The sequence below is a fragment of the Pseudomonas sp. E6002 genome, from assembly GCF_013385565.1.
GTDB lineage: Bacteria > Pseudomonadota > Gammaproteobacteria > Pseudomonadales > Pseudomonadaceae > Aquipseudomonas.
Window position 1 is genome coordinate 749,542 of the sequence record NZ_JACAPT010000009.1, and the last position, 42,314, is coordinate 791,855.

Below are 42,314 nucleotides of genomic sequence, written 5' to 3' on the forward strand. Positions count from 1 at the left end.
AGCCCGGTCAGGTGCGTGCCTTCGAACATCGCGTTGTCGCGAAACAGGTCGGCGTGGATATTCGCCCGGGGCAGCGCGAGGATCTGCGCCTTATGCGCCTCGATCTCGTCCAGCGCGGCTTGCAGCAGGCGCTGTTGTTCTGTGTCGAGGTGCGAAATCAGTTGCGCGCCTTCGCTGAGCATCCAGTCCAGCCCGCGATCGGTCTTGCGTTCCAGCACCTTCTCGCCTTGGGTGGCGAGGTGCAGGTGCCCGAGCAATTCGCCCACTTGCACGCAATGCTGGGCGTTGGCGTCCTTGATGTGCTTGCCCGCTAGCCGCGGTTGCAACAGCGCCGGTTTGCCCGCCAACTCGCGCAAGGCCACGCCGTCGATGGTACGCAGGGCGTAAGGCACTGGCAAATCAGCGTCGTGGAGCACGTCCAGCAGTTCGATGAAGAACGGCATTTCCTGCACGGGGCCGCGTTCGACCAGGGTCAGGACAAATTCGCCCTGTTCCAGGCTGATAAAGAAATTGGTGTTTTCACTACCAGCGGCAATCCCCTGGAAATCAAGCAGGCGGCCGAGCCCGTAAGGGGCAAGAAAGGTTTCCAGCTCGGGCCGAGCCAGGGGGGTGAACACAGACATGGTTAAAACTGCCGTTACGGGCGCTGCGGGGAGCAGCGCCGATTAAAGTTAAGAAATCATTTCCATTCGAAGATCTTCCATGACGGGATCAGCATATCCGGCTGGTCAGAGCGGATGAAGTTCGCATCGGTTCCGTCCGCGCGCACCAGGAAGTAAGGCGGAAAGCCTTTCTGGGTCACCTTGATCGCGTACAGGAAACCATTCTGGCGGTATTCCTGAATGGTCTTGTCGCCTTCCGTGCGAATGGTGACTTCCGGGTCGCCCGTAGGGGCAGTATCTGCCGCCATGGCCACCATCGGAGTGAGTGCAATCAAGCCGGTCAACAACAGGCGATTTACTGTACGCATGATAACCTTGTCCCTTTGTCGTCATTGGTCCGGCTATTCTAGCGCCTGACCCGCCGAAAAGGTTGATCCTGCTCATGAGCCAAGCCCCCCTCGTCCTGGTGGACGGTTCTTCTTACCTGTACCGCGCCTTTCACGCGCTGCCGCCGCTCACCACTTCCAAAGGCCTGCCTACCGGCGCGGTCAAGGGCGTGTTGAACATGCTCAAAAGCCTGCGCAGGCAATACCCGAACAGCCCGTTCGCGGTAGTGTTCGACGCCAAGGGCGGGACATTTCGCGATGAGCTGTACGCCGAATACAAGGCCAACCGCGCAAGCATGCCCGATGACATGCGCGTGCAGATCGAGCCGCTGCACCAGAGCGTGATCGCCCTGGGCTTCCCGCTGCTGTGCGTCGAAGGCGTCGAAGCGGACGACGTGATCGGCACCCTGGCCCGCAGCAGCGCGGCCGCCGACCGTCCGGTGGTGATTTCCACCGGCGACAAGGACATGGCGCAGCTGGTCGACGGGCACATTACCTTGGTCAACACCATGACCGGAAGCGCCATGGACGTTGAGGGCGTGAAGGAGAAATTCGGTGTCGCTCCCGAGCAGATCATCGATTACCTGGCGTTGATGGGCGATTCGTCCGACAACATCCCGGGCGTTCCGGGCATTGGTCCGAAGACGGCTTCCGGCCTGTTGGTTGGTGTAAATGGCGGTTTGAAAGAGCTCTACGAGCAGCTCGATATCGTGCCGACCTTGCCGATTCGTGGTGCCAAGACCCTGGTTGCCAAACTGGAAGAGCATAAGGCGAGTGCGTTCCTGTCCTACGAGCTGGCAACGATCAAGATCGACGTGCCGCTGGACGTGGGCCTGGATGATTTGCACCTGATCGAGCCGGATCGCGAGAAGCTGCTGGAGCTGTATACGCTGCTGGAGTTCAAGAGCTGGATTGACGAGATTCAACGCGATGCCAAGCGCGTCGAGTTGAGCGCTGCTCCTTCGGCCGCGGTCGCCGAGGAAGCGGTTGAGGTGGTCGCGCCGGTTTCTGTGGAGCCGGTGTACGAAACCATCCTCACCCAGGCCCAGTTCGATGTCTGGCTGAAGAAGCTCAACGACGCCAAGCTGTTCGCCTTTGATACCGAGACCACCGGGATCGACGCCCAGAAAGCGCAACTGGTGGGTGTGTCGTTTGCCGTGCAGGCCCATGAAGCAGCCTACATTCCGCTGACCCACTCCTACATCGGCGCGCCGGAACAGCTGGATCGGGACACCGTGCTGCTGGCCCTGAAGCCGTTGCTCGAAGACCCGGAAAAACTCAAGGTCGGCCAGCACGCCAAGTTCGACATGAACATCCTGGCCAACTGCGCCATCGGTGGTGACCCGGCACTCGGCATCACCGTGCGCGGCATTGCCTTCGACACCATGCTTGAATCCTATGTGCTGAACTCCGTGGCGACGCGCCATGACATGGACAGCCTGGCGAAGAAGTACCTGGGCCACGACACCGTCAGCTTCCAGGACATCGCCGGCAAAGGCGCCAAGCAGCTGACCTTTGACCAGATTGCCCTGGAGCAAGCCGGCCCTTACGCGGCGGAAGACGCGGATGTGACCCTGCGTTTGCACCAGGAACTGCACAAGCAGCTTGCCGCTATTCCTACCCTGGCCAGCGTATTGTCCGACATCGAGATGCCGCTGGTGCCCGTGCTGGCGCGCATTGAGCGTCAGGGCGCCCTGGTGGATGCCGCCTTGCTGGGCATCCAGAGCATCGAGCTGGGCAACAAGATGGTCGACCTCGAGCGCCAGGCGTATGAGATCGCCGGCGAGGAATTCAACCTGGGCTCGCCCAAGCAGTTGGGCGCGATTCTCTACGAGAAACTCGGGCTGCCGGTGTTGAAGAAGACCGGCAAGGGCCAGGCCTCGACGGCCGAGGAAGTCTTGGCCAAATTGGCTGAAGACGACTACCCACTGCCGAAAGTGCTGATGCAGTACCGCAGCATGAGCAAGTTGAAAAGCACCTACACCGACCGTTTGCCGGAGCAGATCAACCCGCGCACCGGTCGCGTGCACACGTCCTATCACCAGGCCGTAGCAGCAACCGGGCGCCTGTCCTCCAGCGATCCAAACCTGCAGAACATTCCGGTGCGTACCGCTGAAGGCCGGCGTATCCGCCAGGCATTTGTCGCGCCCAAGGGCTACAAGCTGCTGGCGGCGGACTACTCGCAGATCGAGCTGCGCATCATGGCGCATTTGTCCAAGGACGAAGGCTTGCTGAATGCGTTCCGCGACGACCTGGACGTGCACACCGCCACGGCGGCCGAAGTGTTCAAGGTTGAGTTGACCGAGGTCACGTCCAATCAGCGTCGCAGTGCCAAGGCGATCAACTTTGGCCTGATCTACGGCATGGGCGCCCAGAAGCTGGGCAAGGACATCGGCGTCGACACCAAGACCGCCAAGGCTTATATCGATGTGTACTTCGCCCGTTACCCGGGGGTGCGCGAGTACATGGAGCGCACCCGTGCCCAGGCGGCTGATCAGGGTTATGTGGAAACCCTGTTCGGGCGCCGCCTGTACCTGCCGGAGATCAATTCCAACAAGCCTCAGGAGCGTGCTGGCGCCGAGCGTACGGCAATCAACGCGCCGATGCAGGGCACTGCGGCCGATATCATCAAGAAGGCCATGGTCAAGGTCGACAACTGGCTGACGGACTCGGGCCTGGACGCCAAGGTCATCCTTCAAGTGCACGATGAATTGGTGCTGGAGGTGCGTGAGGATCTGGTGGCTGAAGTCAGCGCGAGGATTCGTGAACACATGAGCGAGGCGGCAAAGCTGGATGTGCCGCTGGTGGTAGACGTCGGCGTGGGCGACAACTGGGACGAAGCGCACTAAGCCTGGGGCCTGGGCCGCGGCATCATGCCGCGGCAGCGCTTTAGATCGGAAAACGCGGCGGGTTATTTCCAATAGTTTTTTGAACGTGCCGGAACTTAACCCGTGAATTGCTACTCAGAGTTACTGAATGGGTGGTGAAGCCCTTCAATGCTCCTATGTTGTGTTAAGTGTTGGCAGATATCTGGACCCCGCCCTAGCGGTCCGGAACTTGGACCCCGAACTTCCCCTCCCCATACGAAGTCCGGGGTTTTTTTTGCCCCGAGTTTTTACTCGGCGGCTTCCGAACCCTTGTCAGCCAGTTCCATCCAGCCTGCCAATACAGTGTAGGCATCTTCCAGCCCCATGCGTTTTGGCGCCGAGAACAACTGGATAGTCACCGCATCACCCCAACCCTTTCGGATTTCTGCCTGCACTTTGAGCAGGGTGTTTTTCGCTGCGCCGTAGGTCAATTTGTCGGCCTTGGTCAGCAGGACGTGCATCGGCATGCCGCTGGCGACGGCCCAATCGAGCATCAACAGGTCGAAGTCGGTCATTGGATGACGGATGTCCATCATCAGAATCAAACCCTTCAAACTCTCCCGGCCACCCAGATACGCTTCGAGGTGACGCTGCCAGTGCAGCTTCAGCGGGATAGGTACTTTTGCATAACCGTAGCCCGGCAGGTCGACCAGACGCCGATCATCGTCTAGCTTGAAGAAGTTGAGGAGCTGTGTGCGCCCCGGGGTTTTCGAGGTGCGGGCCAGGCTGGCGTGGGTCAGGGTGTTCAGCGCGCTGGATTTGCCGGCGTTGGAACGGCCGGCGAATGCGACTTCGAAGCCTTCGTCATCGGGGCATTGGTCGACTTTGGCGGCGCTGAGCATGAAGGTGGACTGTTGGCACAGGCCGAGGATGGGATTCTTGAGTTGCATGAGTTTTCCGATGTGGGCGGTGCCGGGAATAGGTGCGGCAAGCGGTGTCGTTTCCGTTTCAGTAGCGCCAGTATATAATGCCGCAGATTTTGTGTGTGCTTTGTCCCAGCGAAGGATGAAGTTCACGGGAGCGATAGACCTTTATTGCGCATTAGAACGCAAAACGCTCTCAAACCCTGAAAAGGTCGATGTATGACCAAATGGCTGCTGGCCTTCGGTTTCTTGATGCCACTTTACAGTGCGCAGGCTACACAGGAACCGGAGGCTGTGTACAACCGCTTTTGCGGGGCCTGCCATGCCGGACAGCTGCCCAACGCCCCTGGACGGGGTGACCAGGCAGCCTGGAAGCCAAGATTGGCTCAAGGTATGGACACGCTGGTGCAACACGTGACCCAGGGTTTCAAGGCGATGCCGCCGCGTGGTTTGTGCATGGACTGCAGTACCGAGGATTACCATGCCGTCATTCAGTTGATGGTGAGTGAACCCGGTCCATAACTCTTTAACCCTTAGCCGTAGTTGGATTAGCTGATGAACAAACTGATCGTGAGTCTGCTGTTGACCCTGGGCATCACCGGTGTTGCCCATGCCGCAGGCGACGCCACTGCTGGCCAGGCGAAAGCCGCCGTATGTGGTGCTTGCCATGGACCGGACGGTAATAGCCCGGCGCCTAACTTTCCAAAACTGGCCGGCCAGGGTGAGCGTTACCTGACCAAGCAGATGCACGACATCAAGGACGGCAAGCGTACGGTCCTGGAAATGACCGGCTTGTTGACCAACCTCAGCGATCAGGACCTGGCGGATATCGCGGCGTATTTTGCCAGCCAGAAAGGCAGTGTGGGAGCTGCTGATCCGAAACTGGTGGCCCGCGGTGAAGAATTGTTCCGCGGCGGCAACCTGGAAAAAGGCATGCCTTCCTGCCTCGGCTGCCACTCGCCTAACGGCGCAGGCCTTGCTGCCGCTGGCTTCCCGCACTTGAGCGGCCAGCATGCCCAGTACATCGGCAAACAGCTGACAGACTTCCGCGAAGGCAATCGCACCAACGACGGCGATACCAAGATCATGCAGAGCATCGCCGCGAAACTCAGCAACAAGGACATCGAAGCCGTGTCCCAATACATCCAGGGCCTGCACTAAGTGCCCCGGCTACGTTAACGCTCGATTAATCCGTCGATGCAAGCATAAAAAGGGTGGCCCAGGCTGCCCTTTTTTGTGGCCGGTGCCGTTACACTAACGAACTCATGCCCGCGTAGACCTGTCACAACAAAGGTCGCGTGAGGCGACTTTATTTGTCCAGGAGTAAAGCATGCGTAATCTGATCCTCAGCGCCGCTCTCGTCACTGCCAGCCTTTTCGGCATGACCGCACAAGCTGCCGATAATGTGCCGCTTGAAGCCGGTAAAACCTACGTTGAGCTGGCCAATCCTGTGCCGGTTTCCGTACCGGGCAAGATCGAAGTGGTGGAGCTGTTCTGGTATGGCTGCCCGCATTGCTACGCTTTTGAGCCAGTCATCAATCCGTGGGTCGATAAGCTGCCTCAGGACGTGAACTTCAAACGTATTCCTGCCCTGTTCGGCGGCCCATGGGACGCCCACGGCCAGCTGTTCATTACCCTGGACACCATGGGTGTAGAACACAAGGTTCACGCGGCTGTCTTCAATGCCATCCAGAAAGAAGGCAAGCGCCTTGTGAAGCCTGAAGACATGGCCGATTTCGTCGCCACCCAAGGCGTCGACAAAACCAAGTTCCTGGAGACATTCAACTCGTTCGCTGTGAAGGGCAAGATGGCCCAATACAAGGAACTGGCCCAGAAATACGGCGTGCAAGGCGTACCGACGCTGATCGTCAACGGCAAATACCGCTTTGACATCGGCAGTGCCGGCGGCGAAGAGCAGGCGCTGAACGTGGCCGACCAATTGATCGCCAAAGAGCGCGCAGCCAAGTAAGGGGCCCGTCATGCGTCGCTGGGGTACTGAACGTGTCGTTGGCCTGCATGACCCGAAGGTCAACGAACATCACCTGGAATCCACGGGCCTGCCGGCTGACAGTCGGTTGCGCCTGCTCAGTTTCAATATCCAGGTGGGTATCAGTACCGAGAAATACCGGCATTACCTGACCCGTGGCTGGCAGCACCTGCTGCCCCACAATGGGCGTGCCGGCAATCTGCAAAAGATCGGCGACCTGCTGGGTGACTTCGACCTGGTAGCCCTGCAGGAGGCCGATGGTGGCAGCCTGCGTTCCGGCTACATCAACCAGGTCGAGCACCTTGCCCAGCTCGGTGCCTTTCCCTACTGGTATCAACAACTCAATCGCAACCTCGGCAAACTCGGCCAGCACAGCAATGGTGTGCTCAGCCGTCTGAAACCGTGGGCGATCGAGGACCACCCGTTGCCTGGCCCGAAAGGCCGCGGTGCAATTCTCGTACGATTCGGCGAAGGGCCGGAAGCATTGGTCGTGGTGATGATGCACCTCGCACTGGGGGCACGAACCCGCACCCTGCAGTTGGCCTACATCCGCGAGTTGATTGGCAACTACAAACACCAGGTGCTGATGGGGGACATGAACACCCACGCCAGCGACCTGCTACAGAATTCCCCGTTGCGCGACCTTGGGTTGCTGGCGCCGCAAGTCGAAGCCACCTTTCCCAGCTGGCGACCGCAACGTTGTCTTGATCACATCCTGCTCAGCCCGACCCTGACACTCGAAAGTGTGCAGGTACTGGCGCAGCCCATCTCCGATCACCTGCCCGTCGCGGTAGAGATTCGTCTGCCGGGTTCGCTCACGGCTGATGCATTGCCCGCGTTGAGCCCCGGCCCTCGCGGACCCCTTGCATGAGCGACGACGCCCAGCGTTGGAAAGAGAAATACCTTAAAAGCGTCGAGCAACAAGAAAAGCTCGAGCGTCGCTGGGCCGCCCGCCTCGACCTGCTGCGCCGTGGGCTGGTGCGCAGCACCCTGGCGGCAGAAGGGACCGACCGGGCGGTTGACCAATGCATGAAGGAAATGCGCGATGTGGTGCGCACCGACGACATGGACGCCGCCCTCGCTGCATTGCTGCCGCGCCTGGAAAAGGCCGTGCTGGATTCGGAGCAGCGCCGCGAAACCCGGGTTGACCAGATCGGCAGCGCGTTGACGGCCCTGGTCACTCAGTTGCAGAAACTGCCCTTGCCACGGGACGTGAGTCGCCCGCTGAAGGCTTTCGCCAAGCAGCTGGACGGTCGGGTTGGCCAGGCGCGGGAGATCCCGCTGTTGCTGAGTGAGCTGAGCGGCCTCCAGGGGCAGGCGTTGAGTAACCTGGAGCCGGAGGGCGAAACCAGCCGTTCGAGCCCGGGGCTGTTGCAGCGTCTGTTTGGCACCAAGGACGCAATCGACACGCCGGAGGTTGAAGCGCCCACGCCATCCCGCCCGGCTTCTCCGGCGCCTGCTGCGCCAAAGCCCAGGCCGGTGGATGAAGTTGAAGCGCCGGCGCAATCGGCGGAACTGGCCCAGGCGCTGCGGGCTTTTGCACCGCAGCCGAAGGTCCCGGCCCCCATCGAGTCGCCCCCTGAGCCGGTATCGCCAGTAGAGGCTACCGACGCTGTCAGCGAAGCAGTGCCTGTTGTTCCGGCCGTCGCGGTCACAGCGCCTGTCGTCGAGGCACCCGCTACGATTATCGAAACGCCAGAACCCGAGCAACCGATCGAAGCGGAGGTTGAGCTCGAGAGTGCTCTTGCCGCCATGGTCGAGGTGCCAGAGGTGCAGGCCCGTGAGTCGGAGCGGACAGAGATCGGCAGTCTTTCCCTGCCCCCGGTCCTGGCCGATGAACCGCAAGAATCGCCCGAGCAGGCAGAGCCGAACCCAGACGAGCTGCTAGCGGATCAAGCCTACGCCCTGCCCGACACCCCCGAGCCGTCTTACAGTTCGGTGGCCAAGCACATCGAAGATACCCTGCTCGGCTTACTGGAAGACCTCTCGCTGCCCGAGCGCCATCGGCCCCAGGCCGAAGCCATGCGTGAGCGCCTGGCCCACGGATTGAACTGGTACGAATTGCTGCCGATCCTCGATGACCTGGCGGTGTTGATGCTGGCGATCACCGACAGCGGCCAGCACGAGTTTGAAGCCTACCTCAAGCAGCTCAACGATCGTCTCGAGGCGTTCCAGGGGCACCTGCAGGTCGCCAGTGACGGCCACGCCGACAGCCGGTCGGCGGCCAGGGAGCTGGATACCCAGATCCGCGAACAAGTGGATGGTTTGCAAACCAGCATGCAGGACGCCGCGGACCTCGACAGCCTCAAGCACGTGCTGGAGAGCCATCTCGAAGGGCTGCTGGGCACCATGGATGAACACCGCCACCAGCGTGACCAGCGCGAACAGGAAGTGGCTGCACGGCTCAAGGGCCTGGCCGAACGGGTCGCCAATATGGAGCAAGAGGCTCAGGGCTACCGTGAACACCTTGAGGTTCAGCGCCAGAAAGCCCTGATCGATCCGCTCACCGGACTACCCAACCGCGCGGCCTGGAGCGAGCGTCTGGAGCAGGAGGTCAACGCCTGGCACCAGCGTGGAAATAACCTGTCACTGGCCATGCTGGACCTCGATCACTTCAAGCGCATCAACGACGGCTATGGTCATCTGGCGGGCGACAAGGTGCTGAAAATCATCGCCACGGTGCTTCGCAAACGCCTGCGGCCGAACGACTTCATCGCGCGTTTTGGCGGTGAAGAGTTTGTGCTGCTGATGCCCAACTCGTCGCTGTCCGATGCGTTGGCGGTGGGCGAAACCCTGCGTGCAGCCATCCAAGCCTGCCCGTTTCACTTCAAGGGCGAGCCGGTGACGATTACGGTGTCCATGGGCATGGCGCAGTTTCAGCCGGGAGAACGCAGTGACCTGGCGCTCAAGCGCGCTGACGAGGCGTTATATCGTGCCAAGGCGGCGGGGCGTAACCAGGTGCAGGCGGCCTGACCGGAAATGTTCCATTTTGTTTAAAACATCGCATTTGGCCGCCTGGCAGCAAACGGTACGTTACACTGTTGCATTATCGTCTTAAGCGTACTATTTGCTGCCATGAAACTTCTGTGTTCTGCCTTTCTGTTTCTCCTGCTCGCCGGTTGCGCGAGCGGCCCTCGCCTGGACACCAGTCATCCGTCGGTGAACCACGACAATCGTGTGCAGTTTGTCGTCGTGCACTACACCTCGGCGTCCCTTGAGCGCTCCCTGGCGCTGTTGACCCATGGCCAGGTCAGCAGTCATTACCTGATCGGTGATGACGCCTCGGCCACCATCTATAAGCTCGTGGATGAAAGCCAGCGCGCCTGGCATGCCGGAGAAAGTGAATGGATGGGCCGCACCTGGCTCAACTCCAGCTCCATCGGGATCGAGATCGTGAACCCGGGTTATCGGGATTTGCCGACGGGCCGCGTCTGGTATCCCTATTCCGAAGCGCAGGTGCAGTCACTGGTGGTGCTGCTCAAGGACATCAGCAAACGCAACGGCATCGACCCGCGAAACATCATCGGCCATAGCGACATTGCCCCGCTGCGCAAGCTGGACCCGGGGCCGTTGTTCCCCTGGAAGCGCCTGGCGGATGAAGGGCTGGGCATGTGGCCGGACGCCAAGGCGGTGGCCCGTTACCAGGTGCAGTACGCAGCCGATCTGCCGAGCATTACCTGGTTCCAGGAAGAGTTGGCGAAGCTGGGCTATCCGACGCCGCAGACGGGCGAGCTGGATGTGGCGACGCGGCATGTGGTGGCCGCGTTCCAGATGCATTTCCGGGCGTCGCTGTTTGATGGGACGCCGGATGCCGAAAGTGCTGCGATCCTGCGGGCGTTGAATCACCAATAACGGTTGGCGCGTTGGTCCTACAGGGGCAACGCCATGTAGAACTGCGTCCCCTGCCCCGGCCGCGAATACACCCCCATGCGGCCACCGTGCAATTGCACGATCTCCTTGCACAGCGCCAGGCCCAGCCCGGCGCCGCCTTTCTTGCGGCCTACCTGCACAAACGGTTCGAAGATTCGTCCCTGCTGGCCGTAGGCAATGCCTTCACCGTTGTCTTCAACGCTGACAATCACCCGTTCGCCATGACGACGCGCCTGCAAGCGGATCTGCCCACCGTCGGCTGTGTGCCGCAGGGCATTGCCCAGCAAATTGTCGAGCACCCTTTCCAGCTGCGCTCGATCGGCATGCAACCTCGGTAGCGGGGATTGTTCCTCAACCAGCAGCTCGATGTTCTGCGCATTCGCCTGCTCCGCGAAGCGGGCGCGGGCATGTTCGAGCAGGTCGCTGATGTCACACGGGCCCAGGGTGAGTTTCTGCAAGCCATTCTGGTAGCGCGAGAAGTTGAGCAAGTCGTTGATCAACTGCATCAGGCGCTGCATTTCCTCGTTGACCGTATCCAGCAGGTCCGCTTCGCGCGACTCCGCAGGAAACTTCGCCCGTTCCCGGAACAAGCCGAAGGCCATGTGCATGCCCGTCACCGGCGTGCGTAATTCATGGGACGCGCGCAACACAAACTCACTGCGTACTCGTTCAAAGGCACGCTGTTCGGTAACGTCATGCAGCACCATCACCGCGCCCAGAATGTGCCCCTGGGTATGGCTGACCGGCGTCAGGCTGTACGTCAGCAGGCGCAGCTCACCCTCAACCTCTACTTCCAGGTCTTCAGGTGCGCGCTCCAGATTGCCGCCGCGCAGTACCAGCTGCAGCTGTTCATCCAGTTCCGGGCGGCCCAGGGCGTCGCCAAGGCCTTGGCCCAGGCGATTCTCGTCCCAGCCGAGTTGACGTTGTGCCACCGGGTTAAGGTGTTCCAGGCGACCCTGGCGGTCGATCATCAGCAGGCCGTCGTCGATGCTGTCGAGCACCGCCTGCAGGCGTTGTTGCCCGGCCAGCAGCTCATCGACATTGGTTGCCTGATGCTGGCGCAACGCCTCGGCCATGATGCCGAAGCGTCGGGTCAGCAGGTTCATTTCCGCTGCGGATGAAATGGGCAGCGTGACTTCGAAGTTGCCCTGGCCGATCTTGTCGGCGGCCTTGGCCAGCGCTTCGATCGGCCCGCCAAAGCGTCGGGCGATACCGTGGGCGGTAACGAAACCGATGATCAGCACCGCCAGGCCGACCAGGCCCAGCAGGCCGGCAATCAGCAGCGCACGTTCACGGGACTTGTGTTCGGTATCGTTGATGTTATCCAGGGCTTTCTTGTGCTCGGCGATCAGGCCGTTGCGCAGGATGTTGAAGCGTTTGGTGAGCTCGTCGTTGTTGCGCAGTTGCGGCGGAGCATTCTCCTTTTCATCGAACGCCTCGAGAAAGCTCAGGTAATTGGTCTTGGCCTGGGTAAAACCGCTGGTTACCGCGTCCTTTTGTTCGTGGTCGATACCTTGCTGCAACAGGGCGAAATAGCGTTGCTTGGAGTCTTCCAGCGCAGCGGTATTCGGCTGTTCATTGAGCATGATCATCAACTGGTCGCCGAGGGTCTGCCGAAGCTTGAGCCCCAGGTCCAATGTGATGAAGTTGCTGCGAATCAACGATTCCTGGGTCTTGGCCATTTGCATGACGCTCACCAACCCCAGCAGCAACCCCAACAGGGCGACGGTGATCAGCGCGGAAATACTCAGGAACAACCGAGTGCGCAGGGTCATCGCAAGCTTCATAGGCTACAGCTCACAGGTTGTATTGTTTGCGTTTGCGATACAGCGTCGACGCATCAATGCCAAGGGTTCGGGCCGCCTGGTCCAGGGTGTCGCTGGTGGCCAGCACGGCGCCGATATGCGCCTTTTCCAGTTCATCCAGGCTCAACGCCGCACCGATACGCGGGGCATTGTTAGTCGGCTGCTCGGCCATGCCGAGGTGGCTGATCTCAACTTTTTCCTGCGGGCAAATGATGCTGGCCCGCTCAACCACGTTGCGCAGCTCACGGATGTTCCCCGGCCAGCGGTAGTTGAGCAGTGCCTCACGGGCTTCATCGCTGAAGCCGCGCGCCGGCCGCGCATATTCCTTCACGAAGCGCGCCAGGAAGCGGTCGGCCAGGGTCAGGATGTCTTCGCTGCGTTCGCGCAGGGGCGGCAGGTGCAAGGTGATGACATTCAGGCGATACAGCAGGTCTTCGCGGAAACGGCCGTCGCGAACCATGTCTTCCAGGTTCAGGTTGGTAGCGGCGAGAATTCGCACATCGGCACGGCGCGTCACCGGGTCGCCGACGCGCTCGTATTCCTTGTCCTGGATAAAGCGCAGCAACTTGGGTTGTAAAGTAAGCGGAAAGTCGCCGATCTCGTCGAGAAACAAGGTGCCGCCATCGGCCTGGTTGACGCGGCCGAGGGTGCTTTCGCTGGCGCCGGTAAACGCACCACGGCTATGACCGAACAACTCGCTTTCCATCAGTTCCGCCGTCAGGGACGGGCAGTTGATGGTGACGCAGGATTTTTTCGCGCGTTTGCTCCAACCGTGGATCGCCCGGGCCAGTTCACCTTTACCGGTGCCGGACTCGCCGAGAATCAGGATGTTGGCATCAGTGCCCGCCACCTGGCGTGCGGTTTCCAGCACCACCATCATCGCCGGGCTATGGGAGTCGAGGCCGTCCTTGGGCTGGCGCACTGCGCCTTCCAGGGCTTCCAGGCGTGCCGAGAGCTGGCGCACTTCCAGCTGCTTGGCCGTGGCCAGGCGCAATTGGTCGGGGCTGCAAGGCTTTACCAGGTAGTCGGCCGCGCCGGCCTGGATCGCATCCACGGCGGTGTCGACGGCCGAGTGGGCCGTGACGATCACCACGCGCATCCACGGCGCCTGGATACGCATTTGCGCCAGTACATCCAGGCCGTTGTCTTCGCCCAGGCGCAGGTCCAGGAAGCACAGGTCAAACACCTGGCGTTGCAACAAGGCATCGGCCTGGGCGGCGCTGTTGGCGGTGGCTACGGTGTAGCCTTCATCTTCCAGGCAGTAACGGAAGGTGCGAAGGATCGCGGATTCGTCATCCACTAAAAGAATGCGGCCTTGAAGTTCCTTGGCTGATTCCATCTGTCCCGCGCTCCCTTAAGAATGAATGATGTTGTTTAGTCCCGGAATAATCGGGCAAGTTGCATGGTTTATTCTGATTGATTAAAGCCGTCACCGCGCAGCTATCTGCGCTTCTTCTTACAAAGACGCCCACAAGAGGCGTTTTTGTCTCCCTCTTGCCACTTCGGCAGTCGAACGTTGCCTTCCTATCCCTTGATCCGACCAGTGACCATCGTGCATTTCGCACGGCAAGGATAGGGGCATCGTGCAGGATGCTCGTGGTGTCAAAGCGCTTTTGTTTTTAACTTGTTGATTTTATTGGGTTTTATTTTGTTAAAAAACTGGCACGCAGGCTGCAATACACCTCATACGAGTTTCATCTACGAATAATCAGAATGCGGGAGAGATACAGCATGACTCGCCAAAGCCTGACCCAACTGCGTGTATCGCCACTGCGCCTGCAACAGGGGCTGTTTGCCAGCCTGGCCCTGATGGTGACCTTGATTGGCGGTCAGCAATTGGCGCATTGGCAGCAGAGTCAGCAGCAAGTCGTGCAGTTTGAACGTCCGATGATGACCCAGACCCATTTCCGCTCCGTCGGCAGCACTGCCGCCGATGTGACAACCCCGCAATTGGCGGCGGTTGAACAGGACTCCACCCTCGGCGACCTGCCATCGCAGGAACGCTGGGTGTTCTAGGCAATACACGGTCCTCCAATCGAGCGACCGCAGGCACTACCGCTGTTACCCCTAAAAGAAGCGTAAGGAGAATCACCATGTTGAGTTGGGCAATCACATTTCTGATCATCGCCATTGTGGCTGCAGTCCTGGGCTTCGGTGGTATCGCGGGCACCGCCACGGGTATCGCCAAGATTCTGTTTGTGGTCTTCCTGGTGATGTTCATCGCTTCCTTCTTCTTTGGCCGTCGTGGCCGAGGCTAAGCATGTTCAACTCGTCCCTTAAAGTCCTGGCTGCCGCCCTGTTGTTGGGCGGCAGCGGCTTGGTGCTGGCTGCCAATGATGGCCAGTCCCGAGCCAACGAACTGTTGAGCGCGAACCCGCAGTATCGCGAGACCTGGCAGAGCGTGGTCAAGAAGGAAGAGCGTCTGCCTGAATGGGTGTTGAACCTTTCGGGCAGTGCTGAACAAATGAATGCCGTTGAAGAGGATGGTGACAAGTACTTGGTCGGGCCGCTCTGTGAAACCGCAGACACATGCCTGAACAAGCGCCTGATCGTCGCTTTCAGCTTCGACAAGGAAGATGCTTACGCGATGTTGGTAGAAGTCCCGGCGGGGCTGCCCGCGGACAAATCGCCAACGCGGCATGCCGACTACCGTTTTCTTGGCAAGCCGGACGAAGGCATGCAAAAGCTGCTGATGGAACAGCTCAAGAAAGATCCGAATTGGTACTAGGTTCGGTCTGACGACGCTGTCGTCTACCGGCTTAACGTCCATAGAAAGAAGCGCCGTGCTTCTTTCTGTTTGCATCGCCCGACAAGGGTGGTGCATGACCAAGGGGCCGGGTTGCTCTGATCGTTTGGATCGGCGTGACCTACGGGGACAGGGAGTGCCTGCGCAAGGGCCGGGTCAGGTGAAAAGCTGCGACGCAAGTTCCCAAGCCGATGGTTTGTGGAACTTGCGACGGGCTTGCGGCTCCTATGCCCGCTTCTGTCATGCCGCCCATAGCGGCAATTCTCCTTTTTGCGTCCGCCCAACCATTTCTTGGTGTTTCCGCGTGACCATCTATCGAGAAAGTTTGTCTCCTGCCAGACGAGTTTTTCGATGGTATGCGTAGGAATTTTCAGGGGTTTTCAACTGCGACCGTAGATTTTCAAAAAACCCTGCGCGAGCCTGAAATGGCCGGTTCGCGGCATTTATGCCTGCCGAAATGTCGTATTCGAACTGACCGTTCAGACAGAAAAACTCAAAAAAACTCATGCCGATTCGGCATAGGGTAGGCGTTTACGGCATTAGACGTCGCCTCCTTGCATCGGAATAGTTGCGCCTTTTTTCGCCTGCCAGTGAGCCATATCGGCCAACTGCGGTGACCTTCTACGGGGGCAGATGCACACACTTTTTCGCTCTCGAGCGTTCCAGCTGCTGGCGCATCTGCCTGAGTCCACTTGAAGTAAGGGTAATGACATGAAGAAGGCAAAGCTAAGCCTCGCCTGGCAGATCCTCATCGGTCTGGTGCTGGGGATTGCAATCGGTGCGGTGCTTAACCATTTCAGTGCTGAAAAGGCCTGGTGGATCAGCAACGTGTTGCAGCCCGCTGGCGATATCTTTATCCGCCTGATCAAGATGATCGTTATCCCGATCGTGATTTCGTCGCTGATTGTCGGAATCGCCGGTGTTGGCGATGCGAAAAAGCTCGGCCGGATCGGCGTTAAAACCATCCTTTACTTCGAAGTGGTCACCACCATTGCCATTGTGGTCGGCCTGTTGCTGGCCAACCTGTTCCATCCGGGTACCGGCATCGACATGAGTACCCTGGGTACCGTCGACATTTCCAAATACACGGCCACCGCCGCCGAGGTCCAGCACGAGCACGCGTTCATCGAGACGATCCTCAACCTGATCCCGTCGAACATCTTCGCCGCCGTGGCCCGTGGCGACATGCTGCCGATCATCTTCTTCTCGGTGTTGTTCGGCCTCGGCTTGTCGAGCCTCAAGCCTGAATTGCGCGAGCCCCTGGTGACCATGTTCCAGGGCGTGTCCGAGAGCATGTTCAAAGTCACCCACATGATCATGAAATACGCCCCGATCGGTGTATTTGCCCTGATCGCGGTGACCGTCGCCAACTTCGGCTTCGCCTCGCTGCTGCCGCTGGCCAAGCTGGTGATCCTGGTTTACGTCGCCATCCTGTTCTTTGCTTTTGTGGTGCTGGGCCTGATCGCCCGCCTGTTCGGTTTCTCGGTGATCAAGCTGATGCGCATCTTCAAGGATGAGCTGGTGCTGGCCTACTCCACTGCCAGCTCTGAAACCGTGCTGCCGCGTGTGATCGAGAAGATGGAAGCCTACGGCGCGCCGAAGGCGATCTGCAGCTTCGTGGTACCGACCGGCTACTCGTTCAACCTCGACGGTTCGACCCTGTACCAGAGCATCGCGGCGATCTTTATCGCCCAGCTGTATGGCATCGACCTGTCGATTGGCCAGCAACTGATGCTGGTGCTGACCCTGATGGTCACCTCCAAAGGCATCGCCGGCGTACCGGGTGTGTCGTTCGTGGTACTGCTGGCGACCCTGGGCAGCGTGGGCATTCCGCTGGAAGGCCTGGCGTTCATCGCCGGTGTCGACCGCATCATGGACATGGCCCGTACCGCACTGAACGTGATCGGTAACGCCCTGGCCGTACTGGTCATCTCCCGTTGGGAAGGCATGTACGACGATGCCAAGGGCGAGCGCTACTGGAACTCCCTGCCGCACTGGCGCACCAAGCAAGCACTGCCGGCCGGCGAGACTACTCGCGGCTGACCGCCAGGACTGGCTCCTACACAAACCCCGGAAAATCCGGGGTTTGTCGTTTCTGCCAGCCCCGCTATCATTCGCCCCATCTTTCGGGGGATTCAACTGATGCTCAATGGCCTGTGGCTTGGCTTCTTTATCGTGGCGATGGTGTCTGCGCTGGCGCAATGGCTGATCGGCGGGAATGCCGGGATCTTTGCGGCCATGGTGGAAAGCATTTTCGCCATGGCCAAGCTGTCGGTCGAGGTGATGGTGTTGCTGTTCGGCACCCTGACCTTGTGGCTGGGCTTCCTGCGTATCGCCGAGAAAGCCGGGATCGTCGACTGGCTGGCCAAGGCCCTGGGGCCACTGTTCCGGCGCCTGATGCCGGAAGTGCCTGCCGGTCACCCGGCCATCGGCTTGATCACGCTCAACTTCGCCGCCAACGGACTGGGCCTCGATAACGCCGCTACGCCCATCGGCCTCAAGGCCATGAAGGCGCTGCAAGAGCTCAACCCTATCCCCAATACCGCCAGCAACGCGCAGATCCTGTTCCTGGTACTCAACGCGTCTTCCCTGACCCTGCTGCCGGTCACCATCTTCATGTACCGCGCCCAGCAAGGTGCGGCGGACCCGACGCTGGTGTTCCTGCCGATCCTGCTGGCCACCAGCGCCTCGACCCTGGTGGGTCTGTTGTCGGTGGCGGTGATGCAACGCCTGCGGCTGTGGGACCCGGTGGTGCTGGCGTATCTGATTCCGGGTGCGCTGGTACTGGGTGGCTTCATGGCCTTGCTGGCGACGCTCTCAGCCACTGCGCTGGCGGGGCTGTCGTCGATCCTCGGCAACCTCACGCTGTTCGGGCTGATCATGTTGTTCCTGGTGATCGGCGCGCTGCGCAAGGTGAAGGTCTACGAGGCGTTTGTCGAAGGTGCCAAAGAGGGCTTCGACGTTGCCAAGAACCTGCTGCCGTACCTGGTGGCGATGCTCTGTGCGGTGGGCGTGTTGCGGGCGTCCGGCGCGCTGGATTTCGGCCTGGAAGGCATTCGCCACGTGGTGGCCTGGACCGGCATGGACACGCGCTTTGTCGATGCGCTGCCGACCGCGATGGTCAAGCCGTTCTCCGGCAGTGCGGCGCGGGCGATGTTGATCGAGACGATGCAGACCCAGGGCGTGGACAGCTTCCCGGCGCTGGTGGCGGCGACGATTCAGGGCAGTACCGAGACCACGTTCTATGTGTTGGCGGTGTACTTTGGCTCGGTGGGAATCCAGCGGGCACGGCATGCGGTGGGGTGTGCGTTGTTGGCGGAGTTTGCTGGTGTGGTGGCGGCGATTGCGGTGTGCTACTGGTTCTTCGGCTAAGACCTGAATCCCTGTGGCGAGGGAGCTTGCTAACGTTGGGCCGCGAAGCGGCCCCAGTCAGTTATCGCAGGTGTGTCAGTCAAAGCTCATTGACTGGTTTTGGGGCTGCTGCGCAGCCCAACGGGAGCAAGCTCCCTCGCCACAAAAGCGCGGTTTCCCAGGCCGACGGCCCAATCCACCACCTGCCTGTTCAGCGCATCCCCAGCCTGACCAAACCCGGCCACCACCGCCGGCACCTTGGTATCCCCCACCGGCTGCCTCACCTCGAACCGCTTGCTGGCAATAATCCGTTGATCACTGCCGCGCACCAACCGTGCGTCCAGCCGTATCACCACTTCAACTGCGCTGCCGCGATACTCACTCTGAAACGCCTGCAACTGCCCGCCCAACTCAAAGTCCGCCTGCAGATTGGTCTCATCGGTACTGAGCAACGTCACCCGCCCATCCCGCTGGAACCCGTCCAACAACCGGTTACGCAACAGCACCGGTGCCGGATCGCTCCAGCGGGAATTCGCATAGCTGCTGATCAGGTCGCCATTAGGCACCACGGCAATCCGCGGGCTGTCGAGGAATTCGCTGGTCTGCGGCTTCGCCACCCGCAGCGACCAGGCCACCGGGCTGGCCTGCGTGGCGGCCTGCGCCGATGGCAACCGGTATACGTCCGAGGGATCCGCCTTCGGCAGGATGGAACACGCACTGACCAATACCAGCGCAACGGGGGCGATCATTTGGTACGCACGCTTCATGGCGTGAACTCCTTGTTCTTGTCGCTGCCCAGCAGGTAACCGCTGGGGTTGGCTTCCAGGCGGCGGGAAATGGCGCGCAACGAACCCAGGGTTTCGCGCAGCTCGCGCACTGCTGGCGCCAGTTCGTTGAGACCCTGCATGCCGCTGTTCAGGGAATCCTTGTTGTTGGTCAGCAAGGTGTCGATCGTGGCCGTGCTCTGTTGAAGGGACTGCATGGCCTTCTCGGCGCTGCCAAACACCTGCTTGCCCTGGTCGTTGAGCAAACCGTTGGCGTTGCGCATCAACGCGGTGGTTTGCTCCAGGGTGGCGCTGGCCTGTTTGCTCACCTGCATCAATTGCTGCATCACCACCTTGATGTCGCCGCGCTGATCGGCAATCGCGCCGGTGGTCTGTTGCAGGTTGTCCAGGGTATTGCTGAGGCGGTCGACGTTCTCCCGGGAGAACATGTGATTGGCGTTGTGCAGCAGCAAGTTGATGCTGGTCATCAGGTCGTTGCTGTTGTTCAGCAGTCGCGCGATCGGCGATGGCGACGCAATGATTTCCGGCAGGTTGCCGTCCTTGCCCTTGAGCTCAGGGCTTTGGGGCGTACCGCCGCTGAGCTGGATGATCGAGGTGCCAGTGATGCCGGTCAGGGCCAGCTTGGCCTGGGTGTCTTCCTTGATCGGCGTCTGCCCGGCCAGGCGGATGCGCGCCAGCACCCGGCGCGGGTCTTTCGGGTCGAGGCGCAGGCTGGTGACGTCGCCCACCTTGATCCCGCTGTACTGCACGGCACTGCCTTGGGACAGTCCGCTGACCGCCTCGTTGAACACCACTTCGTAATCCTGGAATGCGCTGTCGACGCTGGACTTGGCCAGCCACAGGCCAAACAGCATGGCGCCGACCACGACGATCACGCTGAACAGACCGATCATCACATGATGGGCTCGGGTTTCCATGTCATACCTCGTTGAGCAGTTGAGCGGCATCCAATGCCGCGCGGCCCCGTGGGCCATGGAAGTATTCGTGAATCCAGGCGTCGTCGGTTTCCGAGACGACATCGATGGCATCCGCCACCAGTACCTTTTTCTGCGCTAACACCGCTACACGGTCGGTGATGGTGTACAGCGTGTCGAGGTCGTGGGTGACCAGGAACACGCTCAGGCCCAGCGCATCGCGCAGGGTCAGGATCAGTTGATCGAAGGCGGCGGCGCCGATCGGGTCGAGGCCGGCGGTGGGTTCGTCGAGAAACAGGATGTCCGGGTCCAGCGCCAGGGCACGGGCCAGGGCCGCGCGCTTGATCATGCCGCCGGAGAGTGACGAGGGGTATTTGTCGGCGGCCGACAGCGGCAGCCCGGCCAACGCCAGCTTTACTGCCGCCAGGTGCTCGGCATCGGGACGGCTGAGGCCGGCATGCTCTATCAGTGGCAACGCAACGTTCTCGGTGACCGTCAGCGAGGAAAACAGCGCGCCCTTCTGGAACAGCACGCCGAAGCGCCGCTCCACCAGTGACCGCTCGTGTTCCGACAGGCTCGGCAAGTTCTGCCCGAACACCCGCACCTGGCCTTCGCTGGGCTGGCGCAAACCGATGATGCTGCGCAGCAGCACCGACTTGCCGCTGCCGGAGCCACCGACGACGGCGAGGATTTCACCCTTGTACAAGTCCAGGTCGAGGTTCTCGTGCACGCTTTGCGAACCAAACCGGTTGCACAGCCCGCGGACTTCGATCACCGCCTCAGTGGGCGCACGGCGCAGACGACTCACCAGCCCATCTCCATGAAAAACAGTGCGGCGACCGCATCCAGCACGATCACCACGAAAATCGATTGCACCACACTGGAGGTGGTGTGGGCGCCGACGGACTCGGCGCTGCCGCTGACCTTGAAACCTTCGAGGCAGCCGATGGCCGCGATAAGGAACGCGAAGATCGGCGCCTTGACCATGCCGACTAGGAAGTGCTGCACGCCAATGTCCGATTGCAGCAGCGACAGGAACATTGCCGGCGAAATATCCAGGGCCACGGCACACACCACACCGCCGCCGATAATGCCCGAGAGCATTGCCAGGAACGTCAGCATCGGCAGCGCCACCAGCAATGCCAGTACGCGGGGCAGCACCAGCAACTCCATCGGGTCGAGGCCCAGGGTGCGGATCGCATCGATCTCTTCGTTGGCCTTCATCGAGCCGATTTGTGCGGTGAAGGCACTGGCGGTGCGGCCCGCCATCAGGATCGCGGTGAGCAACACGCCGAACTCCCGCAGGAAGGAGAACGCCACCAGGTCCACGGTGAAAATGCTCGCGCCAAAACTGGCCAGCACCGTGGCACCGAGAAACGCCACCACTGCGCCCACCAGGAAGGTCAGCAAGGCCACGATGGGGGCCGCGTCGAGGCCGGTTTGTTCGATATGCGCAACCATTGGCGTCACGCGCCAGCGCTTGGGCCGGAATACGCCACGGGCGAAGGTTTCGAGGATCAGGCCGATAAAGCCCAGCAGTTTCATGCCGTCTTGCCAGACGGTGTAGACCGCGCCGCCGATGCGCGCCAGCAACATGATGCCGGCGGCTTCTTCCGGTTCCTTGACCGGCACACAGAAGTCGTTCAGAGAGCGGTAGACGGTTTTCAGTAACGCGCGGTCGGCGGTCGAGAGGCTGCAGTCGGTCTGTTCGGCGGACTGTTCGATGCGCTCGGGGCCGAGCAATTCCACCAGCAGCGAGGCGCCGGCCGTGTCCAGGGCGCCGAGGCCGTTAAGGTCGATACGTGCGCCAGCGTCGTACTGGCCGTCGAGCTTTTCCGACAGCTTCTTCAGGTTGGCATAGTGGGCAAGCGTCCAATCCCCTGTAATCCTCAGCAATGGAGGCTGGGTGGACGTGTCCAGATGGGCTGCACCGGCCGTTGTGCTACTGGTCATAAGCTCCGAGCTTGTTTGGCTATTCCAGAATTCCTACGTAATAGCACGATCCTGCCTACTTTGGCGCGTCTGGCGTTGTAGCGCCCTGACCGGGGTCAGTTACCTTGAAGCGCAACACGCCGATCACTTGGCCATCTTCGGTCAGCACCCGTACCTGCCAGCGTCCTACCGAGTCGGGGGGGAAGTTCTGCTTGTGGGTCCAGGCCCGATAACCTTCCTTGCGCCCGCCATGGATGTCCAGGGCGATGCGGTCGACTTCCTTGCCGTTGAATTTCCACACATGGTAGATCCGCTCATCCAGGCCGCGCGGCGCGTTGATCGCGGTGTAGGCATACAGCCCGCTGCTGCGCAGTTGGGCGGCGCTGACTTCTTTCAGGTCATCGCCGGGCGTGCGGTCCTGCAATTGGGTGCTGATGGCCACTTCGGTCATCCACAGCGTAGCGGGCGGCACCCAAGTGCGCAGGAACCAGCCGGCGCAACCAATCGCTGCGGTAACCCCCAACAGCATCGCCCAGCCCTTGATGCTACGCAGCGGCAGGCTCACGGCCAGGCTCGGGATAGAGAGCGCCATCGCCACGCCGAGGGCCAGTTTGTAACTCTCGGCGGTGGTCAGGTGCAGGATGATCGGCAGCGCGGTCAGCAGGGCTGCGAACAGGGTCAGGGTGTGCAGTGCGAGAAACAGCGAGCGCTTGGGTGCCAGCCACTTGTAGTACAGCGGGTCGGTGATCGATACCAGTGCCGCCGCGCCCAGCAGGCCGGTAAAGATCGACTGGCCGCTGTTCCAGGTGGTGGTGACAAAAAAGAACGGCAGGACAAAAAACAGGCTTTCCTGATGGATCATCTGCGTGGCGTAGCGCAGCAGCGGTTCGGGGATTTCCCGTTTGAAGACTTTGCTGAACAGTTGGGTGAGGCTGTTTTCGAGCATCAGCCATAACCAGCTCACCAGCATGATGATCGCGATCCAGCTGGCCATGCCTTGCTGGCGATCCACCAGGATGAAGCTGCCCACACCCGAGATGAAACCGCCGAGTGCAATCACCCCTGGGTAGCGCTTCATCAGCTCGAGGATGCGCTGGATGGTGTGGGTCAGGATAGGCATTCGGCAGTTCACAGTCTTTGTAGGAAAAATCCCAGACAGAATAACGTTTTAGCCGTTTTCTCGGGGCCCGATTACGCAATCCCTTTGCGATAACGCCACACGCCTAGTAAAACAATCGCAATCAGCCCCAGTGCGCCTGCGGCGATCCAGTTGAGGCTATCGTAGCTGAACAACGGTTTCTCGATGCGCCAGTAGCCGTTCTGCTTGAACAGCTCGCGCATGGCCTGGTTGGCTTGCTCCAGGCTGACGGCCTTGATGCGCTTGGCCGGGTCGCTGAAATGCCCTTTGGCGTAGTCGCCCGAGGCACTCCAGTAATAGTCGGCCAACGCGCTGTTGCCTTGAACGGCCCACGCCTGGCGGGCAATGGCGGCTTGTTGCAGGCGGGCGAAGGTGGCCGGGTCGAGGCCGTCCTTGAGCAACTGGGCCCTGAGGGTTTCCAGCACGTGCTCGGCTTCGGGCAGGTTGTCGCGTTCAAGGTCGGCGTTGAGGCTCATGAAGCCGACGCCGCCCAGCACTTCGCGCTCGCTCCATGGGCCATAGGACAAGCCGTGCTGCAAGCGCAATTGACGATACAGCGCCCAATCCAGGTAGTCCTTGAGCAGGTCGAAGGTTTCATCGTACTGGTCGTCCAGCACCGGCTCGGGGAATAACCAGTGCAGCTTGGCGTTGTCACCGACCCAGCCATGGATCAGGTCGCGGCGGACGGCGGCGGCGTGTTGAATCTCCGGCAACGGGCGATGTTCGCTGGGGTCAACCGGATCCAGTGCGCCGTAGGTGCGTTCGAGATAGGCCGGCAGCAGCTTGTCGAGGTCGCCGACGATGATCAGGGTCATGTTGTTGGGGGCGTACCAGGCCTTGCGCAGCTTTTCCAACTGGTCGCGGGTCAGGTGCTCGACTTCGGCCCGCTCGGCGCATTTGAGCCCCAGTTCGACGGCAAGCTGACTGCTGGCCTTGTGGCCGAGGTCCTGGCGGTCCAGCAGCCGTTGCAGGTGTGAGTAATGGCCGCCGTCTTCGCGCTCCACCACCTGTTTGGCGGCATTGATGTTGGCGTCGGTCAGTTGGGTGCGGGTGATGATGGCCAGCAGCAGGTCGAGCACCTTGCGCTGGTTCTGCGCCGGAGCCTCGATGACGAAAGTGGTGTCGGCATTGCTGGTGTAGGCGTTCCAGTCGCCGCCGAGGGCTTGCATGCGTTCTTCCAGCTCACCTTCGCCGCCACCGTCGATTCCGCTGAACAGCAAATGCTCCAGCAGGTGCGGCAGTTCCTTGTCTTCGCAACTGAAGTCATCCAGGCCCACACCCACCACCAGGCGGATTGCCACGTGGCCGCGTTCGGTGCCCGGCTTGAGCAGCAATTGCAGGCCGTTGGGCAGGGTGTAGCCCTCGACTTGCAGGCGGTCAAAGGCAAAGGTGTGTGCCGAACCCATGAGCAGGCAGGCGAATAGCAGGCGACGCATAACAGGCTTCCTGGCGAGTGAGGTCCGTTGTTAACTGACTTCACTCGCCGTCGTACGTTCAGGGCGAATGGGTGATGTCGGCAATATCGTCCGCCGAGAGGGCGCCGGTGTCGGTGGTTTCCAGCACCACATAAGCGCTGCTGCAGAACAGCGAGTTGAGACGCTTCATGTCGGCAATCAGCTCCAGGTGCAAGGAACTGGTCTCCAGGCTCTGTACGATTTTACGTTGCAAGCGGCTGACGTGGGCGTGGGCCAGGCGACGCTCCTGGGCGCGGAAGCGGCGCTTTTCCCGCAGCAGTTGCCGGGCGCTTTCCGGGTCGGCACTGAGGAACACCGAGAGCCCCAGGCGCAGGTTGGCGATCAGTTGGGTTTGCAGGCCCGCGAGTTCCTCCAGGCCGACTTCGGAGAATGAACGGCGCTGGGAGGTCTTTTGCTGCTGGACCTTGCGCAGCATGCGTTCGATCAGGTCGCCGGCCAGTTTCAGGTTGATCGACAGTTCGATGATCTCGGCCCAGCGTCGGCTGTCCTGTTCGCTGAGGTCTTCCCGGGGCATTTGCGCGAGGTAGAGCTTGATCGCGCTGTAGAGCGCCTCGACATCGTCGCTCAGGCTGCGCATTTCCTGGGTGATGGCGGTTTGCTTGCCGCGCAGCACCTCCAGCATCGAGGTCAGCATGTTGTCGATCAGGTCGCCCAGACGCAGGGTTTCGCGGGCGGCGTTGGCCAGTGCCAGGCTTGGGGTGGCGAGTGCTGCCAGGTCCAGGTGGCGCGGCTTGGCCAGGCCGTTGACCTCTTCGCGTTCCGGGAGCAACCAGGCGCACAAGCGGGACATCGGGCCGATGGTGGGCAGCAGGATCAGGCAGCGAATAACGTTATAGAGCAGGTGGAAGGTGATCACCATGCCTTGGGCGCTGTAGTCCAGGTTATCCATCCAGCCGACCAGCGGGTCGAGTACCGGGATGATCAGCAGCAAGCCGATCAGCTTGTACAGCAGGCTGCCCAGGGCCACCTGGCGCCCGGCGGCGTTCTGCATGCTGGTGCTGAGGAAGGCCAGCACGCCGCTGCCGATGTTGGCGCCGATCACCAGGCCGATGGCCACGTGCAGGCCGATCACGCCGGCACCGGCGAGGGTCGCGGTCAGCAGGACGGCGGCCAGGCTGGAGTAGGAAATCATCGCGAACAGTGCGCCGACCAGGGCATCGAGCAAGATGTCGCCGGTCAGCGAGGCGAACAGGACCTTGACGCCCTGCGCGTGGGTGATCGGGCCCGCGGCTTCGACGATCAGTTGCAGCGCAAGGATGATCAGCCCGAGGCCGATCCCGACACGGCCCATCTGCCCGGCGCGTGTCTGTTTGCGCGACAGGAAGAAAATCACCCCGAGGAAAATCAACAGCGGCGACAGCCACGACAGGTCAAAGGTCAGCACCCGGGCCATCAGCGCGGTACCGACATCGGCACCGAGCATGGTCGCCAGGGCGGGCATCAGGCCCATCAGGCCCTGGCCGACAAACGAAGTCACCAGCATCGCCGTGGCGTTGCTGCTTTGCACCATGGCCGTCACCAGGATGCCGGCGATAAACGCCAGCCAGCGCTTGGACATGTTCTGCCCGATGACCTGGCGCAAGTTGGAGCCGTAGACCCGCAGGATGCCGGTACGGACGATGTGCGTGCCCCAGATCAGCAGGGTTACCGCGGAAAGCAGATTGAGCAGGGTCAGCATGCTGGGCCCCCTGTGTTGAGTCGTGCTCCAATCGGAGCAAGTGAATAGTGCCGCGTGCCGTTCTACGTCTTGTACTTAAGCTGTAGTTGGCGAATGGGCTCGGCGCCAGCATCGCATAGCTAAAGTCGGGATTGAAACAAAACTGTCATGAAATCAGCTTTTTGCAGATGAAAAAAAGGGGCTCTAAAGCCCCTTTTTCAGCAGCGGGTCCAGGTTATTGACCCGGAATGTCCTTGCGCAGTTTCACAGGGTCCTGCTGTTTCTTCTTTTTCGCGATGGCGGTACGCATCTTGATGTTCACCGCTTCAACCGCCAGGGAGAATGCCATGGCGAAGTAAACGTAGCCTTTTGGCACGTGAACGTCGAAGGCTTCGGCGATCAGCACGGTACCCACCACCAGCAGGAACGACAGCGCCAGCATCTTCAGCGACGGGTGTTTGTCGATGAAATCGCTGATGGTGCCGGCGGCCAGCATCATCACCAGTACGGCGACGATGATCGCGGCCACCATCACCGGTACGTGGGAAACCATACCGACGGCGGTAATCACCGAGTCCAGGGAGAACACGATGTCGATGATCGCGATCTGGATGATGGTGTAGATGAACTTGCCACCGGCGCCCTTCGGCTCGTCGTGGGTTTCGTCTTCACCTTCCAGGGCGTGGTACATCTCCTGGGAGCTTTTCCACAGCAGGAACAGGCCACCGAAGAACAGGATCAGGTCGCGGCCGGAAATGCCTTGGCCGAACACCACGAACAGATCGTCGGTGAGGCGCATGACCCAAGTGATCGACAGCAGCAACAGGATCCGCGTGACCATCGCCAGCGCCAGGCCGAAGATCCGGGTACGCGCCTGCATGTGCTTGGGCATGCGGCTGACCAGGATCGAAATCATGATGATGTTATCGATGCCCAGGACGATCTCGAGGGCCGTCAGGGTGAAGAAGGCAATCCAGATTTCCGGATTGGTCAGCCATTCCATGTGTATTCCTTTGAGCGAGTGTTAGACCGCGCCAGCCTTAAGAGCCGGCGCAGTGAGTTGTACGATTATAGAGTGCTGAACAGCGGAAAAATCCCCATCAGCAAAGCGGCGACCATTATGCACAGGCACACCAGCACCGCCCACTTGAGGGTGAAGCGCTGGTGATCGCCAAATTCGATACCCGCCAGGGCTACCAGCAAGTAGGTCGATGGAACCAGTGGGCTCAACAAGTGCACAGGCTGGCCAACGATCGAGGCGCGGGCCATTTCCACGGCAGTGATGCCGTAGTGGCTGGCGGCTTCGGCCAGTACCGGCAGAACGCCGTAGTAGAAGGCATCGTTGGACATGAAGAAGGTAAACGGCATGCTCACCAGCGCGGTGATCACGGCCAGATAAGGCCCCAGCGCGTCAGGGATGACGGCCAGCAGGCTCTTGGACATGGCATCGACCATGCCGGTACCGGACAGGATGCCGGTGAAGATACCGGCGGCGAAGATCAGGCCGGTGACCGCCAGGACGCTGCCGGCATGGGCGGCGATCCGGTCTTTCTGCATCTGCAGGCATGGGTAGTTGACGATCATCGCGATACTGAAGGCCACCATGAACAGTACTGGCAGTGGCAACAGGCCGGCGATCAAGGTGCACATCAGGGCGAAGGTCAGTGCGCCGTTGAACCAGATCAGTTTCGGACGGCGGGCGTCCGGGTATTGCGAGACGCTGATTTCGCTGTGGTCGATTTCATCGCCTTGCAGGTGCAGCTCGCCCAGGCGTGCCCGTTCGCGCTTGCCGTACATATAGGCAATCACCAGGATGGCGACGACGCCGGCGGCCATGGCTGGAATCATCGGGACGAAAATATCCGATGGGTCCACGTGCAATGCACTGGCGGCGCGGGCGGTCGGGCCACCCCATGGGGTCATGTTCATCACCCCACCGGCGAGGATGATCAGGCCGGCCATGATCCGCGGGCTCATGCCGATGCGCTGGTACAGCGGCAGCATGGCGGCCACGCAGATCATGTAGGTGGTGGCGCCGTCTCCGTCCAGTGATACCACCAGGGCCAGCACGGCGGTGCCGACCGAGACCTTCAGCGGGTCGCCCTTGACCAGCTTGAGGATCTTGCGCACGGCCGGGTCGAACAGGCCGGAGTCGATCATCAAGGCGAAATAGAGGATGGCAAACATCAGCATTACGCCGGTCGGCGCAAGCTTGGTGATGCCCGCGAGCATCATCGGGCCGATCTGCGGGGCAAAGCCGCCGAACAGCGCGAACAGGATCGGTACGATGATCAGGGCGATCAGCGCAGACAGGCGCTTGGTCATGATCAGGAACATGAACGTGATGACCATGGCAAAGCCAAGGAAAGTCAGCATAGGAATACTCCAGGCGTAGCGCGGCTAGGGAATGGCGAACCGGTTGGGTCAGCGCAGAACGAAAGGCACGGGGCGTACGGGTGGAGTCGGGGCAAACAGGCGGGTACGAGCGGACATCGGGAATCACCATTGTTGTTGTTAACAACCGGTCTGTTGCCGGTAGTGGTGGGCGATCCTAGTCCCGGAAGCTTTCAGCCAGCTTTCGCTTGAGAAACGGGCTACGTTGAATGGACGACTGGTCCTGTGTGAAATAAGGATGTGGGAGACAGAGCATGCATGAGCAACACCAAGGCGGCTGCCATTGCGGGCGGGTGCGTTATCAGTTCAGCGGGGCGTTGGTGGATATTGCCCACTGCCACTGTTCGATTTGCCGACGGGTCAGCGGCGGCTTGGTGACGACCTGGATCACCCTGCCCCGTTCCGCGTTCGCCTGGGTGGCGGGAACGCCGGCGCAGTACGAATCTTCGCCGACATGCGTGCGGTATCTTTGTTCTAACTGTGGGGCGCATTTGGCGCTGGTAACGCAACTGAGTGCCGAGAGTATCGATGTGACCATCGCAACCCTGGATCACCCGGAGCTGGCCCCGGCAGATCGGCACATCTGGGTAGAGAGCCGATTGCCGTGGTTACACCTGGATGAGCAACTACCGGAAGAAGACGGAGAAGCGCTCTAGGGCAGCTCGAACCCGCCGGAGGCCTTGTGCAGTGCGCGCAAGTGCTCGCCTAGCTGCTTGAGGTTGGCTTCACATGCGGCAATCTCCGCCGCGCGGGCCGGTTCCAGCAGCGCCCTCACCTCTTTGTCCAGATCGCCGGTCAGCGACTGCAACTGCTTCTGGCGCGCGGCGCTCTCTGATTCCAGGCGTTTGGATTCTGTTGGTTGTGGCAAGCCGTAACCGCTGGTGCCCAGCAGCTCTGCCGGGCGACTGAGGAAGCCACTGTTGGCGAGGATCTGCTGCAACGTCGCGTTGGCCTTTTCCATGCCGCCGTTCTTCAGCTCGCGGGCGCCAAGGTAGCGTTGCTTGACTTCATCCTGGGCCAGCATGAGCTGCTTGCGGAAGCTCGCCTGTTCCAGCAGCAACAAGGCGGCGCTGGCGCGCAGGTCGGCTTCGGCGAACCATGGGCGGCGCTCTTCGGCACTCAGTGACAACCAATCCTCCACTTCAGCCTGTTTGATCGGCAGGCGCTTTTTCAACACCTCGAACATCGCCTGGTAGCGCTCGCGGAAGGAGTCGAAGTGATAGCCGAGGCGCAGCGCGCGTTTTTTGTCGTCCAGCACACTGGTATCGGCCAGGCCTCGGCCCTTGAGGACTTCCAGCAGGCCATTAGGCGTGATGTTGTCCAGGCCGGTCAGCTGCGGGTTGGCGCTGCCGCTGCGTAACAGTTTCAGGCTCTCGACTGCGCAGTTGTTGGAGATGAAGAAGTAGTTGCCGTCGTAGCTCCAGTGCATTTCGGCGGCATGTTCGACGGTGTCGTTGATCTCCTGGCGCGTGAGCTTCAACGGCACCGACGCCAGGCCGCGCAGCTCGGTCTTGGTGTACTCGTCGATGACCTGAGACAGCGGCAGCACGAACAGCCGCGACGGGTATTTGCCGATCAGGCCGTCCCAGCTCGACAGTTGTACGTCACCGACAAACGCGCGGTAGGACAACACCAGGTGCTGGTCCAGGTCCAGGCGGCAGTCCGGGCCCCGTGGCCGGCCGGGGGCGCAGATCACCAGGCGCAGCATGCTGTGGCCCCAGCGACTCACGAGGTTCTGGTTGGCTTCGGCCAGCAGGTAGTCGATTTCGTAGACCCGCTCGGGGTCGACTTGGCCCAGTGGAGTCTTGGCGAAGTCGTTGCCGGCGTTGAGGAAGGCGTAGGTTTTGGCACAGGTGTCCTGGGCGGGCGGCGCCCAGCCAAAGTGTTCCTTGTAATAGCGGTACAGCGAAGGCCGGCGGCAGGCATAGCTCGGGTCGAGGAGGAAGTACTCCATGTTGACGGCGACGAATTCCAGCGGGCTGGTGGTTTCGTAGATGTCCGGGCTGCGGGCGACCTGATGGTTGTTCTGTTCACGTTCGCCGCGACGGCCGACGTATTGCGGCCACCCGGCGAGGTCCAGCAGGCGTGGGTCATCGCTGAGGGTAAAGCGGCGGTCGTTCTGGCCCCGGCATTGATCGGGCAGGCCGATCAGGCCGGTGATGTTGTTCTGGCGGCTGCAACGCTGGATCAGCTTGCGGTCGGCGCTGGACCACAGGCGGGCACGGTCATAGATGTGGGTCAGTTCATGCAGCACGGTGGCGAGCATTTCCCGGCGCACGGTGCCGTGGGGGCGATTGGTTTTTTGCGTCGCGGCACTGCCGTCGGTAAGGCTTTCCAGCAAGTTGCTGTTGAGGTCCAGTTCGGACACCAGCGAAGCCTGGCCGTAGGCGTTCTCGGGCATCTTGTCGGTCCAGCCGACGTCGATGGTCCGGTCCAGTTGCTCGATGAAGCGCGGCGGCAACGCCTGCATCGCTTCATCCAGCAATGCCTGGCTCGCCTGCTGCTGGGCCGGGCTCAAGCCATCGGTCTTGAGCCGCAGTTGCAGGGCGGCCTGAGCCGCGCTGGCGCCCAGCAGCAAGGTGCCGGCCAGTAGCCAGGCGGCAATGCGCCTCACAGAGAGAGGATAGCTTCGGCGAGGACCTGGTCGCTGGCGTCGCGGGCTTCCGGCACGCGGGTTCGCAGGGTGTCGAAGGCGGCTTCCAGTTGAGCGCCACGAATCTCGCCATTGCTGGCGACGAAACTGGCGGCATCGTCGTGGGCTTCGCGTACGACTTTGGAGTCGCGGATGGACGTGGTGGTGTCCGAGGTGAAATCGATGGTACGGGCCGAGGCTCGGACGATGATGTTACTGGTGGCCTTCAGGGTTTGTGCCTGGGCAACACCGGCCAACAACAGCAGGCCGAGAGCGGCGGCGATCAGCGGGCTACGCATGGAATGACTCCGAAATACAAAGATGATTATTGGACGAGAATTGCTTGCGCCAGTTCAAGGTCACTGGCGTTAAGTTTTGGCTGGGTATGGCGCAGATAATCCAGCGCTGATTCCAGTCGGGCTCCCCGCCATTGGCCGTCAGTGGCAATGAAAGCGGCAGCGTCATCCTGGGCGGCCAGTATCAGTTTATGGTCGAACGGTGCGGAGGTCACTTTGCTGGTGGCATACGCACTGACAACGAGGCTCTGGGTGGACAGGTCAAAGGCCGGAGCTTGCGTGGACCAGCAGGTGCAAAACACTACGGGAGCGATCAACAGGCGGTATGAAAAAGCCATGGGACTCGACAACTGAAAACGAGCGCCAAGGCTAGCGCAATGCCCGGGCGAGAGCCAGCGCGGAGGGTTCGGGGAGCGCCTGGCGCCCCCTTTATCCCACCTGCGGTCAGATGGCCAGGATCGCCTGGGCCAGCTGCGCGTCAGTCGCGGTATTCAGTTGTGGAGCCTGTTGGCGGATCTGGGCCAGGGCGCTTTCCAGTTTTACGCCACGGATGGCGCCTTCGCTGGCAACGAAGCTGGCGGCGTCGTCACGGGCAGCACGTACGACCTTGTTGTCACGCAGGGAGGAAGTGGCATCGGAGGTGGCGTCTGAGGTGGCTTTCAGTGCGCCGACGATCGAATCCGTGGTCACGATCAGGCTGGAGGCGTTGGCATTGGCAACCAGGGCCAGCAGAGCTGCAGCGCTCAGCAGGTGAAGACGGGACATGGGGTGACTCCTGTAAATGAACGAAAGGGTGGCACAAAGCTACTGCTTGAGCAGCGAGACCATGGGCATCAGACGCCCGTTCTACAGGGTTCGCCACGTGGTAGCCGGATATTAGCCGCCGCTTATCTGTTCGGATAGCTTCCTGCGGTGATTACTCGCGCCAGAACGATTTGGCCAGCTCAGATGCCCGGTCGCCGTGACTGATACCCGCATCGGACAATTCCCGCGGATCCAGTTGAGCCAGCAGCCTGCGTGTGCGGGCCCGTTGCCCCCAGCAGACGAGTGCTGCAGCGGTGCGCTTGAGTAGCTGTATCAACCGAGGGTGTTGCTGGTTTTTGGTATTCATGACGCGCGCCTTTCATGAGGTCCTGGAACACCATCTTGGGCTGGAGGGTGCTACCGGTACAGATACACGCGGGTTAAATTGTACTGCTTAATTGTTATATTTTTTAAACTGTATCGGTCTGTAGAAAGCCGACTGTTTTCGCCATTGAAAATCCAAACCCCAGAAACAGCAGAACCCGCCGCCGGTTACCCGGGGCGGGTTCTGCTTTAACAATTCGGAGTGCTGGCGGTGGACCCGGTGGGTCAGGGCCAGCGGACGCTAATTAGCGCCAGAACGGCTTGCTCAGCTCTTCGTAGCGTTGTGCTTCGCTGATACCGGCGTCAGCCAGCAGACGCGAATCCAGACGAGCCAGTTGATGGCGGCTGGAGATGCGGCGCTGCCACAACATCAGGTTGGCGAGAACGCGCAGAGGCAGGGAAGCCTGGGTGTTTACAGCTTTTTCTTCGAAGAACAGATCGGAACTGAGTGTACGTTCCATGATGACATCCTTCCGCTTGTGGCGGGATTAGGTAGTGGTTTAACTGGTGCCAATGATCCTCCTCCCAGGCAAGACTCTCTAGATACAGTTCACCTGTATTGTGAGGGGCCAGTTAACTGTTTATAGGGGCTGTACTGTACGAAATTGGGGCAACTGTACCTGTCGGCACTTTTATGGTGCGTTTTAGGCGTTTATGGAGTTCGAGGTAGGATATTTCAGTAGGAAATGACCGGTACAGCAGTACAGTTTTTTATAAAAGTTGGGCTCGGAAGCTCGGGCTGATGAAACTGTGTTTGCATCAGCCCGAATCTGTATCAATCACGCCTTCAGCATATGCCCGGTTTCTTCCAGGTTGATGTGCCAACTCAGTGCTTCTCGCAGGATATGCGGGGTGTGCCCGCCCAGCACACAGGCTTGGGTGAAGTAGGTGTTCAGGGCATCGCGGTACGCCGGGTGCACACAGTTGTCGATGATGACCCGAGCCCGCTCCCGCGGCGCCAGGCCCCGCAGGTCCGCCAGGCCGACCTCGGTCACGAGGATGTCGACGTCATGCTCGGTATGGTCCACATGGCTGACCATTGGCACCACGCTGGAAATCGCGCCGGCCTTGGCAATCGACTTGGTGACAAAGATCGCCAGGTGCGCGTTGCGCGCAAAGTCGCCCGAGCCGCCAATTCCGTTCATCATCCGGGTGCCGCAGACGTGGGTGGAGTTGACGTTGCCATAGATGTCGAACTCCAGCGCGGTGTTAATGCCGATGATGCCCAGGCGCCGCACCACTTCCGGGTGATTGGAGATTTCCTGGGGCCGCAGCACCAATTTGTCTTTGTAGCGCTCCAGGTTGCCGAACACGTCGGCGTTGCGCCGTTCCGACAATGTGATCGAACTGCCTGAGGCAAAGCTCAGCTTGCCTGCGTCGATCAGGTCGAATGTGGAATCCTGGAGGACTTCCGAATACATCGTCAGGTCTTCGAAGGGCGACTCGATCAAACCGCACATCACCGCATTGGCAATGTTGCCGATGCCTGCCTGCAGCGGGCCGAGCTTGTTGGTCATGCGTCCGGCGTCGACTTCTTCTTTAAGGAAGTTGATCAGGTGATTGGCGATCGACTGGGTGTCGCTGTCGGGCGGCGTCACGGTGGAGGCCGAATCCGCCTGATTGGTGATGACGATCGCGACGATCTTTTCCGGCGGAATCGGAATCGCGGTGCTGCCGATACGGTCGTCCACGGCCACCAGCGGAATTGGCGTGCGGGTCGGGCGATAGCTCGGGATATAGATGTCGTGCAGGCCTTCCAGGTTCGGGTTATGCGCCATGTTGATCTCGACGATCACCTGCTTGGCGAAAATCGCGAAACTGGCAGAGTTGCCCACGGAAGTGGTTGGCACAATGTGGCCTTGCTCGGTGATCGCTACGGCTTCGATCACCGCGATGTCCGGTAGCTTGAGCTGATTGTTGCGCAGCTGCTCGACGGTTTCCGACAAATGCTGGTCGATAAACATCACCTCGCCGGCGTTGATCGCCTTGCGCAGGGTGCTATCTACCTGGAATGGCATGCGTCGCGACAGTACACCGGCTTCGGTCAGTTGCTTGTCCAGGTCGTTGCCCAGGCTGGCGCCGGTCATCAGGGTAATTTTCAGCGGTGATGTCTTGGCGCGTTCGGCCAAGGCGTGGGGCACGGCCTTGGCCTCACCGGCGCGGGTGAAGCCGCTCATGCCGACGGTCATGCCGTCCTGGATCAGTGCGGCAGCGTCAGCCGCGCTCATGACCTTGTTCAACAACGAAGGCAAGCGGATACGATCACGGTACATGGATTGTTATCTCGGGCTACGGAAGCAAGATGCGCAGTCTAGTGATTTCAAAAAATTTCGTCCCGCTACCATGGTCGAATGCCAGGCAGCGATTTAGAGCCTTTTGTCGGTTTTTACCGGTAATAAAAAACCCCAGCCTACTAAAGGCCAGGGTTTTGGGTACTGCGCTGGCGCAGTGTTTATTCGACGGCCTTGACCATGTCTTCGATGACCTTCTTGGCGTCGCCGAAGACCATCATGGTCTTGTCCAGGTAGAACAGTTCGTTGTCCAGGCCGGCATAGCCGCTGGCCATCGAGCGCTTGTTGACGATGATGGTCTTGGCCTTGAACGCTTCGAGGATCGGCATGCCCGCGATGGGCGACTTGGGATCGTTCTTGGCGGCCGGGTTGACCACGTCGTTGGCGCCTAGCACCAGCACCACGTCGGCCTGGCCGAACTCGGAGTTGATGTCTTCCATCTCGAACACCTGGTCGTAAGGCACTTCTGCCTCGGCCAGCAATACGTTCATGTGACCAGGCATACGGCCTGCAACCGGGTGGATCGCGTACTTCACGGTCACGCCGCGGTGGGTCAGCTTCTCGGTCAGCTCTTTCAGTGCATGTTGTGCCCGTGCCACCGCCAGGCCGTAGCCCGGTACGATGATTACGGTATCGGCGTTGGTCAGCAGGAAGGTTGCATCGTCAGCCGAGCCGGATTTCACCGGGCGCGCTTCTTTCGAGCCGGCCGGGCCGGCGGCGTCTGCCGTGTTGCCGAAACCGCCGAGCAGTACATTAAAGAAGGAGCGGTTCATCGCCTTGCACATGATGTACGACAGGATCGCACCGCTTGAACCCACCAGCGAACCGGCGATGATCAGCATCGAGTTGTTCAGCGAGAAGCCGATCCCCGCCGCAGCCCAGCCGGAGTAGCTGTTGAGCATCGAGACGACCACCGGCATGTCGGCGCCGCCAATCGGGATAATGATCAGCACGCCCAGCACGAACGCCAGGGCCAGCATCAATGCGAAGGCGCTGAGGTTGCCGGTGAACATGAAGGCCAGGCCCAGGCCCAGCGTCAACAGCCCCAGCACCAGGTTCAGCTTGTGCTGACCGCCGAACTGTACTGGTGCGCCCTGAAACAGGCGGAACTTGTACTTACCCGACAGCTTGCCGAAGGCGATGACCGAGCCGGAGAACGTAATTGCACCGATGGCTGCACCGAGGAACAACTCCAGGCGGTTACCGGCGGGGATCGAATCCCCCAGGTGTTTCACGATACCCAGCGACTGTGGTTCCACGACTGCGGCGATGGCGATAAACACTGCAGCCAGGCCGATCATGCTGTGCATGAACGCCACCAGCTCCGGCATCTTGGTCATTTCCACGCGCTTGGCCATGATCGAGCCGGCGGTGCCGCCGACCAGCAGGCCAACGATGACGTAGCCAATTCCGGCAGTGGCCAGCTCGGCGCCGAGCTTATAGATGAGGCCCACGGTGGTGAGCACTGCCAGCGCCATGCCGAGCATGCCGAACAGGTTGCCGCGCCGGGACGTCGTCGGGTGTGACAGGCCTTTAAGGGCCTGGATAAAGCAGATCGACGCGATCAGGTAGAGCGTCGTGACCAGATTCATGCTCATGACGATGGCGCCTCTTCTTTTGCTTTCGGGGCTTTCTTCTTGAACATCTCAAGCATCCTGCGGGTAACCAGGAAGCCACCGAACACGTTGACCGCCGCGAGGGCTACGGCCAGGGTGCCCATGGTCTTGCCCAGTGGTGTCACGGTGAGTGCGGCTGCCAGCATGGCGCCGACGATCACGATCGCCGAAATTGCGTTGGTCACGGCCATCAGCGGGGTGTGCAGGGCCGGGGTGACGTTCCAGACCACGTGATAACCGACATAAATCGCCAGCACGAAGATGATCAGGTTGTAGATACCGGGGGAAATAAGCTCTTCCATCGTCTGAATCCCTGCTTAGGCGTTTTTGCGGATGACTTGGCCGTCGCGGCACATCAGGCACGCGGCGACGATGTCGTCTTCGAGGTTGATTTCAAACTGCCCTTCCTTGGTGAAGACCAGCTTCAGGAAGTCCAGCAGGTTGCGTGCGTACAGCGCCGAGGCATCGGCGGCGACGGCGCCGGCCAGGTTGGTCGGGCCGCAGATGGTCACACCGTTTTCCACGACCACCTGGTCTGCCACGGTCAGCGGGCAGTTGCCGCCCTGGGCTGCGGCGAGGTCGATGACCACCGAGCCTGGCTTCATCTGAGCGACGGTCTCGGCGCTGAGCAGGGTCGGTGCCTTGCGGCCCGGAATCAGTGCGGTGGTGATGACGATGTCGGCTTGCTTGGCACGTTCATGCACGGCCAGGGCCTGGCGCTGCATCCAGCTTGTTGGCATTGGGCGCGCGTAACCGCCCACGCCAACCGCGCATTCACGTTCTTCATCAGTTTCGTATGGCACGTCGACGAACTTGGCGCCGAGGGATTCGATCTGTTCCTTTACCGCCGGACGCACGTCGGACGCTTCGATGACCGCACCCAGGCGTTTCGCGGTAGCGATCGCCTGCAGCCCTGCTACACCAGCTCCAAGAATCAGCACGCGAGCGGCTTTCACCGTACCGGCGGCGGTCATCAGCATTGGCATGAAGCGTGGGTAGTGATGGGCGGCGAGCAGTACAGCCTTGTAGCCGGCAATGTTTGCCTGGGAAGAAAGCACATCCAGGCTCTGCGCGCGGGAGGTGCGCGGCGCGGCCTCAAGGGCAAAGGCCGTGATGCCATGCTCGGCCAGTCGAGTGATGGTTTCGTTGCTGAACGGATTGAGCATGCCCACCAGCACTGCGCCGCTTTTGATCAGCGTCAGTTCGCTGTCATTGGGGGCTACTACCTTGAGGATCAGCTCGGCGCCGAATGCATCACTGGCGTTGCCAATGGTTGCGCCTGCCGCTTCATAGGCACTGTCGACGACACTGGCATTGATGCCTGCCCCGCTTTGCACAGTGACCTTGTGGCCCTGGCCGATCAGCTTCTTGATGGTTTCCGGGGTGGCAGCCACCCGCGTTTCACCGGTCTGGGTTTCGAGAGGAACACCAATGTGCACGTCAAATCTCCTGCATGATCTTTTTGCTTTGATTTTTGTAAAAGGCCAGTGCGCCACGACAGGCGAATCTGGGCGGCCGATCAGCACGATCCCGCTGAAATACAGCGGGGCGCGGCATTTTGCAGGCGAACTTTACGGCCTTCAAGAGATTATGACGGGTGACGAAAAATTAACTACAAGTCACCCCGTGACCGATTGTCGCAATGGATAGATTAAAGTCGTTTAAATACAGGAGATTAAAGAGTTTTTACCGAAATATCAGCGCTTCTCCATCGCCGACGTGAATGCTTGGGCATCGCTGCAATTTTATGGCTACAGGCCAATACCTACATGGCTTAAAGGCCATTTCAGGGTCAAAAGATGCGGTCTTCTAAATTGCGACATATATATACATATGTAGGTATTTTATTTTGTTGACTACAAAGTTAATAAATTGACGAAGACCCTTTAGATATTGGGGTTGTAACGATGCGACTGATCAATCAGCCAGTCTCTGAACGCATGCAGAGAAGCTGATTCGACCTTTCTCTCGGGAATCATCAGGTAGTAAGCCTTTGAGCTCGCCAGTACCTGAGGGCTGGCAATCACCAAGTGCCCATCGCTCAGTTCCCTTTGAATAAGGAACGGCGGTATCAGTGCAATGCCCATATCGTGCATGGCTGCCTGGGACAACATGGAGAATAGCTCGTAACGCGGGCCTGTCATGTCGCGGGGTATGTCCAGCTGTTGCGCGTTGAACCACTGGCGCCAGGCATAGGGTCGAGTGGTTTGTTGCAGCAGGGGCAGTTCGGCGATTTCGTGTGCAGTGAAGTGCGTGCGACCGTCCAGCAAGCGCGGGCTGCATACCGGGAGCGGGTTTTCTCCCATCAGTTTGTGGGATTCGGTACCGGACCAGTCGGCATCGCCAAAGTAGATTGCCGCGTCGAATTCGGTATCGGCGAACAGGAAAGGCCGTGTGCGGTTGGTCAGGTTGACGGTGACTTCGGGATGCTGGTGCTGAAAGTCCTTGAGGCGTGGGATCAGCCATTGGGTGCCGAAGGTCGGGACCACCGCCAGTTCAATAACGTTGGTGCCCTGCTGTCCCATGATCGAAAGGGTGTCGCGTTCCACGGCGTCAAGTTGCGTAGCCACCCGGCGACTGTAGGAAAGCCCTGCTTCTGTCAGTTTCACGCCCCGGCGCGAGCGTCGAAACAGCTCGACACTTAAAAACTCCTCAAGACTGGCGATTTGTCGGCAGATTGCGCCCTGGGTGATCGAAAGCTCCTGTGCCGCCTTGGTAAAGCTCTCGTGGCGGGCTGCAGCCTCGAAACTGACCAGCGCCGTGGTGCTGGGAATTTTTCTGCGCATGTACCGTGACCTCACAAGTAAAGAGCATCTATGCCGCTTTTGAATGTTACGGAGTGAGAAATTAGCACAAGGCTATGCAAAATCCTCGTTTGCCCTCCTCGCCTGCCCGGCCTAGGCTCCATGCACGACTTTTGATTTACTTCGCGAGGACTCACTCATGGGCGGTAAGGCAAGCTTCAATTGGATCGATCCACTGCTGCTGGATTCACAGCTCACCGAAGAAGAACGCATGGTGCGCGACAGTGCCGAACAGTTCGCCCAAGACAAGCTGGCGCCCCGTGTTCTCGAAGCCTTCCGCCATGAAAAGACTGACCCTGCGATCTTCCGCGAAATGGGTGAGACCGGCCTGCTGGGGGCGATGATTCCAGAGCAGTACGGTGGCAGTGGATTGAACTACGTCAGCTATGGCCTGATCGCTCGTGAAGTAGAGCGTGTGGACTCTGGCTACCGTTCGATGATGAGTGTGCAGTCCTCACTGGTGATGGTGCCTATCAATGAATTCGGTACCGAAGCGCAAAAGCAGAAATACCTGCCGAAGCTGGCCTCTGGTGAATGGATTGGCTGCTTTGGCCTGACCGAGCCTAACCATGGTTCCGACCCGGGCGCGATGATTACCCGCGCGCGCAAAGTGGATGGCGGCTACAGCCTCACTGGCAGCAAGATGTGGATTACCAACAGCCCGATTGCGGATGTGTTCGTGGTGTGGGGCAAGGACGATGCGGGCGACATTCGCGGCTTCGTGCTGGAAAAGGGTTGGAAAGGCCTGAGTGCTCCGGCGATCCATGGCAAGGTCGGATTACGCGCCTCGATCACCGGTGAAATCGTCATGGATAACGTGTTTGTTCCTGAAGAGAACATCTTCCCGGATGTGCGTGGCCTGAAAGGACCGTTCACTTGCCTTAACTCGGCACGCTACGGGATCTCGTGGGGTGCCTTGGGGGCCGCGGAGTTCTGCTGGCATACCGCGCGTCAGTACACCCTTGATCGCCAGCAGTTCGGGCGGCCTTTGGCGGCTACTCAACTGATCCAGAAGAAGCTCGCAGACATGCAGACTGAAATCACCCTGGCGCTGCAAGGATGCCTGCGGTTGGGTCGTATGAAGGATGAGGGCACTGCGGCTGTGGAAATCACCTCGATCATGAAGCGTAACTCGTGTGGCAAGTCGCTCGACATTGCCCGGATGGCGCGTGACATGCTCGGTGGTAACGGCATCTCGGATGAGTTCGGCATTGCCCGCCACCTGGTCAACCTTGAAGTGGTGAATACCTATGAGGGTACTCACGACGTGCATGCATTGATCCTGGGGCGAGCGCAAACCGGTATTCAGGCGTTCTATTAATAGGAGAACGACCATGGGCGCGCTTTCGCACCTGCGGGTACTGGATTTGTCGCGAGTGCTGGCGGGCCCTTGGGCCGGGCAGATACTTGCAGACCTTGGCGCTGAAGTGATCAAGGTCGAGCGGCCCGGGAATGGCGACGACACTCGTGCCTGGGGGCCACCCTTCCTCAAGGATGCGTATGGGGAAAACACCACTGAGGCGGCGTATTACCTGTCTGCCAATCGCAACAAGGAATCGGTGACGATCGACTTCACGCGGCCGGAGGGCCAGAAGCTGGTGCGTGACCTGGCGGCGAAGTCCGACATTCTGATCGAGAACTTCAAGGTAGGCGGCTTGGCGGCCTATGGGTTGGACTATGAGTCGCTCAAGGAGATCAATCCGGAGTTGATCTACTGCTCGATTACCGGGTTTGGTCAAACCGGGCCCTATGCGACGCGGGCGGGCTACGACTTCATGATCCAGGGGCTTGGCGGGCTGATGAGCCTGACTGGCCGCCCGGAGGGTGAAGACGGCGCCGGACCGGTTAAGGTTGGCGTGGCGCTGACGGATATTCTTACGGGGCTTTACTCGACAGTTGCGATCCTGGCGGCCATGGCTCACCGGGATCATGATGGTGGCGGCCAGCATATCGATATGGCGTTGCTGGATGTGCAGGTGGCTTGTCTGGCTAATCAGGCGATGAACTACCTGACGACGGGCGTCTCTCCAAAGCGTCTGGGTAACGCTCATCCGAATATCGTTCCCTATCAGGATTTTCCTACGGCGGATGGCGATTTCATTCTTACTGTGGGTAATGATGGGCAGTTCCGCAAATTTGCCGAAGTGGCTGGGCAGCCCCAGTGGGCGGATGATCCTAGGTTTGCAACTAATAAGCTGCGAGTGGCCAACAGGGCGGTGCTGATTCCGTTGATCCGTCAGGCTACCGTGTTCAAGAGCACGGCTGAATGGGTAGCTCAGCTGGAGCGAGTAGGTGTGCCTTGCGGCCCGATCAATGACCTGGCGCAGGTGTTTGCCGATCCTCAGGTAAAAGCGCGCGGGTTGGCGATGCAGTTGCCTCATGCGTTGGCTGGTACTGTGCCCCAGGTGGCAAGTCCTATGCGCCTGTCCAAGACGCCTGTTGAATACCGCAGCGCACCTCCGCTGTTGGGTGAGCATACCTATCAGGTGCTGCAGCAAGTGCTGGGTTTGACGCCAGCGAATGTGTCGGCTTTGAGGGAGGCCGGGGTCATCTGAAGCTTCTCTTCTATATAGAGGGTTGTTGAGGCTCTCTATATAGAGGGAAGTTGGTCGGTTTTTAGCCAGAAATGCCTATTTGATAGAAAAGCTGAATTAAGGGTTGACGGCAGATTCTGGAAGTCTATAATTCGCCCCACTTCCGGCGCAGTCGAAACGGAAAACTCCTTGGTAAACAAAGAGTTATGTAGGTTTCGATAGCGAGTTGCTTCAGATCATC

The 42,314-nt window shown here is 60.2% G+C and carries 40 protein-coding genes (1 of these 40 running past the window's edge); 15 read left to right on the top strand and 25 right to left on the bottom strand.

Annotation, left to right across the window (positions count from 1 at the left end; genetic code table 11):
- Nucleotides 1-623, bottom strand: partial view of a homoserine kinase gene (locus tag HX815_RS09750; RefSeq protein WP_177028122.1) — the 5' portion only. 331 nt of this gene lie to the left of the window's left edge; the window shows 623 of its 954 coding nt (coding positions 1-623); its start codon is at nucleotides 621-623; its stop codon lies off the left edge, out of view.
- A gap of 56 nt (nucleotides 624-679) precedes the next feature.
- Nucleotides 680-970, bottom strand: a complete 291-nt coding sequence (locus tag HX815_RS09755) for a DUF2782 domain-containing protein (RefSeq protein WP_177028123.1) — start codon at nucleotides 968-970, stop codon at nucleotides 680-682.
- A gap of 74 nt (nucleotides 971-1,044) precedes the next feature.
- On the opposite strand from HX815_RS09755, the gene polA reads away from it, so the two are divergent.
- Nucleotides 1,045-3,837, top strand: a complete 2,793-nt coding sequence (gene polA / locus HX815_RS09760; RefSeq protein WP_177028124.1) for a DNA polymerase I — start codon at nucleotides 1,045-1,047, stop codon at nucleotides 3,835-3,837.
- Between the two features lie 266 nt (nucleotides 3,838-4,103).
- On the opposite strand, the gene yihA is transcribed toward polA, so the two are convergent.
- Complete coding sequence (gene yihA, locus HX815_RS09765) at nucleotides 4,104-4,745, bottom strand: ribosome biogenesis GTP-binding protein YihA/YsxC (RefSeq protein ID WP_003214811.1); 642 nt, start codon at nucleotides 4,743-4,745, stop codon at nucleotides 4,104-4,106.
- A gap of 192 nt (nucleotides 4,746-4,937) precedes the next feature.
- On the opposite strand from yihA, the gene HX815_RS09770 reads away from it, so the two are divergent.
- From HX815_RS09770 to HX815_RS09795, 6 genes are all read left to right on the top strand, one after another.
- Entirely contained in the window at nucleotides 4,938-5,240 is a 303-nt protein-coding gene (locus HX815_RS09770) for a cytochrome c5 family protein (protein WP_003214809.1), read from the top strand.
- A 33-nt stretch (nucleotides 5,241-5,273) separates the two neighbouring features.
- Complete coding sequence (locus tag HX815_RS09775; protein ID WP_003214807.1) at nucleotides 5,274-5,879, top strand: cytochrome c4; 606 nt, start codon at nucleotides 5,274-5,276, stop codon at nucleotides 5,877-5,879.
- Nucleotides 5,880-6,048: 169 nt separating this feature from the next.
- Entirely contained in the window at nucleotides 6,049-6,687 is a 639-nt protein-coding gene (locus tag HX815_RS09780) for a thiol:disulfide interchange protein DsbA/DsbL (protein WP_063033700.1), read from the top strand.
- Nucleotides 6,688-6,697: 10 nt separating this feature from the next.
- Nucleotides 6,698-7,576: an endonuclease/exonuclease/phosphatase family protein gene (locus HX815_RS09785; RefSeq protein WP_003214803.1), complete on the top strand. Its 879-nt coding sequence runs from the start codon at nucleotides 6,698-6,700 to the stop codon at nucleotides 7,574-7,576.
- Nucleotides 7,573-9,678, top strand: a complete 2,106-nt coding sequence (locus tag HX815_RS09790) for a GGDEF domain-containing protein (RefSeq protein WP_177028125.1) — start codon at nucleotides 7,573-7,575, stop codon at nucleotides 9,676-9,678. The genes HX815_RS09785 and HX815_RS09790 overlap by 4 nt, the downstream gene beginning before the upstream one ends.
- A gap of 102 nt (nucleotides 9,679-9,780) precedes the next feature.
- Nucleotides 9,781-10,557: an N-acetylmuramoyl-L-alanine amidase gene (locus tag HX815_RS09795; RefSeq protein ID WP_003214798.1), complete on the top strand. Its 777-nt coding sequence runs from the start codon at nucleotides 9,781-9,783 to the stop codon at nucleotides 10,555-10,557.
- A 17-nt stretch (nucleotides 10,558-10,574) separates the two neighbouring features.
- Here the strand turns inward: HX815_RS09795 and HX815_RS09800 are convergent, their stop codons facing one another.
- Nucleotides 10,575-12,362 (bottom strand): KinB sensor domain-containing domain, encoded by a 1,788-nt coding sequence (locus HX815_RS09800; RefSeq protein WP_008439641.1) that lies wholly within the window; start codon nucleotides 12,360-12,362, stop codon nucleotides 10,575-10,577.
- Nucleotides 12,363-12,372: 10 nt separating this feature from the next.
- Complete coding sequence (algB, locus tag HX815_RS09805; RefSeq protein WP_003214793.1) at nucleotides 12,373-13,719, bottom strand: sigma-54-dependent response regulator transcription factor AlgB; 1,347 nt, start codon at nucleotides 13,717-13,719, stop codon at nucleotides 12,373-12,375.
- A 392-nt stretch (nucleotides 13,720-14,111) separates the two neighbouring features.
- Between algB and HX815_RS09810 the strand changes: the two genes are divergently transcribed.
- The 5 genes from HX815_RS09810 (at nucleotide 14,112) to HX815_RS09830 (ending at nucleotide 18,498) form a co-directional block, all read left to right on the top strand.
- Nucleotides 14,112-14,396: a hypothetical protein gene (locus tag HX815_RS09810; protein WP_087694545.1), complete on the top strand. Its 285-nt coding sequence runs from the start codon at nucleotides 14,112-14,114 to the stop codon at nucleotides 14,394-14,396.
- A 77-nt stretch (nucleotides 14,397-14,473) separates the two neighbouring features.
- Complete coding sequence (locus HX815_RS09815; protein ID WP_003170804.1) at nucleotides 14,474-14,638, top strand: DUF1328 domain-containing protein; 165 nt, start codon at nucleotides 14,474-14,476, stop codon at nucleotides 14,636-14,638.
- Nucleotides 14,639-14,640: 2 nt separating this feature from the next.
- Nucleotides 14,641-15,108, top strand: a complete 468-nt coding sequence (locus HX815_RS09820; RefSeq protein WP_177028126.1) for an inhibitor of vertebrate lysozyme family protein — start codon at nucleotides 14,641-14,643, stop codon at nucleotides 15,106-15,108.
- Between the two features lie 729 nt (nucleotides 15,109-15,837).
- Entirely contained in the window at nucleotides 15,838-17,169 is a 1,332-nt protein-coding gene (gene gltP / locus HX815_RS09825) for a glutamate/aspartate:proton symporter GltP (protein ID WP_003214787.1), read from the top strand.
- A gap of 99 nt (nucleotides 17,170-17,268) precedes the next feature.
- Nucleotides 17,269-18,498, top strand: a complete 1,230-nt coding sequence (locus HX815_RS09830; protein ID WP_003214785.1) for a nucleoside recognition domain-containing protein — start codon at nucleotides 17,269-17,271, stop codon at nucleotides 18,496-18,498.
- An 86-nt stretch (nucleotides 18,499-18,584) separates the two neighbouring features.
- Here the strand turns inward: HX815_RS09830 and HX815_RS09835 are convergent, their stop codons facing one another.
- The 9 genes from HX815_RS09835 to HX815_RS09875 all read right to left on the bottom strand — a co-directional run bounded on the left by HX815_RS09835 (nucleotide 18,585) and on the right by HX815_RS09875 (nucleotide 28,754).
- Nucleotides 18,585-19,244, bottom strand: a complete 660-nt coding sequence (locus tag HX815_RS09835; RefSeq protein WP_003214782.1) for an ABC-type transport auxiliary lipoprotein family protein — start codon at nucleotides 19,242-19,244, stop codon at nucleotides 18,585-18,587.
- Complete coding sequence (locus tag HX815_RS09840; RefSeq protein ID WP_008439646.1) at nucleotides 19,241-20,179, bottom strand: MlaD family protein; 939 nt, start codon at nucleotides 20,177-20,179, stop codon at nucleotides 19,241-19,243. Before HX815_RS09840 ends, HX815_RS09835 begins: the two co-directional genes overlap by 4 nt.
- 1 nt (nucleotide 20,180) lies before the next feature.
- A complete protein-coding gene (locus HX815_RS09845) occupies nucleotides 20,181-20,984 on the bottom strand; it encodes an ABC transporter ATP-binding protein (protein WP_003214778.1) in 804 nt (267 codons plus the stop codon).
- Nucleotides 20,981-22,129 (bottom strand): ABC transporter permease, encoded by a 1,149-nt coding sequence (locus HX815_RS09850; RefSeq protein WP_032899919.1) that lies wholly within the window; start codon nucleotides 22,127-22,129, stop codon nucleotides 20,981-20,983. Before HX815_RS09850 ends, HX815_RS09845 begins: the two co-directional genes overlap by 4 nt.
- 55 nt (nucleotides 22,130-22,184) lie before the next feature.
- The gene (locus tag HX815_RS09855; protein WP_003214774.1) at nucleotides 22,185-23,228 is read right to left on the bottom strand and encodes a DUF5924 family protein; all 1,044 of its coding nucleotides are present in this window, start codon (nucleotides 23,226-23,228) and stop codon (nucleotides 22,185-22,187) included.
- Nucleotides 23,229-23,299: 71 nt separating this feature from the next.
- Nucleotides 23,300-24,682: a pitrilysin family protein gene (locus HX815_RS09860; protein ID WP_003214772.1), complete on the bottom strand. Its 1,383-nt coding sequence runs from the start codon at nucleotides 24,680-24,682 to the stop codon at nucleotides 23,300-23,302.
- A gap of 58 nt (nucleotides 24,683-24,740) precedes the next feature.
- Complete coding sequence (locus HX815_RS09865) at nucleotides 24,741-26,399, bottom strand: Na/Pi cotransporter family protein (RefSeq protein ID WP_003214770.1); 1,659 nt, start codon at nucleotides 26,397-26,399, stop codon at nucleotides 24,741-24,743.
- 214 nt (nucleotides 26,400-26,613) lie between these two features.
- Nucleotides 26,614-27,381, bottom strand: a complete 768-nt coding sequence (locus HX815_RS09870; protein ID WP_003214768.1) for a TerC family protein — start codon at nucleotides 27,379-27,381, stop codon at nucleotides 26,614-26,616.
- Nucleotides 27,382-27,446: 65 nt separating this feature from the next.
- Nucleotides 27,447-28,754: a CitMHS family transporter gene (locus HX815_RS09875; RefSeq protein WP_003214766.1), complete on the bottom strand. Its 1,308-nt coding sequence runs from the start codon at nucleotides 28,752-28,754 to the stop codon at nucleotides 27,447-27,449.
- Between the two features lie 272 nt (nucleotides 28,755-29,026).
- Between HX815_RS09875 and HX815_RS09880 the strand changes: the two genes are divergently transcribed.
- Nucleotides 29,027-29,428, top strand: a complete 402-nt coding sequence (locus tag HX815_RS09880; protein ID WP_177028127.1) for a GFA family protein — start codon at nucleotides 29,027-29,029, stop codon at nucleotides 29,426-29,428.
- Here HX815_RS09880 and HX815_RS09885 read toward each other — a convergent pair.
- The 11 genes from HX815_RS09885 to HX815_RS09935 form a co-directional block, all read right to left on the bottom strand.
- Nucleotides 29,425-31,386 carry a DUF4105 domain-containing protein gene (locus HX815_RS09885; RefSeq protein ID WP_087694540.1) on the bottom strand — a complete coding sequence of 654 codons (1,962 nt, stop codon included), beginning with the start codon at nucleotides 31,384-31,386 and terminating at the stop codon, nucleotides 29,425-29,427. The two genes, HX815_RS09880 and HX815_RS09885, sit on opposite strands and share 4 nt — an antisense overlap.
- Nucleotides 31,383-31,703, bottom strand: a complete 321-nt coding sequence (locus tag HX815_RS09890; RefSeq protein ID WP_003214760.1) for a DUF2388 domain-containing protein — start codon at nucleotides 31,701-31,703, stop codon at nucleotides 31,383-31,385. Before HX815_RS09890 ends, HX815_RS09885 begins: the two co-directional genes overlap by 4 nt.
- A 26-nt stretch (nucleotides 31,704-31,729) precedes the next feature.
- Nucleotides 31,730-32,038: a DUF2388 domain-containing protein gene (locus HX815_RS09895; RefSeq protein WP_008439654.1), complete on the bottom strand. Its 309-nt coding sequence runs from the start codon at nucleotides 32,036-32,038 to the stop codon at nucleotides 31,730-31,732.
- A gap of 106 nt (nucleotides 32,039-32,144) precedes the next feature.
- The gene (locus tag HX815_RS09900; protein WP_003214756.1) at nucleotides 32,145-32,465 is read right to left on the bottom strand and encodes a DUF2388 domain-containing protein; all 321 of its coding nucleotides are present in this window, start codon (nucleotides 32,463-32,465) and stop codon (nucleotides 32,145-32,147) included.
- Between the two features lie 151 nt (nucleotides 32,466-32,616).
- Complete coding sequence (locus HX815_RS09905; protein ID WP_003214754.1) at nucleotides 32,617-32,811, bottom strand: DUF1127 domain-containing protein; 195 nt, start codon at nucleotides 32,809-32,811, stop codon at nucleotides 32,617-32,619.
- 262 nt (nucleotides 32,812-33,073) lie between these two features.
- A complete protein-coding gene (locus tag HX815_RS09910) occupies nucleotides 33,074-33,289 on the bottom strand; it encodes a DUF1127 domain-containing protein (RefSeq protein WP_003214752.1) in 216 nt (71 codons plus the stop codon).
- Nucleotides 33,290-33,607: 318 nt separating this feature from the next.
- A complete protein-coding gene (locus HX815_RS09915; RefSeq protein WP_087694539.1) occupies nucleotides 33,608-35,101 on the bottom strand; it encodes an acetyl-CoA hydrolase/transferase family protein in 1,494 nt (497 codons plus the stop codon).
- A 179-nt stretch (nucleotides 35,102-35,280) separates the two neighbouring features.
- On the bottom strand, nucleotides 35,281-36,717 hold the full coding sequence (locus HX815_RS09920; RefSeq protein ID WP_003214748.1) for an NAD(P)(+) transhydrogenase (Re/Si-specific) subunit beta: 1,437 nt from the start codon (nucleotides 36,715-36,717) through the stop codon (nucleotides 35,281-35,283).
- Entirely contained in the window at nucleotides 36,714-37,037 is a 324-nt protein-coding gene (locus HX815_RS09925) for an NAD(P) transhydrogenase subunit alpha (protein WP_008439664.1), read from the bottom strand. The genes HX815_RS09920 and HX815_RS09925 overlap by 4 nt, the downstream gene beginning before the upstream one ends.
- Nucleotides 37,038-37,052: 15 nt before the next feature.
- Nucleotides 37,053-38,174 carry a Re/Si-specific NAD(P)(+) transhydrogenase subunit alpha gene (locus HX815_RS09930; RefSeq protein WP_003214747.1) on the bottom strand — a complete coding sequence of 374 codons (1,122 nt, stop codon included), beginning with the start codon at nucleotides 38,172-38,174 and terminating at the stop codon, nucleotides 37,053-37,055.
- Nucleotides 38,175-38,621: 447 nt separating this feature from the next.
- Nucleotides 38,622-39,521 (bottom strand): LysR family transcriptional regulator, encoded by a 900-nt coding sequence (locus HX815_RS09935; protein ID WP_168197498.1) that lies wholly within the window; start codon nucleotides 39,519-39,521, stop codon nucleotides 38,622-38,624.
- 157 nt (nucleotides 39,522-39,678) lie between these two features.
- Here HX815_RS09935 and HX815_RS09940 point away from each other — a divergent pair, with 157 nt between their 5' ends.
- Together HX815_RS09940 and HX815_RS09945 are read left to right on the top strand one after the other, a co-directional pair.
- Nucleotides 39,679-40,860 carry an acyl-CoA dehydrogenase gene (locus HX815_RS09940; RefSeq protein ID WP_010168706.1) on the top strand — a complete coding sequence of 394 codons (1,182 nt, stop codon included), beginning with the start codon at nucleotides 39,679-39,681 and terminating at the stop codon, nucleotides 40,858-40,860.
- 13 nt (nucleotides 40,861-40,873) lie between these two features.
- Complete coding sequence (locus HX815_RS09945) at nucleotides 40,874-42,094, top strand: CaiB/BaiF CoA-transferase family protein (protein WP_102367845.1); 1,221 nt, start codon at nucleotides 40,874-40,876, stop codon at nucleotides 42,092-42,094.
- Nucleotides 42,095-42,314: the final 220 nt, after the last annotated feature.

Excerpts from the sequence above, each read along its gene's own strand:
- HX815_RS09755 (WP_177028123.1), bottom strand. The coding sequence starts at position 970 with ATGCGTACAGTAAATCGCCTGTTGTTGACCGGCTTGATTGCACTCACT.
- polA (WP_177028124.1), top strand. The coding sequence starts at position 1,045 with ATGAGCCAAGCCCCCCTCGTCCTGGTGGACGGTTCTTCTTACCTGTAC.
- yihA (WP_003214811.1), bottom strand. The coding sequence starts at position 4,745 with ATGCAACTCAAGAATCCCATCCTCGGCCTGTGCCAACAGTCCACCTTC.
- HX815_RS09770 (WP_003214809.1), top strand. The coding sequence starts at position 4,938 with ATGACCAAATGGCTGCTGGCCTTCGGTTTCTTGATGCCACTTTACAGT.
- HX815_RS09775 (WP_003214807.1), top strand. The coding sequence starts at position 5,274 with ATGAACAAACTGATCGTGAGTCTGCTGTTGACCCTGGGCATCACCGGT.
- HX815_RS09780 (WP_063033700.1), top strand. The coding sequence starts at position 6,049 with ATGCGTAATCTGATCCTCAGCGCCGCTCTCGTCACTGCCAGCCTTTTC.
- HX815_RS09785 (WP_003214803.1), top strand. The coding sequence starts at position 6,698 with ATGCGTCGCTGGGGTACTGAACGTGTCGTTGGCCTGCATGACCCGAAG.
- HX815_RS09790 (WP_177028125.1), top strand. The coding sequence starts at position 7,573 with ATGAGCGACGACGCCCAGCGTTGGAAAGAGAAATACCTTAAAAGCGTC.
- HX815_RS09795 (WP_003214798.1), top strand. The coding sequence starts at position 9,781 with ATGAAACTTCTGTGTTCTGCCTTTCTGTTTCTCCTGCTCGCCGGTTGC.
- HX815_RS09800 (WP_008439641.1), bottom strand. The coding sequence starts at position 12,362 with ATGAAGCTTGCGATGACCCTGCGCACTCGGTTGTTCCTGAGTATTTCC.
- algB (WP_003214793.1), bottom strand. The coding sequence starts at position 13,719 with ATGGAATCAGCCAAGGAACTTCAAGGCCGCATTCTTTTAGTGGATGAC.
- HX815_RS09810 (WP_087694545.1), top strand. The coding sequence starts at position 14,112 with ATGACTCGCCAAAGCCTGACCCAACTGCGTGTATCGCCACTGCGCCTG.
- HX815_RS09815 (WP_003170804.1), top strand. The coding sequence starts at position 14,474 with ATGTTGAGTTGGGCAATCACATTTCTGATCATCGCCATTGTGGCTGCA.
- HX815_RS09820 (WP_177028126.1), top strand. The coding sequence starts at position 14,641 with ATGTTCAACTCGTCCCTTAAAGTCCTGGCTGCCGCCCTGTTGTTGGGC.
- gltP (WP_003214787.1), top strand. The coding sequence starts at position 15,838 with ATGAAGAAGGCAAAGCTAAGCCTCGCCTGGCAGATCCTCATCGGTCTG.
- HX815_RS09830 (WP_003214785.1), top strand. The coding sequence starts at position 17,269 with ATGCTCAATGGCCTGTGGCTTGGCTTCTTTATCGTGGCGATGGTGTCT.
- HX815_RS09835 (WP_003214782.1), bottom strand. The coding sequence starts at position 19,244 with ATGAAGCGTGCGTACCAAATGATCGCCCCCGTTGCGCTGGTATTGGTC.
- HX815_RS09840 (WP_008439646.1), bottom strand. The coding sequence starts at position 20,179 with ATGGAAACCCGAGCCCATCATGTGATGATCGGTCTGTTCAGCGTGATC.
- HX815_RS09850 (WP_032899919.1), bottom strand. The coding sequence starts at position 22,129 with ATGACCAGTAGCACAACGGCCGGTGCAGCCCATCTGGACACGTCCACC.
- HX815_RS09855 (WP_003214774.1), bottom strand. The coding sequence starts at position 23,228 with ATGCCTATCCTGACCCACACCATCCAGCGCATCCTCGAGCTGATGAAG.
- HX815_RS09860 (WP_003214772.1), bottom strand. The coding sequence starts at position 24,682 with ATGCGTCGCCTGCTATTCGCCTGCCTGCTCATGGGTTCGGCACACACC.
- HX815_RS09865 (WP_003214770.1), bottom strand. The coding sequence starts at position 26,399 with ATGCTGACCCTGCTCAATCTGCTTTCCGCGGTAACCCTGCTGATCTGG.
- HX815_RS09870 (WP_003214768.1), bottom strand. The coding sequence starts at position 27,381 with ATGGAATGGCTGACCAATCCGGAAATCTGGATTGCCTTCTTCACCCTG.
- HX815_RS09875 (WP_003214766.1), bottom strand. The coding sequence starts at position 28,754 with ATGCTGACTTTCCTTGGCTTTGCCATGGTCATCACGTTCATGTTCCTG.
- HX815_RS09880 (WP_177028127.1), top strand. The coding sequence starts at position 29,027 with ATGCATGAGCAACACCAAGGCGGCTGCCATTGCGGGCGGGTGCGTTAT.
- HX815_RS09890 (WP_003214760.1), bottom strand. The coding sequence starts at position 31,703 with ATGCGTAGCCCGCTGATCGCCGCCGCTCTCGGCCTGCTGTTGTTGGCC.
- HX815_RS09895 (WP_008439654.1), bottom strand. The coding sequence starts at position 32,038 with ATGGCTTTTTCATACCGCCTGTTGATCGCTCCCGTAGTGTTTTGCACC.
- HX815_RS09900 (WP_003214756.1), bottom strand. The coding sequence starts at position 32,465 with ATGTCCCGTCTTCACCTGCTGAGCGCTGCAGCTCTGCTGGCCCTGGTT.
- HX815_RS09905 (WP_003214754.1), bottom strand. The coding sequence starts at position 32,811 with ATGAATACCAAAAACCAGCAACACCCTCGGTTGATACAGCTACTCAAG.
- HX815_RS09910 (WP_003214752.1), bottom strand. The coding sequence starts at position 33,289 with ATGGAACGTACACTCAGTTCCGATCTGTTCTTCGAAGAAAAAGCTGTA.
- HX815_RS09915 (WP_087694539.1), bottom strand. The coding sequence starts at position 35,101 with ATGTACCGTGATCGTATCCGCTTGCCTTCGTTGTTGAACAAGGTCATG.
- HX815_RS09920 (WP_003214748.1), bottom strand. The coding sequence starts at position 36,717 with ATGAGCATGAATCTGGTCACGACGCTCTACCTGATCGCGTCGATCTGC.
- HX815_RS09925 (WP_008439664.1), bottom strand. The coding sequence starts at position 37,037 with ATGGAAGAGCTTATTTCCCCCGGTATCTACAACCTGATCATCTTCGTG.
- HX815_RS09935 (WP_168197498.1), bottom strand. The coding sequence starts at position 39,521 with ATGCGCAGAAAAATTCCCAGCACCACGGCGCTGGTCAGTTTCGAGGCT.
- HX815_RS09940 (WP_010168706.1), top strand. The coding sequence starts at position 39,679 with ATGGGCGGTAAGGCAAGCTTCAATTGGATCGATCCACTGCTGCTGGAT.
- HX815_RS09945 (WP_102367845.1), top strand. The coding sequence starts at position 40,874 with ATGGGCGCGCTTTCGCACCTGCGGGTACTGGATTTGTCGCGAGTGCTG.